At 62.5% G+C, this 41,880-nt stretch carries 35 protein-coding genes and 9 tRNA genes; 8 read left to right on the top strand and 36 right to left on the bottom strand.

Annotation, left to right across the window (positions count from 1 at the left end; genetic code table 11):
• Positions 1 to 771: 771 nt before the first annotated feature.
• The 20 genes from M5G11_RS25700 to leuC form a co-directional block, all read right to left on the bottom strand.
• A tRNA-Asp gene (locus M5G11_RS25700) sits at positions 772 to 848 on the bottom strand.
• A 133-nt stretch (positions 849 to 981) separates the two neighbouring features.
• A tRNA-Asp gene (locus M5G11_RS25705) sits at positions 982 to 1,058 on the bottom strand.
• A 96-nt stretch (positions 1,059 to 1,154) separates the two neighbouring features.
• Positions 1,155 to 1,231 (bottom strand) — tRNA-Asp (locus tag M5G11_RS25710).
• 77 nt (positions 1,232 to 1,308) lie between these two features.
• Positions 1,309 to 1,384 (bottom strand) — tRNA-Val (locus M5G11_RS25715).
• Positions 1,385 to 1,486: 102 nt separating this feature from the next.
• Positions 1,487 to 2,245 carry an SDR family oxidoreductase gene (locus tag M5G11_RS25720; protein ID WP_273912316.1) on the bottom strand — a complete coding sequence of 253 codons (759 nt, stop codon included), beginning with the start codon at positions 2,243 to 2,245 and terminating at the stop codon, positions 1,487 to 1,489.
• A gap of 11 nt (positions 2,246 to 2,256) precedes the next feature.
• On the bottom strand, positions 2,257 to 3,468 hold the full coding sequence (locus M5G11_RS25725) for an O-succinylhomoserine sulfhydrylase (protein WP_273912314.1): 1,212 nt from the start codon (positions 3,466 to 3,468) through the stop codon (positions 2,257 to 2,259).
• A 16-nt stretch (positions 3,469 to 3,484) separates the two neighbouring features.
• The gene (gene purF, locus M5G11_RS25730) at positions 3,485 to 4,990 is read right to left on the bottom strand and encodes an amidophosphoribosyltransferase (protein WP_273912313.1); all 1,506 of its coding nucleotides are present in this window, start codon (positions 4,988 to 4,990) and stop codon (positions 3,485 to 3,487) included.
• 41 nt (positions 4,991 to 5,031) lie between these two features.
• The gene (locus M5G11_RS25735; protein WP_273912312.1) at positions 5,032 to 5,586 is read right to left on the bottom strand and encodes a CvpA family protein; all 555 of its coding nucleotides are present in this window, start codon (positions 5,584 to 5,586) and stop codon (positions 5,032 to 5,034) included.
• Positions 5,587 to 5,684: 98 nt separating this feature from the next.
• Positions 5,685 to 6,338 (bottom strand): SPOR domain-containing protein, encoded by a 654-nt coding sequence (locus M5G11_RS25740; RefSeq protein WP_273912311.1) that lies wholly within the window; start codon positions 6,336 to 6,338, stop codon positions 5,685 to 5,687.
• The gene (folC, locus tag M5G11_RS25745; protein WP_273912310.1) at positions 6,322 to 7,629 is read right to left on the bottom strand and encodes a bifunctional tetrahydrofolate synthase/dihydrofolate synthase; all 1,308 of its coding nucleotides are present in this window, start codon (positions 7,627 to 7,629) and stop codon (positions 6,322 to 6,324) included. The genes M5G11_RS25740 and folC overlap by 17 nt, the downstream gene beginning before the upstream one ends.
• Positions 7,626 to 8,546: an acetyl-CoA carboxylase, carboxyltransferase subunit beta gene (gene accD, locus M5G11_RS25750; protein ID WP_273912309.1), complete on the bottom strand. Its 921-nt coding sequence runs from the start codon at positions 8,544 to 8,546 to the stop codon at positions 7,626 to 7,628. The genes folC and accD overlap by 4 nt, the downstream gene beginning before the upstream one ends.
• Positions 8,547 to 8,828: 282 nt before the next feature.
• On the bottom strand, positions 8,829 to 9,449 hold the full coding sequence (locus M5G11_RS25755) for a phosphoribosylanthranilate isomerase (RefSeq protein WP_273912308.1): 621 nt from the start codon (positions 9,447 to 9,449) through the stop codon (positions 8,829 to 8,831).
• A gap of 39 nt (positions 9,450 to 9,488) precedes the next feature.
• A complete protein-coding gene (gene truA, locus M5G11_RS25760) occupies positions 9,489 to 10,370 on the bottom strand; it encodes a tRNA pseudouridine(38-40) synthase TruA (RefSeq protein ID WP_420793842.1) in 882 nt (293 codons plus the stop codon).
• A gap of 183 nt (positions 10,371 to 10,553) precedes the next feature.
• Entirely contained in the window at positions 10,554 to 13,364 is a 2,811-nt protein-coding gene (locus tag M5G11_RS25765) for a FimV/HubP family polar landmark protein (RefSeq protein WP_273912306.1), read from the bottom strand.
• Positions 13,365 to 13,514: 150 nt separating this feature from the next.
• The gene (locus M5G11_RS25770; protein WP_273912305.1) at positions 13,515 to 14,525 is read right to left on the bottom strand and encodes an aspartate-semialdehyde dehydrogenase; all 1,011 of its coding nucleotides are present in this window, start codon (positions 14,523 to 14,525) and stop codon (positions 13,515 to 13,517) included.
• 195 nt (positions 14,526 to 14,720) lie between these two features.
• Complete coding sequence (gene asd, locus M5G11_RS25775) at positions 14,721 to 15,833, bottom strand: aspartate-semialdehyde dehydrogenase (protein ID WP_273912304.1); 1,113 nt, start codon at positions 15,831 to 15,833, stop codon at positions 14,721 to 14,723.
• 63 nt (positions 15,834 to 15,896) lie between these two features.
• On the bottom strand, positions 15,897 to 16,979 hold the full coding sequence (gene leuB, locus M5G11_RS25780) for a 3-isopropylmalate dehydrogenase (RefSeq protein WP_273912303.1): 1,083 nt from the start codon (positions 16,977 to 16,979) through the stop codon (positions 15,897 to 15,899).
• 54 nt (positions 16,980 to 17,033) lie between these two features.
• Positions 17,034 to 17,801, bottom strand: coding sequence for a methyltransferase domain-containing protein (locus M5G11_RS25785; protein ID WP_273912302.1), 768 nt, complete (start codon positions 17,799 to 17,801; stop codon positions 17,034 to 17,036).
• Between the two features lie 122 nt (positions 17,802 to 17,923).
• On the bottom strand, positions 17,924 to 18,568 hold the full coding sequence (gene leuD / locus M5G11_RS25790; RefSeq protein WP_273912301.1) for a 3-isopropylmalate dehydratase small subunit: 645 nt from the start codon (positions 18,566 to 18,568) through the stop codon (positions 17,924 to 17,926).
• Positions 18,565 to 19,998: a 3-isopropylmalate dehydratase large subunit gene (leuC, locus tag M5G11_RS25795; protein ID WP_273912300.1), complete on the bottom strand. Its 1,434-nt coding sequence runs from the start codon at positions 19,996 to 19,998 to the stop codon at positions 18,565 to 18,567. The genes leuD and leuC overlap by 4 nt, the downstream gene beginning before the upstream one ends.
• Before the next feature lie 130 nt (positions 19,999 to 20,128).
• Here leuC and M5G11_RS25800 point away from each other — a divergent pair, with 130 nt between their 5' ends.
• Both M5G11_RS25800 and M5G11_RS25805 read left to right on the top strand, forming a co-directional pair.
• Complete coding sequence (locus M5G11_RS25800; RefSeq protein ID WP_273912299.1) at positions 20,129 to 21,007, top strand: LysR family transcriptional regulator; 879 nt, start codon at positions 20,129 to 20,131, stop codon at positions 21,005 to 21,007.
• A 61-nt stretch (positions 21,008 to 21,068) separates the two neighbouring features.
• On the top strand, positions 21,069 to 24,365 hold the full coding sequence (locus M5G11_RS25805; RefSeq protein WP_273912298.1) for an EAL domain-containing protein: 3,297 nt from the start codon (positions 21,069 to 21,071) through the stop codon (positions 24,363 to 24,365).
• Between the two features lie 78 nt (positions 24,366 to 24,443).
• On the opposite strand, the gene M5G11_RS25810 is transcribed toward M5G11_RS25805, so the two are convergent.
• A complete protein-coding gene (locus M5G11_RS25810; protein ID WP_273912297.1) occupies positions 24,444 to 25,403 on the bottom strand; it encodes a tRNA dihydrouridine synthase in 960 nt (319 codons plus the stop codon).
• 66 nt (positions 25,404 to 25,469) lie between these two features.
• Here M5G11_RS25810 and cysC point away from each other — a divergent pair, with 66 nt between their 5' ends.
• Positions 25,470 to 26,075, top strand: a complete 606-nt coding sequence (gene cysC, locus M5G11_RS25815; RefSeq protein ID WP_273912296.1) for an adenylyl-sulfate kinase — start codon at positions 25,470 to 25,472, stop codon at positions 26,073 to 26,075.
• Here cysC and M5G11_RS25820 read toward each other — a convergent pair.
• From M5G11_RS25820 to gltX, 8 genes are all read right to left on the bottom strand, one after another.
• Positions 26,072 to 26,515: an acyl-CoA thioesterase gene (locus tag M5G11_RS25820; RefSeq protein ID WP_273912295.1), complete on the bottom strand. Its 444-nt coding sequence runs from the start codon at positions 26,513 to 26,515 to the stop codon at positions 26,072 to 26,074. The two genes, cysC and M5G11_RS25820, sit on opposite strands and share 4 nt — an antisense overlap.
• A gap of 43 nt (positions 26,516 to 26,558) precedes the next feature.
• Positions 26,559 to 27,392, bottom strand: a complete 834-nt coding sequence (locus M5G11_RS25825; RefSeq protein ID WP_273912294.1) for an alpha/beta fold hydrolase — start codon at positions 27,390 to 27,392, stop codon at positions 26,559 to 26,561.
• Between the two features lie 27 nt (positions 27,393 to 27,419).
• The gene (locus M5G11_RS25830) at positions 27,420 to 27,959 is read right to left on the bottom strand and encodes a TetR/AcrR family transcriptional regulator (protein WP_273912292.1); all 540 of its coding nucleotides are present in this window, start codon (positions 27,957 to 27,959) and stop codon (positions 27,420 to 27,422) included.
• Positions 27,960 to 28,129: 170 nt separating this feature from the next.
• Positions 28,130 to 28,205, bottom strand: a tRNA-Glu gene (locus tag M5G11_RS25835).
• A gap of 43 nt (positions 28,206 to 28,248) precedes the next feature.
• Positions 28,249 to 28,324 (bottom strand) — tRNA-Ala (locus M5G11_RS25840).
• Positions 28,325 to 28,377: 53 nt separating this feature from the next.
• Positions 28,378 to 28,453 (bottom strand) — tRNA-Glu (locus M5G11_RS25845).
• A 78-nt stretch (positions 28,454 to 28,531) separates the two neighbouring features.
• A tRNA-Ala gene (locus M5G11_RS25850) sits at positions 28,532 to 28,607 on the bottom strand.
• A gap of 311 nt (positions 28,608 to 28,918) precedes the next feature.
• Positions 28,919 to 30,400 (bottom strand): glutamate--tRNA ligase, encoded by a 1,482-nt coding sequence (gene gltX, locus M5G11_RS25855; protein ID WP_273912291.1) that lies wholly within the window; start codon positions 30,398 to 30,400, stop codon positions 28,919 to 28,921.
• A gap of 143 nt (positions 30,401 to 30,543) precedes the next feature.
• Here gltX and M5G11_RS25860 point away from each other — a divergent pair, with 143 nt between their 5' ends.
• Both M5G11_RS25860 and M5G11_RS25865 read left to right on the top strand, forming a co-directional pair.
• Positions 30,544 to 31,584: an HlyD family secretion protein gene (locus M5G11_RS25860; protein ID WP_273912290.1), complete on the top strand. Its 1,041-nt coding sequence runs from the start codon at positions 30,544 to 30,546 to the stop codon at positions 31,582 to 31,584.
• Complete coding sequence (locus M5G11_RS25865) at positions 31,574 to 33,124, top strand: DHA2 family efflux MFS transporter permease subunit (protein WP_476453916.1); 1,551 nt, start codon at positions 31,574 to 31,576, stop codon at positions 33,122 to 33,124. Before M5G11_RS25860 ends, M5G11_RS25865 begins: the two co-directional genes overlap by 11 nt.
• Positions 33,125 to 33,246: 122 nt before the next feature.
• Here M5G11_RS25865 and uvrB read toward each other — a convergent pair whose 3' ends face one another.
• Entirely contained in the window at positions 33,247 to 35,262 is a 2,016-nt protein-coding gene (uvrB, locus tag M5G11_RS25870; RefSeq protein WP_273914114.1) for an excinuclease ABC subunit UvrB, read from the bottom strand.
• Between the two features lie 295 nt (positions 35,263 to 35,557).
• Here uvrB and M5G11_RS25875 point away from each other — a divergent pair, with 295 nt between their 5' ends.
• Together M5G11_RS25875 and M5G11_RS25880 are read left to right on the top strand one after the other, a co-directional pair.
• Positions 35,558 to 36,745 carry an amino acid aminotransferase gene (locus M5G11_RS25875; protein WP_273914113.1) on the top strand — a complete coding sequence of 396 codons (1,188 nt, stop codon included), beginning with the start codon at positions 35,558 to 35,560 and terminating at the stop codon, positions 36,743 to 36,745.
• A gap of 61 nt (positions 36,746 to 36,806) precedes the next feature.
• Positions 36,807 to 36,882 (top strand) — tRNA-Asn (locus tag M5G11_RS25880).
• Positions 36,883 to 36,945: 63 nt separating this feature from the next.
• Here M5G11_RS25880 and M5G11_RS25885 read toward each other — a convergent pair.
• From M5G11_RS25885 to M5G11_RS25905, 5 genes are all read right to left on the bottom strand, one after another.
• Positions 36,946 to 37,362, bottom strand: coding sequence for a cupin domain-containing protein (locus M5G11_RS25885; protein WP_273914112.1), 417 nt, complete (start codon positions 37,360 to 37,362; stop codon positions 36,946 to 36,948).
• Between the two features lie 91 nt (positions 37,363 to 37,453).
• Positions 37,454 to 38,014, bottom strand: coding sequence for a DUF1285 domain-containing protein (locus M5G11_RS25890; protein WP_273914111.1), 561 nt, complete (start codon positions 38,012 to 38,014; stop codon positions 37,454 to 37,456).
• A gap of 11 nt (positions 38,015 to 38,025) precedes the next feature.
• Entirely contained in the window at positions 38,026 to 38,628 is a 603-nt protein-coding gene (locus tag M5G11_RS25895; protein WP_273914110.1) for a DUF4823 domain-containing protein, read from the bottom strand.
• A 76-nt stretch (positions 38,629 to 38,704) separates the two neighbouring features.
• Positions 38,705 to 39,673, bottom strand: a complete 969-nt coding sequence (locus M5G11_RS25900) for a GTP 3',8-cyclase MoaA (RefSeq protein ID WP_273914109.1) — start codon at positions 39,671 to 39,673, stop codon at positions 38,705 to 38,707.
• A gap of 125 nt (positions 39,674 to 39,798) precedes the next feature.
• Complete coding sequence (locus M5G11_RS25905; protein WP_273914108.1) at positions 39,799 to 40,437, bottom strand: TetR/AcrR family transcriptional regulator; 639 nt, start codon at positions 40,435 to 40,437, stop codon at positions 39,799 to 39,801.
• 72 nt (positions 40,438 to 40,509) lie between these two features.
• Here M5G11_RS25905 and M5G11_RS25910 point away from each other — a divergent pair, with 72 nt between their 5' ends.
• Positions 40,510 to 41,643, top strand: coding sequence for an aminotransferase class V-fold PLP-dependent enzyme (locus M5G11_RS25910; RefSeq protein ID WP_273914107.1), 1,134 nt, complete (start codon positions 40,510 to 40,512; stop codon positions 41,641 to 41,643).
• A gap of 34 nt (positions 41,644 to 41,677) precedes the next feature.
• On the opposite strand, the gene M5G11_RS25915 is transcribed toward M5G11_RS25910, so the two are convergent.
• The coding region (locus tag M5G11_RS25915) for a hypothetical protein (RefSeq protein WP_273914106.1) at positions 41,678 to 41,880 on the bottom strand (203 nt) is incomplete at its 5' end.

Below are 41,880 nucleotides of genomic sequence, written 5' to 3' on the forward strand. Positions count from 1 at the left end.
GCCTTGTCAATGCGAGCTACCGTCAAGGACGGGCTCTTGATACCGTTCGGACTTGGCGAGTGGGGTTGAAGAGGAGGAGCTCAATCTACAGATCAGGCTCAAGGCCTAAGCCGCTGCCCGGCTTCATTCCTCTTCCTCGATGATCAGTCGAGAACTATCGCCTCCAAAGAGGCGTTAGTCGAGATACAAGCCGCTGCCGTCAGGCTGCGCTCACCTGCATAGCAGGCGCCGCCTTTGGGAGCCCTCACGGGCTCCAGCGCAGCCTGACGGCAGCGGCTACAAATATTGTGCAAGGCAGTATTGCTTTGCATGGTGTACAAAAATCCCGCAGACGACTCGGTCCTCCGGAGGCCCCCACGGAGCGTGGGCGGAAGGGGCCATTAGCCCCAATAAAATCAATTGGATAAGCTCAAAAATCTAAACAAGCAAAACAAGACAAGTAATCTCGTCAAACCTTCAGACGAACAAGCGCCACCATCACTCCATGCGCACCATCATCTCCCCCGCATGCTGGGCCAGAATCCTGATCGCCGCGTGCACACCACTAGATATCATTGCTGGCAACACCAGCTTGCATGTAGCCGCTGCCGTCAGGCTGCGCTCGCCTGCAACGCAGGCGTCGCTTTGCAGGGAGCCCTGCGGACTCCAGCGCAGCCTTACGGCAGCGGCTACGGTGAGCAGGTGCAATATACGAAACACCAGGCACAAAAAAAGCGACCCGAAGGTCGCTTTCTTTGTGCTTCGAGGCGTTCAAGGACCTCGAGGCGGATATGGCGCAGCGGACGGGACTCGAACCCGCGACCCCCGGCGTGACAGGCCGGTATTCTAACCGACTGAACTACCGCTGCGTATCGCACAGGCTTGCGCCCGTTTGAAACTGGGATCTGGCCTTCGATGACTCGAAAGGCAGACACAAAAAAAGCGACACTGAGATCGCTTTCAATGTTGCTCCGAGGCGTTCAAGGGGCCTCGAGGCGAAGATGGCGCAGCGGACGGGACTCGAACCCGCGACCCCCGGCGTGACAGGCCGGTATTCTAACCGACTGAACTACCGCTGCGTATCATACGGGCTTGCGCCCATTTGAAACTGGGATCTGGCTTGAAGACTTTAGCCTCAAACCTCAAACCGGCGGTTAAACCGATCTGGAGAAAAATGGCGCAGCGGACGGGACTCGAACCCGCGACCCCCGGCGTGACAGGCCGGTATTCTAACCGACTGAACTACCGCTGCGCAGTGTGGACTTGCGTCCTGCTCCTCTCTGGTAACCGCCTCTTGCGAAGCTGCTAACCCAGGAACATCTCAGGAAGTGGTGGGTGATGACGGGATCGAACCGCCGACCCTCTGCTTGTAAGGCAGATGCTCTCCCGGCTGAGCTAATCACCCGTGTGCTTCGCTGAGGTGGCGAAATTTACGCAGGTATCGAACCTAAGTCAATACCCCTGTTGAAGTTTTTTCAAAAAAGCTGAAAAAACCTCGCTCACCCCCTCAGGTGTAAATCATCTTCTTGGTCATGCCACCGTCCACCACGAACTCCTGGCCGGTCACAAAGCCTGCATTCTTCGACAGCAACCACGCCACCATCGCCGCCACGTCCTCTACGGTGCCTACCCTGCCCGCCGGGTGCTGGGCATGGTCGGCTTCGCTCAACGGCTCGGCACGGCGTACAGAAGGGTCACGGGCATCGATCCAGCCCGGGCTCACCGCATTGACACGGATCTCCGGCCCAAGGCTTACCGCCAAGGCATGGGTCAGGGCCAACAGCCCGCCCTTGCTGGCGGCATAGGCCTCAGTGTCAGGCTCTGATTGCCCGGCACGGGTCGACACCAGGTTGACGATCGCCCCACAGTGCGCGCGCAGGTACGGCGCGCAATGCTTGGCGAGCAGCATCGGCCCACCCAGGTTGACCGCCAACACGCGGTTCCAGTGATTCAGGCTGAGGCTTTCGAGGGTGGTGTTGTGCGGGTCGGCGACCGCCGCATTGCACACCAGTGCGTCAAGCCGGCCAAACTGGCCCAGTACCTGCGCGACACCGGTGCTGACCTGGCCTTCGTCGGCCACATCCATGCCGACGAACCAGGCGTGATCACCGAGCACCTTGGCGGCTTTCGCGCCACGGGCCCGGTCGACGTCGGTGAGCACCACCTGCCAGCCCTCGCTGATCAGCCAGGCAGCAATGCCCAGGCCGATCCCGCGGGCGGCGCCGGTGACCAATGCGACACGGCCGTTATGGCTGTTGTCAGCCACCGACCAGTCGATCACAGCGCTGCCAGCCCACGGGCGAGGTCCGCCTGCAAGTCAGCCACGTCTTCCAGGCCCACTGCGACACGGATCAGGCTGTCGCGAATACCCGCTGCCTCACGCTCCTGCGGCGACAGACGGCCGTGGGAGGTGGTGCCCGGGTGGGTGATGGTGGTCTTGCTGTCACCCAGGTTGGCGGTGATCGAGATCAGTCGGGTTGCATCGATAAAGCGCCAGGCGCCCTCTTTGCCACCCTTGACCTCAAAGCTCACCACCGCCCCGAAGCCACGCATCTGGCGCTTGGCCAACTCGTGCTGCGGGTGGCTGTGCAAGCCGGCGTAATGCACCTTCTCGATGCCGTCCTGCTGCTCCAGCCACTCGGCCAGGACCTGGGCGTTGGCGCAGTGGGCACGCATGCGCAGGTTCAGGGTTTCGAGGCCCTTGAGGAAGATCCAGGCATTGAACGGGCTCAGCGACGGCCCGGCGGTACGCAAGAAGCCCACCACTTCTTTCATCTGCTCGCTGCGACCGGCAACCACGCCGCCCATGCAACGGCCCTGGCCGTCGATGAACTTGGTGGCCGAGTGCACGACGATGTCCGCACCCAGCTTCAGCGGCTGCTGCAACGCCGGGGTGCTGAAGCAGTTGTCGACCACCAGCATCGCGCCTTTGGCGTGGGCGATTTCGGCCAGGGCGGGAATATCCACCAACTCGGCCAGCGGGTTGGACGGCGACTCGACGAACAGCAGCTTGGTGTTGGCCTTGATCGCCTTGTCCCAGCCATCGAGGTCGACCAGTGGCACGTAGTCCACCTGCACGCCAAAGCGCTTGAAGTACTTCTCGAACAGGCTGATGGTCGAACCGAACACGCTCTGCGAGACCAGCACGTGGTCGCCAGCGCTGCACAGGGCCATCACCGTGGAGAGGATGGCCGACATGCCGGTGGAGGTGGCCACCGCTTGCTCAGCGCCTTCCAGGGCGGCAATGCGCTCCTCGAAAGCCCGTACGGTCGGGTTGGTGTAGCGCGAATAGACGTTGCCTGGAACTTCGCCGGCGAACCGTGCGGCGGCGTCAGCCGCCGTACGGAACACATAGCTGGAAGTGAAGAACAGCGGATCGCTGTGCTCACCTTCCGGCGTGCGATGCTGGCCGGCGCGTACCGCCAGCGTGTCGAAAGCGACCCCTTCGAGGTCGCTGTCCAGGCGCCCGGCATCCCATTCCTGTGTCATGCCGTTGCTCCTTTTTTTAGTTGTTGTAGAGGTCGATGATCGCGCTGACGGCCTGGTTCTTGACCTTGGACGCGTCGTTGCGGGCCTGCTCGATCCGGTTCAGGTAAGCGTCGTCGATGTCGCCGGTCACGTAGATACCGTCGAATACCGCGCAGTCGAACTGGTCGATCTTGATCTTGCCACCGCCCACCGATTCGATGAGGTCAGGCAGGTCCTGGTAGACCAGCCAGTCGGCACCGATCAGCTCGGCAACATCATCGGTGCTGCGGTTGTGCGCGATCAGCTCGTGGGCACTCGGCATGTCGATGCCGTAGACGTTCGGGTAGCGAACGGCAGGCGCTGCGGAGCAGAAGTAGACGTTTTTCGCGCCGGCTTCACGGGCCATCTGGATGATCTGCTTGCAGGTGGTGCCACGCACGATGGAGTCATCCACCAGCATGACGTTCTTGCCGCGGAATTCCAGCTCGATGGCGTTGAGCTTCTGGCGCACCGACTTTTTACGCGCAGCCTGGCCCGGCATGATGAAGGTCCGGCCGATGTAGCGGTTCTTGACGAAGCCTTCACGGAACTTGACGCCCAGGCGGTTGGCCAACTCAAGCGCGGCGGTACGGCTGGTGTCGGGAATCGGGATGACCACGTCGATGTCGTGCTCAGGACGCTCGCGCAGGATCTTCTCGGCCAGCTTCTCGCCCATGCGCAGGCGCGCCTTGTACACCGAGATGCCATCGATGATCGAGTCCGGGCGGGCCAGGTACACGTGTTCGAAGATGCACGGGGTCAGTTTTGGCGCCTTGGCGCACTGGCGGGTGTGCAGCTTGCCGTCTTCGGTGATGTACACCGCTTCGCCCGGCGCCAGGTCGCGGATCAGGGTGAAGCCGAGCACGTCCAGCGAGACGCTTTCGGAGGCGATCATGTACTCGACGCCTTCGTCGGTGTGACGCTGACCGAAGACGATCGGACGGATGCCGTTCGGGTCGCGGAAGCCGACGATGCCGTAGCCGGTGATCATCGCAACCACCGCGTAACCACCCACGCAACGGTTGTGCACGTCGGTGACGGCAGCGAACACGTCTTCTTCGGTCGGTTGCAGCTTGCCACGCACCGCCAGCTCATGGGCGAAGACGTTGAGCAGCACTTCCGAGTCGGAGTTGGTGTTGACGTGGCGCAGGTCGGACTCGTAGATCTCCTTGGCCAGCTGCTCGACATTGGTCAAGTTGCCGTTGTGTGCCAGGGTGATGCCATACGGCGAGTTGACGTAGAACGGCTGGGCCTCGGCCGAGGTCGAGCTGCCAGCGGTCGGGTAACGCACGTGGCCGATACCCATGTGGCCAACCAGGCGTTGCATATGGCGCTGTTGGAAGACATCACGGACCAGGCCGTTGTCTTTGCGCAGGAATAACCGGCCATCATGGCTGGTCACGATACCGGCAGCGTCCTGGCCGCGGTGCTGGAGCACGGTTAGCGCGTCATACAGCGCCTGATTGACGTTCGACTTACCGACGATACCGACGATGCCACACATGCGACGCAACCCCTACTTAATGAAACTGGACTGAACAGCACTCAAGGCGTCTTGGGCCCTAAAAGCTGCTCCTTGAACGGAAGATCAGCCGGTGCGCTGATCCCGCTGGCTAGCCACTGGCTGGTCATCCCCAGAATAAGGTTTTTCGACCAGTCAGCTACCAATAGAAATTGTGGCAAGAGACGCGACTCCTGCCACCAAGGATCCTGTTGTACCGGCCCCAGGCTCAACAGCCCGACAGCCACTACCACCAGCAATGCCCCGCGCGCGGCGCCAAAGGCCATGCCGAGGAAGCGATCGGTCCCGGACAACCCGGTGACGCGAATCAGCTCGCCGATGAGAAAGTTGATCATGGCCCCCACCAGCAGGGTGGCGACGAAAAGAATGGCGCATCCGGCGATAACACGGGCAGACGGCGTCTGGATGTACCCTTCAAGGTACTGCGACAGGGCACCCCCGAACATCCAGGCTACGGCGCCGGCGATGATCCAGGTGAGCAGCGACAAGGCTTCCTTGACGAAACCGCGCTTGAGACTGATCAGTGCAGAAACGGCGATGATTGCGAGTATCGCCCAGTCGACCCAGGTAAATGCCACAGTGTTGCCCGCATACGGATAAGGCGGCGCATTTTACCAGAGCAGCGGGCTATGGGTAAGCAGTGATTTGCCGTCCGGTGCAGGCCGGACGGCAAGCCTCAGTTGCGCTCGGGCTGGAAGCGCACAACGAAGCCGTTGAGCTTCTGCTGGCGGCCCAGCAGGTCACGCAGGCGCTCGGCCTCGGCGCGCTCGATCAACGGCCCGACGAACACCCGGTTCATGCCGTCGGCAGAGCGGATGTAGGCGTTGTAGCCCTGGCTGCGCAGGGTTTTCTGCAGGCTGTCGGCGCTGGCCCGGTTCGACAGGCTGGCCAGTTGCACCGACCAACTGACCGGTAGGCCATTGCCGTCGACCTTGGCCGGCGCACTGGCGGCCGGCTTGGCCGGGGCGCTGGCAACGGTTGCTGCCGGCGCTGGCTTGGCGACAGGTGCAGGGGCGACCGGCTTGGCTGCCGGTGCTGGAGCAGGTGCCGGAGCAACCACTGGCGCGGCCGCGGCAATCGGCTCGCTCGGCGCCGCAGGCTCCTGCGACGCCACCGCTTCATCCTGGATGATTTGCGGCTCAGGCACCGCCACCGGCTCCACCTGAACCTGCGGCAATGCCGGTACGGCCGGCGCCTCGGGGGCTTCGACACGCACCTGGCGCAATTCGTCCTCACGGGAGAACAGCATCGGCAGGAAGATAACCGCCAGCGCCACCAGCACCAGCGCACCGACCATCCGCTGCTTGACGACTTTATCCAGCACCGCCATCTACCCCCACCTCCATGGTCTGCCGGTCGAGCCACTGCAGGGCCTCGCCAACACAGAAAAATGATCCGAACAGCAGGATCTCATCATCCGCCGTCGCTTGCGCGCACTGCCCTTCAAGGGCGGCGGCGACGCTTGGGTAAGACTGCACCGTTGCGCCAAGGTTCTCCAGTACCGATTGCAGCTCGGCCGCCGGACGGCTGCGCGCGGTGTCCAGCGGTGTGACGGCCCAACTCGAGACTTGCGCCTTGAGCGGGTCGATCACGCCGTCCAGGTCCTTGTCGGCCAACAGCCCGAATACCGCCAGGCGCTTGCCCTTCAGTGCACGTGCTGCCAGACGCCCGGCCAGGTACTCGGCTGCATGTGGATTGTGCCCCACATCCAGGAGGATATTCAGGGTTTTCCCTTGCCAGCTGAATTGGCGGCGGTCCAGACGCCCGACGATGCGCGCATCACGCAGGGCCTGGGCAATCACCCCGGCCTCCCACGGCAGATCCATCAACAGATAGGCCTGCAAGGCGAGCGCGGCGTTTTCCATTGGCAAGTCGAGCAAGGGCAGGTCACGCAACTCGACTACCGCGCCACGCGCATCGACGCCACGCCATTGCCAGAATTGATCCGTGCTGGCCAGGTCGAAATCACGGCCACGCAGGAAGAACGGCGCGTTCAGCTCACGGGCCTTGTCCAGCAGCGGTTGTGGAGGATTCAGATCACCACACAGCGCCGGCTTGCCCGCACGGAAGATCCCGGCTTTCTCGAAGGCGACCAGCTCACGGGTGTCACCCAGGTAGTCGACATGATCGACACCAATGCTGGTAACCACCGCAATATCGGCATCGATCAGGTTGACCGTGTCCAGGCGACCGCCCAGGCCTACTTCCAGCACCACGGCATCCAGCGACGAACGGCTGAACAACCAGAACGCTGCCAAGGTGCCTGCTTCGAAATAGGTCAGGGAAATCTCGCCACGTGCCGCCTCGACCGCCGCGAAGGCTTCGCACAGCTGTGCGTCGCTGGCTTCAAGGCCATCAAGCTGCACCCGCTCGTTGTAGCGCAGCAGGTGCGGCGAGCTGTACACGCCTACCTTCAGGCCCTGGGCCTTGAGCAATGCGGCAATGAACGCACAGGTCGAACCCTTGCCGTTGGTGCCGGTGACGGTCACTACCCGTGGTGCCGGCTTGCCCAGCCCGAGCCGCGCCAGAACCTGGCGCGAGCGCTCCAGGCCCATGTCGATGGCCGATGGATGCAACTGCTCAAGGTAGGCGAGCCAGTCGCCAAGGGTACGTTGGGTCATACGTTGGCAGGTACTGGCGGAACGACGATTGGCTCGATGACCGGGGCCACGAAGGTCGGCGTCGGCAGATTCATCATTTGCGCCAGCAGTTTGCCCAGGCGCGGACGCAGCTCGCTGCGCGCAATGATCATGTCGATGGCGCCGTGCTCCAGCAGGAACTCGCTGCGCTGGAAGCCTTCCGGCAGTTTTTCACGTACGGTCTGCTCGATCACCCGTGGGCCGGCGAAGCCGATCAGGGCTTTCGGCTCACCGACGATGACGTCGCCGAGCATCGCCAGGCTGGCGGATACGCCACCGTAGACCGGGTCGGTCAGCACCGAGATGAACGGGATGCCTTCTTCACGCAGACGTGCCAGCACGGCCGAAGTCTTGGCCATTTGCATCAGCGAGATCAGCGCTTCTTGCATGCGCGCACCGCCGGAAGCGGAGAAGCAGATCATTGGGCAACGGTTTTCCAGGGCATAGTTGGCTGCGCGCACGAAGCGCTCACCGACGATGGCACCCATGGAACCGCCCATGAAGGAGAACTCGAAGGCGCTGACCACGACCGGCATGCCCAGCAGGGTGCCGCTCATGGAGATCAGCGCGTCTTTCTCGCCGGTCTGCTTTTGCGCGCCGGTCAGGCGGTCCTTGTACTTCTTGCCGTCACGGAATTTCAGACGGTCAACCGGCTCCAGGTCAGCGCCCAGTTCGGCACGGCCTTCGGCGTCGAGGAAAATGTCGATACGCGCACGTGCGCCGATACGCATGTGGTGGTTGCACTTGGGGCAGACATCCAGGGTCTTTTCCAGCTCCGGACGATAGAGGACGGCCTCGCAGGACGGGCACTTGTGCCACAGACCTTCAGGCACCGAGCTCTTCTTCACCTCGGAACGCATGATCGAAGGGATCAGTTTGTCTACTAACCAGTTGCTCATGCTTTCTTTCTCCAGTAGCGGCGACCGGCAGGCAAATGTTGCCGGGTCACGCGTATGCCCTTGAGCTCAATTCGTGTATGACGCGATGAAGGCCCAGGCCCGGCGGCGCGCGTGCAGCGCATACCACCCTGACCCCGACCCATCGTCAACCTGTAAAGGCGACGCCTGAGGCGCCACCCGATAATTTCGACCGGCCCGGGGGCGCGATCCGGCAGCAACGGGCTGCGAAAGCTATGGACGATGGCGCGCAGCCAGCCGTCACATCCGCAACACCCTGCCCTGTCACGCCTGGCGCACTGCGCGCAGGAAGGCTTCGATCTTCAACGGGTCCTTGATGCCCTTGGCCTCCTCGACCCCACCGCTGACGTCCACGGCATAGGGGCGAACCTGGGCAATTGCCTGGGCAACGTTCTCTGGCGAGAGGCCGCCGGCGAGGATGATCGGCTTGCTCAGTCGCTCAGGCACCAATGACCAGTCGAAGGCCTCGCCAGTACCACCGGGCACGCCCGCGACATAGGTGTCGAGCAGGATGCCGCTGGCATTTGCATACAGTTTGCAGCTGGCTTCCAGGTCATCACCCGGGCGCACGCGCAAGGCCTTGATCCAGGGGCGGTTGAAACCCTCGCAATCGGCCGGGGTTTCATCACCGTGAAATTGCAGCAAGTCTAGCGGCACCGCCTCGAGGATCTCGTTGAGCTCGCAGCGGCTGGCGTTGACGAACAACCCCACGGTGGTCACGAACGGCGGCAGCGCCGCGATGATCGCCCGTGCCTGCTGTACGTTCACCGCACGCGGGCTCTTGGCATAGAACACCAGGCCAATGGCATCGGCGCCGGCTTCAGCCGCTGCCAGGGCATCTTCTATGCGGGTAATCCCGCAGATCTTGCTGCGAACGGCGGACATAGGCCGTGGAACCTCAGCTGAACCGGAAAGCCCCGGATGTTAGCAAATGACTTGCGGGTCGTCAGCCGCCAAAGACTCGAAGCCGGAAAGGAAGTGTGGGCCGATGTAACGCTGCGGCAGCAGGTACTCCTGTGGATACTCGACCTGCACCAGGTACAACCCATACGGATGCGCCGTGACGCCCGCCGCACGGCGGTCACGCTGGGCCAGCACCTCGCCCGCCCACTCCGCCGGCCGCTGCCCGGCACCAATGGTCATCAGCACCCCGGCAATGTTGCGCACCATGTGGTGCAGGAAGGCGCTGGCACGGATATCCAGCACGATCATCTTGCCGTGGCGGGTAACGCGCAGGTGATGGATCTGCTTGATTGGCGACTTGGCCTGGCACTGGCCGGCGCGGAAGGAGCTGAAATCGTGGGTGCCTACCAGGTACGCGGCAGCCTGTGCCATGCGCTCGACATCCAGCGGCCGGTGGTTCCAGGTGACCTGGTCACCCAGGTGGGCCGGGCGTACCTGGTCGTTGTAGATGATGTAGCGGTAGCGCCGGGCCATGGCCTTGAAGCGGGCATGGAAATGCTCCGGCATCTGCTCGGCCCAGGTCACGCTGATGTCGTGGGGCAGGTTGATGTTGGCGCCCATGGTCCAGGCTTTCATGCTGCGTACGGCCTGGGTGTCGAAGTGCACCACCTGGCCACTGGCATGCACCGAGGCGTCGGTGCGCCCGGCGCAGTGGATCGACACGGGCGAGTCGGCCACGCGGGACAGCGCCTCTTCCAGGGTTTGCTGGACGCTCAGCACATCGCCGGCCTGGCGCTGCCAGCCGTGGTAGCGCGAGCCTTTGTATTCAACGCCCAGGGCGATGCGGAAGAAGCCTTCGGCCGCCGATTCGGCAGCCGCGTTATCAATGATTTCCAAGGGGATACAGCCTGTCGGTTTACGCAATGCCGGGGATTATAACGACAACGGCAGCCCTGATGGCTGCCGTTGGCGATACACGATAAACCTGTAGCCGCTGCCGCAGGCTGCGCTCGCCTGCTGAGCAGGCGCCGCTGTTGGGAGCCCTGCGGGCTCCAGCGCAGCCTGCGGCAGCGGCTACAAAGCTACTCAGACCAGGCGGCCGAGCATCTCTTCAGCTTCTTTCTTCTGAGCGGCGCTGCCGCCTTCAACCACTTCCTGCAGGATGTCGCGCGCGCCGTCATGGTCGCCCATGTCGATGTAGGCACGGGCCAGGTCAAGGTTGGTGGCGTTGACGTCGGTGCCGCCCATGAAGTCGAAGTCGTCGCCCATGTCCAGGTCGTCGAAGGCTGCATCGGCCTTGGCATCTTCCTCGGTGAAATGCGGCTCCAGCGATGGCTGCTCAAGGCTTGCCGACAACTTGTCGAGCTCGGCGTTGACGTCATCCAGCTCCGAGGCGAATTTCGCTTCAGCCTCCGAATGGGTTTCGTCCGCCAGGGACAGGTCGAAGTCTTCCGGCAGGTCAAAGCCCGGCATATCGGCTTCCAGCCCCAGGTCGCGATCAAACGCAGCCAGCTCGGCCTCGATATCCACCGGCTCCGATGGCGACACTGCTGCGGCATCACCCCCGACATCCAGATCGAAATCAGCCAGGTCATCCAGTGTTGGCATTTCAACAGGCGTTTCGACCGGGGCCTCGGCAACCACAGGCGCAGCTTCCGGGACTTCTGGAGTTTCCGGGGTTTCCGGAACTACTGGCGCTTCTGGCTGCTCAGCCGCCGGAGCCGGGGCGTGCTCCTCGAACAGGCTGTCAAAGTCCAGGTCATCCAGAGCAGCAGGCTCGTCCAGTTCGGCTACCGGCTCGACGGCAGGCGCTTCCAGCTCGAGGCCGCCCAGCTCGTCATCCAGGCTCAGGTCGAAGGCGTCATCCAGGTCGTCTTCGGCCAGGGCCTCGGGCACTGCTGGCGCAGGCTGCTCTGGCTCGTCCGCCATCAGGTCGTCGATAAACGCCGGATCCAGCTCCGAGGTCAGTGCCGCCGCGCCAGCAATGCCAGCAGCCGCGACCGCCGCCATGGCCGGGAAGCGGCTTTTCAGCCCTTCGACATCGGCGTGGTTCTGGCCGGTGGCGATCAGTTGGCGCTCGTGGCCGGTGAACGCATCGCGATCACCCTGGCGGGCATAGACTTCCATCAATTTCAGGCGCAGGTCGCTGCGTTGCGGGTTCTGCTCTACCGCAGGCTCCAGCAGTTCGGCAGCGTGGTTCAGACGACCGCGGGCAATGCTCATCTCCGCTTCGGTCAGAATCGCATCGGCGACGGAAGCAGCAATCACCGGCTGGGCAAACGAGGCGTCTGCCACCACCGGCTCAACCTCTGGCTCCGGCTCTGGCTCAGGGGCTGGCGCCGGTACGATGGCCGCTGCCGGCTCAACAACAGTCACCGGCTCAGGCTTGGGCTGTGGTTTCTCGGGCTCATCAGCAGCGACCACGGCAGCGGCGGCCGACGCAGCGACCACACCAGGTGCCAGGGTCACGCTTGGCGGGGCGACTTCCAGGCCGTCGAAGCTGCCTGGCGGCAGATCCAGGTCAGGGCCCAGCTCGCTTTCTTCGTTCAGGGCACGCGCCATGCGCATGTGTTTTTCAGCTTCCTGCTGGGCCTTGCGCTTGCGTGCCAGCAACAGCAGGAGCAACAGCAGCACCAGCAGCGACGAAGCGCCGATCAGTGCCAGCAGCAACGGGCTGGCAAACAGATCATCAAGGGGCTTGGAGGCGCTGTCAGCAGCTGCCGGAGGGTTCTGCACATCAGCCGGTGGCTGCTCTGCAACAGGCGCAGTATCGACCGCGGCCGGCGGTGGCGTAACCACGGTTTCTGCCGGGGCCGATTGCAACTGGGCATTGATGGCCGGCGCTTCGGGCGCTGGCGCAGCAGCCGGGGCAGCGGCATCGACAGACTGGCCGCTTTGCGCTTCCAGACGGGCCAGTTGATCGTTTTTCAGGGCGATCAGGCGCTGCAGTTTATCCAGTTGGCTCTGCAGGTCGTTGACCCGGCCTTTCAGCTCGTCGCCTTCGCGGCGGCTGGTGTCGAGGGTTTCCTGCGTGGTCGCCAGCTTGTCGGCCAGCGCCTTGCTGCCAGCGGCACCCTTGCCGCCCGGGCTGACCAGGCGCAGGTTGTCTTGCTGGGCAATGCGCGCCGGTGCAGCTTCGGCAGCGGCGCGATGGGTCGCATCCAGCTGACGTGCGCGTGGGCCCAGGCGACGACCCTGGCGCCAGGCAGCGTACTGCTCGGCGACTTCAGTCACGGCCTGTGGCTGGGCGATGCTCTGGATCTGTTGTTGATCAGGCAGGCGCAATACCTGGCCGGTCTTCAATTGGTTGATGTTGCCGTTGATGAAGGCGTCCGGGTTGAGCGCCTGGATCGCCAGCATGGTCTGCTGCACCGAACCGCCCTGGCGCGCACGCGAGGCGATTTCCCACAGGGTGTCACGACGCACCGTGGTGTACTGCTTCGGTGCACTGACCGCTGGGCTTACTGCGGCGGCGGCCTTGGCCGCCTCCGGGGAGAATTTGGACGGGTCGATCAGCACGCTGTAATCGCGCAGCAGGCGACCTTGCGGCCACATCACCTGCACCAGGAACTTGACCATCGGCGCCGACAGCGGCTGGCTCGAGGTCACCCGCAGCACGCTCTTGCCGCTGGGGTTGATCACCGGGGTGAACTTCAGGTCATTGAGGAAGGCCTGGCGTTCAACGCCCGCCTTGCTGAACTCTTCGGCAGGCGCCAGGCTCGGCACCACCTCGGCGGCACTCAGGCCGTTGACATCAAGCAGTTCGATCTCGGCGTCCAGGGGTTGATTCTGGGCCGACTTGAGGGTCAATTCGCCCAACCCGAGGGCATGCGCCATACCGGAAGACAGCGCCGACGCTGCGGCTATTGCTAACACCAGTTTGCGAATTCGAAGCATGACCTCATCCTTTGTGTGAACCTTCCCCGGCAACCGAGAAGAAGTGAAAAACCGCCCTGAGGCATTACGTACCACCTGCCCCGCAAGCGCCACAGGGCCGCTCACTTCCAGCAATTCGGAAACTTTATGCAAAGTGCCGCCAAGTATCTTTTACGCAAGGTCTTTTATCAACAATTGCGCCACTTGCACGGCGTTCAACGCGGCGCCCTTGCGCACGTTGTCGGTGGTCAGCCAGAGATTGAGCTGTTCAGCCTCGTCGATCCCGCTGCGCACTCGTCCAACGTAGACCACATCCTGGCCGACTGCGTCACCCACCGGCGTCGGATAATCGTCGCCGTCGACCAACTCAACGCTCTCGGCCGCTTCCAGCGCGGCATTGACCGCCGCCAGGTCCACCGCCTTGCGGCTGTGTACAGACACACTGTAGCTATCGCCAAAAAACACCGGGACTTGAACGCAAGTCACGGAAATCTTTAGTAAAGGCAAGCCCAGCAATTCGCGCAACTCGTTGACCAGGCGACGTTCCAGGACGCCATGGCCTTCGGCATCGTTGGCGCCGACCTGGGCGAGCACGTTGAACGCCACCTGGCGGTCGAAAAAGCGTGGCTCCAATGGGCGGGCATTGAGCAGTTCAGCGGTTTGCCGGGCCAGTTCACCCACCGCTTCGCGGCCCTGGGCAGAGATGGCCATGCATGCCGTGACGTGGACGCGCTCGAGATCAAGCAGGTGTTTCAGCGGCGCCAGTGTCACGGCCAGGGCGACGGCGGCGGAACTTGGGCTGTGCACCTGCACGGGGGCTTTCAGGCCGACCAGTACGGCGGCGTTGGCTTCAGGCACGACAGCCGGCGCCTGATCGGCCGGCAAGGCGCCGGACAGGTCGATGATGGAGCAACCGGCAGCCTGGGCACGCGCAACAAAACTGCGGGTGACGGCCGGGCCTGCGGCAAAGAACACCAGCTTGACCTGGCTGAAGTCGAACGCATCGACTTCACGCACGCGCACGTTGCGGCCTTTATAGGTCACGCTGCTGCCTGCCGACTCCATGCTGGCCAGCAGGTGCAGGGCGCCAACCGGGAATTGGCATTCTTCGAGGATCTGGACGAGGGTTTCACCGACTGTGCCGGTGGCACCGACTACGGCGATATCAATGGGCTGGCTCATGGTGAAATCCTCTGCTGAAACGGCGGGAGCGGCACTTTACTTGGATTCTTGAAGCGAGGTAAGGCTTTAGGCTGCCATCGCGGGACAAGCCCGCTCCCACACAGGGAAGTGTATTCCCGCGATGAGCCGACACAGAAAACAAAAAGCCCGCCCTGGAATACCAGGGCGGGCTTTCGGTTTACTCGGCAGCAGCGATCAACGCTCCAGCAGAATCCGCAGCATGCGCCGCAGCGGCTCCGCTGCGCCCCACAGCAACTGGTCACCCACCGTGAAAGCGCCCAGGTATTGCGAGCCCATGTTCAGCTTGCGCAGACGACCCACCGGGATGTTCAAGGTGCCGGTCACGTTGGTCGGGGTCAGCTCCTGCATGCTGATCTCGCGCTGGTTCGGCACCAGTTTCACCCAAGGGTTGTGCTGGCTGATCATGCCTTCGATATCGGCAATCGGCACATCCTTGTTCAGCTTGATGGTCAGCGCCTGGCTGTGGCAACGCATGGCGCCAATGCGCACGCAGATACCATCGACCGGAATCGGGCTCTTGAAGCGACCCAGAATCTTGTTGGTCTCGGCCTGGGCCTTCCACTCTTCACGGCTCTGGCCGTTCGGCAGCTCTTTGTCGATCCACGGGATCAGGCTACCGGCCAGTGGCACGCCGAAGTTTTCGGTCGGGTAGGCTTCGCTGCGCATGGCCTCGGCGACCTTGCGGTCGATGTCGAGGATGGCGGCGGCCGGGTTGGCCAACTCGTCAGCCACGGCCGCGTGGGTAGCCCCCATCTGCTTGATCAGCTCGCGCATGTTCTGCGCACCGGCGCCCGAAGCCGCCTGGTAGGTCATGGCACTCATCCACTCGACCAGGCCGGCTTCGAACAGGCCACCCAGGCCCATCAGCATCAGGCTGACGGTGCAGTTGCCGCCGATGTAGTTCTTGGTGCCGGCATCCAGCTGCTGGTCGATGACCTTGCGGTTGACCGGGTCCAGCACGATGACCGCGTCATCCTGCATGCGCAGGCTGGAAGCGGCGTCGATCCAGTAACCCTGCCAGCCAGCTTCGCGCAGCTTGGGGAATACCTCGTTGGTGTAGTCGCCACCCTGACAGGTCAGGATCACATCGAGGGTCTTGAGCTCTTCAATGCTGTACGCGTCCTTGAGCGGAGCAATCTCTTTGCCCACCGCCGGACCCTGGCCTCCAACATTGGAGGTAGTGAAGAACACCGGCTCGATCAGGTCGAAATCCTGCTCTTCCAGCATCCGCTGCATGAGCACGGAACCGACCATACCGCGCCAACCGATCAGACCTACACGTTTCATCGCAACTACACCTTCGCTAAAAGTGGGCCGCTGCCTTGGGAAAGTGGCAGCGGGCCAGAGAGATTACAGATTCCGCAGCGCTGCGACTACTGCGTCGCCCATTTCCTGCGTACCCACTTTGTTACAGCCGCTCGACCAGATGTCGCCAGTGCGCAGGCCCTGGTCCAGCACCAGGCTGACGGCCTTCTCGATGGCTTCGGCGGCGACGTGCTGATTGAAGCTGTAACGCAGCATCATCGACACCGACAGGATGGTCGCCAACGGGTTGGCAATGCCCTGCCCGGCGATGTCTGGCGCCGAACCGTGGCACGGCTCGTACATGCCCTTGTTGTTGGCATCCAGCGACGCCGAAGGCAGCATGCCGATGGAGCCGGTGAGCATGGAAGCTTCATCCGACAGGATGTCGCCGAACATGTTGTCGGTGACCATCACGTCGAACTGCTTGGGTGCACGTACCAGTTGCATGGCGGCGTTGTCGACGTACATGTGGCTCAGTTCGATGTCCGGGTAGTCCTTGGCGACTTCCTCGACCACTTCGCGCCACAACTGGCTGGAGGCCAGGACGTTGGCCTTGTCGACCGAGCAGAGCTTCTTGCCACGCACACGGGCCATGTCGAAACCGACGCGGGCGATGCGGCGCACTTCGCTTTCGCTGTACGGCAGGGTGTCGTACGCCTGGCGCTCGCCGCCTTCCAGCTCGCGGGTGCCGCGTGGTGCGCCGAAGTAGATGCCGCCGGTCAGCTCACGGACGATGAGGATGTCCAGGCCGGAGACGATTTCCGGCTTCAGCGAGGACGCATCGGCCAGCTGTGGATAAAGGATCGCCGGACGCAGGTTGGCGAACAGGCCCAGTTGCGAGCGGATTTTCAGCAGACCGCGTTCCGGACGGATGTCGCGCTCGATCTTGTCCCACTTCGGCCCGCCCACGGCGCCCAGCAACACGGCATCAGCGTGGCGCGCGCGCTCCAGGGTTTCGTCAGCCAGCGGCACGCCGTGCTGGTCGATGGCAGCGCCGCCGATCACGTCGTGGGTGAAGCTCAGGTCGAGCTGGAACTTGTCGTTGGCCAGCTCCAGCACCTTGACCGCTTCGGCCATGATTTCCGGACCAATGCCATCACCTGGGAGAATCAGAATCTGCTTGCTCATGCTTTCCTCTATCTCAATTCAAGCGGCGCGCCGACCTCGGCCCACCGGAAAAAACTAGCGTTCGGCCCAAAGTACCAAGACATCGGTGCTGAAGGAGCCGTCGGCTTCAATCTGGTAATACTGCCGCACTTCCTCGCCCATCGCCTGCTGCAACTGGCGAATCGCTGCGCGCATCGGCTCGGGGGTGCGCATGCGCTCGACCCACGAGGTGTATTCAAGGCGTAGGCGCTGGCGGCTGTGGCTGCGGGCATACAGGCCGGCATCGCTGACCGTGTGCAGCCACTCGGCGGCAGAATAATCGCGCACGTGGCTGGTATCGCGCAGCACTTCGACGCTTTGCAAATAGGTGTCGAGCAACGGGCTGCCCGGCGACATCACGTCGACGAAGGCGGCAACGCCACCCGGCTTGAGCACCCGGCGCACTTCGCGCAGGGCCAGGCCCAGGTCGCTCCAGTGGTGCGCCGAATAGCGGCTGAAGACGAAGTCGAACGAGGCATCGGCAAACGGCAGGCGTTCGGCGGCGCCACGTTCGGTGACGATGTTGCCCAGGCCGCGCTCGACTGCTGCGGCAGCGACCACATCGAGCATCTGCTGCGACAGGTCGTAGGCGACGACTTCAGCGACCAGCGGGGCGACATGGAAACTCACGTGGCCGGCACCGCAGCCCAGGTCCAGCAGGCGTGCGCTGCCCTGCCCGGCCAGTGCCGCCTGAAGCAAGGCAAATTCGCTGCCCTGGGCGTGCACGGCACTGCTCAGGTAGGCGGCGGCCTGTTCGCCGAACTGGCGCTGGACGACTTCGGTATGGGCGTTGGTGCTGGTCATCAAAAATCTCCTGGGTATTCATCGCTGGCAAGGCCAGCTCCCACAGTGTCCACAGCATTCACAGGGAGATCCTGTGGGAGCCGGCCTTGCCGGCGATGGCGCCAGCCGGCTCAACACATCACTCAGGCGTCACGAAACAACCAAGGCTGGCTCGCCCGATGCTTGCCTTCGAACGCGGCAATCGCCTCGCCATCCTGCAAGGTCAGGCCGATATCGTCCAAACCATTGAGCAGGCAGTGCTTGCGGAACGCATCGATCTCGAAGCTCAACACCTTGCCATCGGCACGGGTGACCGTCTGCGCTTGCAGGTCAACGGTCAACTGGTAGCCCGGATCAGCCTCGACCTGCTTGAACAGCTCATCGACTTCCTCGTCGCTGAGGATGATCGGCAACAAGCCGTTCTTGAAACTGTTGTTGAAGAAGATGTCGGCGTAGCTCGGCGCAATGATGCTGCGGAACCCGTACTCTTCCAACGCCCACGGCGCGTGCTCACGGCTGGAACCGCAACCGAAGTTTTCCCGCGCCAGCAACACGCTGGCACCCTGGTAACGCTCGTGGTTCAACACGAAATCCGGGTTCTGCGGGCGCTTGCTGTTGTCCTGGTACGGCTGGCCGACATCCAGGTAGCGCCACTCGTCGAACAGGTTCGGGCCAAACCCGGTGCGCTTGATCGACTTGAGGAATTGCTTGGGAATGATCTGGTCAGTGTCGACATTGGCACGGTCCAATGGCGCGACAAGGCCGGTGTGCTGGGTAAAGGCTTTCATGCTGCGCTCCCTTGGATCAACTCACGTACATCGACAAAATGCCCAGTGACCGCAGCGGCAGCGGCCATCGCCGGGCTCACCAGGTGAGTACGCCCACCGGCGCCCTGGCGCCCTTCAAAGTTGCGGTTGGAGGTGGACGCGCAGTGCTCGCCACTTTCCAAGCGGTCCGGGTTCATCGCCAGGCACATCGAGCAGCCCGGCTCACGCCATTCGAAACCGGCTTCAACGAAGATCTTGTCCAAGCCTTCTTTCTCGGCCTGCGCCTTCACCAGGCCCGAGCCCGGCACGACGATGGCTTGCTTGACGGTCGCAGCGACCTTGCGGCCCTTGGCGATCACCGCAGCAGCGCGCAAGTCTTCGATCCGCGAGTTAGTGCACGAACCAATGAACACCCGATCAAGCTGGATGTCGGTGATCGCCTGGTTGGCGTTCAGGCCCATGTACTTCAAGGCGCGCTCGATGGAACCACGCTTGACCAGGTCGGCTTCGGCAGCCGGGTCCGGCACGCGCTGATCGACCGCCAGCACCATCTCCGGCGACGTGCCCCAGCTGACCTGCGGCTTGATCTGCGCAGCGTCCAGTTCAATTACCGTGTCGAACACCGCGTCGGCATCGGACACCAGGTCTTTCCAGGCTTCAACGGCCAAGTCCCAGTGCTCGCCCTTCGGCGAGTACGGGCGACCCTTGACGTAGGCGACGGTTTTTTCGTCGGTTGCCACCAGGCCGACACGGGCGCCCGCTTCGATGGACATGTTGCAGATGGTCATGCGGCCTTCGACCGACAGCTCGCGAATCGCGCTGCCGGCAAATTCCATGGCATGGCCGTTGCCACCGGCGGTGCCGATCTTGCCGATCACGGCGAGGACGATGTCCTTGGCCGTCACGCCGAACGGCAACTGGCCTTCAACGCGCACCAGCATGTTCTTCATTTTCTTGGCGACCAGGCACTGGGTGGCGAGCACGTGCTCGACCTCGGAAGTGCCGATGCCATGCGCCAGCGCACCGAAGGCGCCGTGCGTCGAGGTGTGCGAGTCGCCGCAGACCACGGTCATGCCCGGCAAGGTTGCACCCTGCTCCGGGCCGATGACATGCACGATCCCCTGACGCACGTCATTCATCTTGAATTCGGTGATGCCATATTCGTCACAGTTCTCGTCGAGGGTCTGCACCTGAAGGCGCGACACCTGGTCGACGATGGCCTCGATACCGCCCTTGCGCTCCGGGGTCGTCGGTACGTTGTGATCAGGCGTCGCGATGTTGGCATCGATGCGCCAGGGTTTGCGGTTGGCCAGGCGCAGGCCTTCGAAGGCTTGCGGCGACGTCACTTCGTGAATGATGTGACGGTCGATGTAGATCAGCGCCGAACCATCGTCGCGCTGCTTGACCAAATGCGAATCCCAAAGCTTGTCGTAGAGCGTTTTGCCGGCCATCAGACTGTTCCTCATCAGCGTCTTTCTATGCCAATAACCCCTTGGCTTGTACGGACGATGCTATGAGGTTAGATTGAATAACTCAAATTCATAATTTTCATGCTTTGGATAACCAAAAGGAATACAAGCTGTGGACCTGGCCAACCTCAATGCTTTTATTGCGATTGCCGAGACGGGAAGCTTCTCCGGCGCGGGTGAGCGCCTGCACCTGACCCAGCCGGCCATCAGCAAGCGCATCGCCGGCCTGGAGCAACAACTCGACGTACGGTTGTTCGATCGCCTGGGTCGCGAGGTCAGCCTGACCGAGGCCGGGCGCGCCTTGTTGCCGCGCGCCTACCAGATCATCAACGTGCTGGACGACACCCGCCGGGCCCTGACCAACCTGACCGGCGAGGTCAGCGGCCGCTTGACCCTGGCCACCAGCCACCACATCGGCCTGCACCGCCTGCCCCCTTTGCTGCGGGCGTTTACCCGGCAATACCCGGCGGTGGCGCTGGACATCCAGTTCCTCGACTCGGAAGTGGCCTACGAAGAAATCCTCCACGGCCGCGCAGAAATCGCCGTGATAACCCTGGCCCCGGAGCCGCACCACCTGATCCGTGCGGTGCCGGTGTGGGATGACCCGCTGGATTTCGTCGTCGCCCCGGAGCATCCCCTGGCCCGCAATGGTGCAGTGAGCCTGGCGGATATCGGCCATCACCCGGCGGTGTTCCCCGGCGGCAACACCTTTACCCACCATATCGTCCAGCGTCTGTTCGAAGCCCAGGGCCTGACGCCGAACATCGCCATGAGTACCAATTATCTGGAAACCATCAAGATGATGGTGTCCATCGGACTTGCATGGAGTGTGCTGCCACGGACTATGCTCGATGATCAGGTTGCACCCATCGGCTTGCCGGGCATTCAGCTGTCCCGCCAGCTAGGCTACATTCTGCACACGGAACGAACGTTATCGAACGCGGCCAGAGCCTTTATGGCACTGCTCGACAGCCATGCGAGAGAACAGTAGGCCCGCCCCGCGATCTGGACGGCCCGCCCCAAGGATGTTACCCGCCAAAGGTCTGGTATCGATGCCCAAATCAGCAAACCGTTTTCCGCGTCTGCCCCGTATCCACGCGGCGGACCCCCAGGAATCGGAGCAAACCTGGGAAAACGCACCGCAACTGTTGGCGGCCCTGAATGGCGCGCGCCTGGGTGCCTGGTTCTGGGACGTCGAGACCGGGCGGATCAGTTGGTCGCGCGGCACCCAGGCGCTGTTCGGTTTCGACCCGCAGCAGCCGCTGCCCAATGACCTCGACTACCTCGACCTGTTACCCATGGAAGACCGCGCGCGGACCTTGCAGGCGTTCAACGCCGTGCTCAATGGCGAGCCGGTGGAACAGGCGCTGCGCCACCGCATCCGCTGGCCCGACGGCAGCCTGCACTGGCTGGAAATCAACGGCAGCATGAGCAAGGACCGCCACGGCCGCCCGCAGATGATCGGGGTGATCCGTGAAATCACCCGCCAGCGCGAGCGTGAAACGGCGCTGATCAACTCGGAAAAGCGCTTTGCCACCCTCTTCCACCTGTCGCCGAACGTGATCCTGCTGACCCGCCGGGCCGACGGGATGATCTACGAAGTCAACCAGCACTTCGAAAACATCCTCGGTTGGCCGGCCGGCCAGATCACCGACAAGACCACCCTGGAGCTGGGCCTGTGGGTCAACCCCCAGCAGCGCCAGCAGGTGCTCGAGGCCACCCGTGGCAGCAACAGCCCGATCACCCTGGAGGTGCAGTTTCGCGCCAGCAGCGGGCAAATCCACGATGGCATCCTGTGCACCCAGAGCATCGAGCTTGAAGGCGTCGCCTACCTGCTCAGCACCTTTATCGACACCAGCGAACGCAAACGCGCCGAGCAGGCGCTCAAGGACAGCCAGGAACGCCTGGACCTGGCCCTGGACTCCGCGCAACTGGGCACCTGGGACTGGCATATCCCCAGCGGCATGCTCTATGGCTCGGCCCGCGCCGCACAATTGCACGGCCTGGACCCGGTGCCCTTCCATGAATCGTTCGAAGCCTTTTTCGAAGGCGTGCCCGAGCAGGAACGCAGCAGCATGCGCCAGGCCTACCGCAGCCTGCGTGAAGGGCCGGCGGGCAATTACCAGATCACCTACCGCATCCAGCTGGAAAACGGCACCTCGCGCTATATAGAAAGCCGCGCCCGCCTGTACCGCGACGAGAGCGGCAACCCGCTGCGCATGGCCGGCACCTTGCTGGACATCACCGACCAGGTTGAACGCGAACAGCGCCTGACCAGCTCGGAAGAGAAATTCGCCAGCCTGTTCCAGGTCAGCCCCGACCCGATCTGCGTAACGCGCCAGGAAACCGGGCAGTTCATCGAGATCAACCCGGCCTTCACCCAGACCTTCGGTTGGACCGCCGAGCAGGTGCTCAACCGCACCGCCGAGGAAATCGGCCTGTGGGCCGAGTCTGCCGAGCGCGCACGGCGCATCGAGCAGGTGATCCGCGACCAGGCGCTGAACAACGTGGCGGTAGTGGTCAACCATCAGGATGGCCTGCCGCTGACCTGCGTAATTTCCAGCCGCCTGATCAAGGTCGACAACCAGACCTGCAGCGTCACCACGCTGCGCGACATTACCCAGCAGCAGCGTGCGGAAGCGGCACTGAAGGCCAGTGAAGAGAAGTTCGCCATGGCCTTCCACGCCAGCCCCGACGCCATCACCATCACCGAGCGCGACAGCGGCCGCTACCTGGAGGTCAACGATGGCTTCTGCCGCCTGACCGGCTACAGCGCCAGCGAAGTGGTAGGCCTCAGCGCCCGCGATGTCGGCCTGTGGGCCGACGACAAGCAGCACGTCCTGCTGCTGGCCGAGGTACAGGAGCGCGGGCGCATCCACCACCGGGAAATGCTCGGGCGCAACAAGCAGGGCGACATCCTCACCGTGGAGGTGTCGGTCGAGCCGATCACCCTCAACGAGACCGACTGCCTGTTGCTCACTGCCCGTGATGTCAGCCAGCTGAAAAACGCCCAGGCGCAGATCCGCCACCTGGCCTACCACGACCCACTGACCAACCTGCCCAACCGCGCGCTGCTGATGGATCGCCTGAGCCAGCAGATCGCCCTGCTCAAACGCCACAACCTGCGCGGCGCGCTTCTGTTCCTCGACCTGGACCACTTCAAGCACATCAACGACTCGCTCGGCCACCCGGTCGGCGATACCGTGCTGAAGATCATCACCGCGCGCCTGGAAGCCAGCGTGCGCATGGAAGACACTGTCGCGCGACTCGGCGGGGACGAGTTCGTGGTGCTGCTCAGCGGCCTGGAGGGCAGCCGCGAGGACGTCACCGCCAAGGTCCGCGAGTTGGCCGATACCTTGCGCGAACTGCTCGCCGAGCCCATCTCGCTGGATGGCCAGCGCCTGCAGGTGACGCCGAGCATTGGCGTGGCGCTGATTCCAGACCACGGCTCGACCCCCGCCGACCTGCTCAAGCGCGCAGACATCGCGCTGTACCGCGCCAAGGATTCCGGGCGCAACACCACGCAGCTGTTCCATACCACCATGCAGAAGGCCGCCAGCGAGCGGCTGCGCATGGAAAGCGACCTGCGCCTGGCACTGGCCCGCGGCGAGCTGTCGTTGCACTTCCAGCCGCAAGTCGATGCCCGCGACAACCGCATTGTCGGCGCCGAGGTGCTGCTGCGCTGGCACCACCCGCAACTTGGGCAGCAGCCACCGGCGCAGTTCATTCAAGTGTTGGAAGAAAGCGGGATGATCCTGGAAGTCGGCAGCTGGATTCTCGACGAAGCCTGCGATGCCTGCTCGCGCATGTTGCAGGACGGGCTGATCGATGCCGAAGATTTCAGCCTGTGCGTGAACATCAGCCCTCGGCAGTTCCGCCAGAACGACTTCGTCGAACGGGTGCGGCGCAGCCTGGAGGACTATCGCCTGCCCTACCAGATGCTCAAGCTGGAGATTACCGAAGGCATCGTGATCCAGAACCTGGAGGACACCATCAGCAAGATGCGTGAGCTGAAAGCGTTCGGGGTAAGTTTTGCGATGGACGATTTCGGTACCGGGTATTCGTCGCTGACCTACCTCAAGCGCTTGCCGGTTGACGCGCTGAAGATCGACCAGTCATTTGTGCGCGATGCGCCGTTGGACCCGAATGATGCGGAGATTGTCCGGGCAATTGTGGCAATGGCGCGCAGCCTGGATCTGACGGTGATTGCCGAGGGGGTGGAGCAGACCGAGCAGCTGGAGTTCCTCGAACGGCTGGGGTGCCATTTGTATCAAGGGTACCTGCACAGCCGGCCGCTGCCACTCAATGAGTTCCGCGCGATGCTGTTGCAGGCGCCAGCGGACTATTGAGCGCATCGCGGGACCAGACCACTCCCACAGGTGCCAGGTCAAACCCTGTGGGAGCGGGCTGGCCCCGCGATGGCGCCCTCAAGCCGCCTCGGGCACCGGCACGCCGATCAACTGCCCAACCCGGTCGCAATCGGTCTCCCGGCGCAGCTCGGTAAACAGCGCAGTCGCCTCTGGGTAGGTGCGCGTGAGCATGGCCACCCATTGCTTCAGGCGCCCCGGCGCAGCACGCGGGGTCAGCTCCGCGCGGGCCTGGGACCAGAACTCCTGGATCAGTGGCAACAAGCCCTGCCAGTCCAGCGGCACGAACTCCACGCCATCGCGCACGGCCGCGATCTGCCGGGCCAGATCAGGGCGCGAGACCAGCCCGCGACCAAGCATGATGTCTTCCACGCCACTGACTTCGCGGCAACGCCGCCAGTCTTCCAGCGTCCACACCTCGCCGTTGGCGAACACCGGCACCTTGACCACGTCCTGCACTCGCGCCACCCACTCCCAATGCGCCGGCGGCTTGTAGCCTTCGACCTTGGTGCGCGCGTGCACCACCAGTTGCTCGGCGCCACCTTCGGCCAGCGCCAGCGCGCAGTCCATGGCGCCGTCCGGGCTATCGAAGCCCAGGCGCATCTTGGCGGTAACCGGAATATGCGCAGGCACCGCACGGCGCACCTCACGCAAGATGGCATGGAGCAACTCGGGCTCCTTCAGCAGCACAGCGCCACCCCGGGACTTGTTCACCGTCTTGGCCGGGCAACCGAAGTTCAGGTCGATCACCGGTGCACCCAGCTCGCAGGCCAACACGGCGTTTTCGGCCAGGCAGACCGGGTCGGAACCGAGCAATTGCACACGCATCGGCACGCCAGCGGCTGTTTGCGCACCATGGCGCAGCTCCGGGGCGAGCTTGTAGAACTCGCCCGGCGGCAGCAGGCGGTCATTGATGCGGATGAACTCGGTGACACACCAGTCGATCCCGCCCACACGGGTCAGGACGTCGCGCAGGATGTTGTCGACCAGCCCCTCCATCGGGGCCAGGGCAATTTGCATGTAAAGAAGGCCTGCGAAAAAAGCGGCAGTTTAACAAAGGGGCGAATGTGAAGGATGATCTTTACTTTGGCTGCGCCACGTACTAAATCTGCGCTACCGGCCCTGAAGATCAGCCAACCAGCCATGGAAGAGCGCAACGTGCACGAAGATTACCGCCAGCCACCGAGCATCATCTGGTTCACCGGGGTGTCCGGGGTGGGCAAGTCGACGATTTCCCAGGCCCTGAATGCCGCCTTGAGCCGCCGCCAGCGGCAGAGCTGCATTCTCGATGGTGACAAGCTGCGCCAAGGCCTCAATCGCAACCTGGGCTTCAGCCCGGCAGACCGCGCCGAAAGCGTACGTCGCGCCAGCGAGGTGGCGCGGATTCTGGCCGATACCGGCAACGTGGTGATCAGTGCGCTGATTTCGCCGTTCGCCCATGACCGAGCGCTGGCCCGGGCGCTGTTCGACGACTGTCCGTTCCACGAGGTGTACCTGCACGCCCCGCTGCAAACCCTGATTGCCCGCGACCCCAAGGGGCTGTACCGCAAGGCGCTGGCCGGCCTGATCAACGACTTCAGCGGCATCAGCGCAGACTATGAAGTGCCGCGTGACCCGGCGCTGAGCTTTGACACCTCACGCACCTCGGTGGATGAGATCGTCGAGCGGATCCTCGCCCATACCGGGCTCTAGGTCGACTGCGGGGCCGGCAAGGCGGCGCCATAGCCCTCAAGAAACTCTGGCGGCATGCGCTTGGGCTTGCCGGTGGACAATTCGATGCAGACAAACGTGGTTTGTGCGCGCAGCAAGGTGGTGCCATCGCTTGGGCGCACCAGCTGGAAATGCCGGGTCATCTTCAGGCGTTGATCCCAGTCGACGATCCAGGTTGCCAACTGCAACTCATCTTCTTCATAGGCGCTGGCCAGGTAGTCGATTTCGTGACGCACCACCGCCATGGCCCGGTCCAGGCGCCGATACTCGGCCAGGTCCAGCCCCAGGCGCTGGGAATGGCGCCAGGCGCAGCGCTCCAGCCAGGTGACGTAGACCGCGTTATTGGCGTGCCCCAGCCCGTCGATGTCTTCTGCACCGACGCGAAGGTCGATGACGAATGGCGTTGCCCGATCCCAACTCATGCCCGCTCCCGATTGTGGTGAACGGGCAGAGTGTAACGGATGCTCAGGCGGATTGGCGCGCCGGCAATGCACTGCGCTCCAGCAGCGTCATCACCCCTTCGACCAGTTGCGGGTCGGCCAGTACGCGCTGGTGCCCGCCCTCAGGCAACAGCAACAGACGACTGTCGAACCAGGCATCGTGAATCACCCGCGCCTCGCTGGCCGGCACCAGCCAATCGTCCTCGGCATGCACGATCAGGCCGGGCATCTCCAACTGATAGCGGGTGACATCAAGCTTCGACACCAGAACGCCGACATCCCGCTCGATCTGGCGAATGAACGCCGCGCGCGCCCGCCCCGGCATGCCCAGGTGGTTGGCGAAACCGCGCAGGACGCCGACCAGACGTGCTGGCGCGGCAATGCTTACCACGGCCTCGGCGCGCAACCCCCACTGCAAGGCCAGCAACACGCTCGCGCCGCCCATGGAGTGGCCGATCACCGCCTTCAGCGGTGGCAACTCCGCTGCCGCCTCCAGCAGCGCACGGGCAAATTGTGCCACGTTGGCCTGCGTGCCCGGTGAATGCCCATGGGCCGGGCCATCCAGCGAGACTGCCGTGTAGCCGGATGCCACCAGGGTTTCGATCAATTTGGCGAACTGCGTCGGCCGCCCTTCCCAACCATGCATCAGCAACACCGTAGGCCCCTTCCCCCAGCGCAACGCCGACAAGCCAAAGCGCAGGGTGATGCGCTCGGCGCTGGCCAGCAACGGCAGCTCCCAGTCGCGCGGCGGCCGGTTGCGCGGGGTCATGAAGGCCTGGCGCATCTTGTGGGCAACGCGCTCGGGAATCAGGTGGCCCAAGGTGCCATTAACGCCACGAATCCAGCTCAAGGTGTTCATCGCTTTGCTCCTGTGGAAAACGCGCGGTCAGATCACCGCCGATTTGGCGGCACGCAAGACACGGTCAGAAAGGTCGTCAGTACCCAGCGCGCGGGCCAGGGCCAGGCCGCCCACCATCAATGCCAGGTCAGCCAGCACCTTGTCGGCATCTTCGGGGCTGTCGGCCAGTTGCGCGGACATCAACTCGATGTGTTCGGCCAGTACCTGGCGGAACTCGTCTGGCAGGCGGGTCATTTCGCCCAGGGAAGTTGGCAGTGGGCAGGCATGCTCAGTGGCGTCGCGGTGCTTGCGCGACAGGTAGAAGGCCGCGACCAGCGCACGCCGCGCCTGGCCATCCAGTGCCGGGTCGACCTCCGACAGCAAGCCGCGACGCTCGCCCAGCAACTGACTGAACGCCTCCAGCATCAGGGCGTCCTTGCTTTCGAAGTGTGCATAGAAACCGCCAACCGTCAGGCCGGCGGCACCCATTACCTGGTTGACGCTGGGTTCGGCCGGGCCATGCTGGATCAACGCGCTGCGGGCCGCATCGAGGATGCGCTCACGGGTCCGGGCTTTCTTGTCGTTCATGGCTTGCCTCCGAAATATTATGATCGGAATATTATTCTCATAATATTTAAACGCAAGCACTTTCCCCTGCCCGATACCGCGACAAGGGAAAAAAACTTTTTGGAGGGGAAAAAACAAAAGGCTCATTCAATAATCGAATGAGCCTTGAAATCCCGCAAAGCGGGTAAAAATGGCGTCCCCTAGGGGACTCGAACCCCTGTTACCGCCGTGAAAGGGCGGTGTCCTAGGCCACTAGACGAAGGGGACAAAAACCTTCGTGCAGGTTTGTTTACACAAACCTTGGCAAAATTGGTGGAGCTAAGCGGGATCGAACCGCTGACCTCCTGCATGCCATGCAGGCGCTCTCCCAGCTGAGCTATAGCCCCGGATTTTTCGTCTCGCGACGCTGCGACCTCTTTCGACATCGCATGTGTAAAACTGGCGTCCCCTAGGGGACTCGAACCCCTGTTACCGCCGTGAAAGGGCGGTGTCCTAGGCCACTAGACGAAGGGGACGCAACCCTTCTACCAATCGACCAAGCCTTGGGCTTGATCATGTTCGCAGTTATTACAACCAACTGCGAACCTGGAAATTGGTGGAGCTAAGCGGGATCGAACCGCTGACCTCCTGCATGCCATGCAGGCGCTCTCCCAGCTGAGCTATAGCCCCACAATGTCGCTTTGAACAGAATCGCTTGGCTGGGTGCTTCGCGCTTCGTTTCGTTCATCGCTGTGGACGGGGCGCATATTAAGATCGGATCACGAACCTGTCAAATATATTTTCAACAAAATTCGAATTTTTTTTCCGAGATAACAAACACTTACCGCCTTTGGGCAGGAAACACCCCGCAAAACCCGGGGCGAAAACCCTGTGGGAGCCGGCTTTGCCGGCGATGAGGCCGGCACTGACAGCAACCGCTGCGCGGTTGATCGCTGGCAAGGCCAGCTCCCACAAGGCCAACTACTACAGAAATTTCAGTGTCAGGCAATCGTGCCCAACAGCTTCTCCCACTCCTTGTTTTCCTTCTTCGACACGCCGCCCAGCAGGTCCAGCGCCTGGCGCAGACGGAAGCGGGTCAGGTCCGGGCCGAGGATTTCCATCGCATCGAGCACCGATACCGAGCTGGCCTGCCCGGTGATCGCGGCAAACATCAGCGGCATGGCATCACGCAGCTTCAGCTCCAGCGCCTCGACCACAGCCTGGATCACCCCGGTGATGCGCTCTTTTTCCCACTGACGCAGGCCTTCCAGCTTCCACAGGATCAACTGCATCACCTGACGCACCTGGTCACCGGACAGCTTCTTGCTTTCGAACAGCTTGGCGTCCAGCTTCAGCCCGCCTTCGAAGAAGAACCCACCCAACGGTGCGACCTGGCTGAAGGTTTCCACCCTGCCCTGCACGTGCGGCGCGATTTTCATCATGTAGTCGCTGTTGAACGCCCACTTCTGCACGCGCGCAGCAAACTCTTCCACCGGCAGGTCACGCAGCCACTGGCCATTGAGCCAGGACAGCTTCTCGATATCGAAGATCGGCCCGCCCAGGGACACGCGGGACAGGTCGAAGTGCTCGACCATTTCGTCCAGGGAGAACTTCTCGCGCTCGTCCGGCATCGACCAACCCATGCGGCCCAGGTAGTTCAGCATGGCTTCCGGCATGAAGCCCATGCGCTCGTAGAAGGTCACCGAGGTCGGGTTCTTGCGCTTGGACAGTTTGCTCTTGTCCGGGTTGCGCAACAGCGGCATGTAGCACAGCTGCGGCTGCTCCCAGCCGAAGTATTCATACAGCTTGATCAGCTTGGGCGCCGATGGCAGCCACTCTTCGCCACGCAATACGTGGGTGATGCCCATCAAATGGTCATCAACCACGTTGGCCAGGAAGTAGGTCGGCAGGCCGTCGGTCTTCATCAGCACCTGCATGTCCATGCGGTCCCACGGGATCTCGACGTCGCCACGCAGCAGGTCAGGCACCACGCAAGTGCCTTCGCTCGGCACCTTCATGCGGATAACGTGCGGCTCGCCAGCAGCCAGGCGGCGCTGCACTTCTTCGGCCGACAGCAGCAAGGCACGACCGTCATACCGCGGGGTTTCGCCGCGAGCCATCTGCTCGGCACGCATCTGGTCCAGCTCTTCGGCGGTGCAGAAGCACGGGAAGGCATGGCCCAGGTCAACCAGTTGCTGGGCGTACTGCTTGTAGATCTCGCCACGCTCGCTCTGCCGGTAAGGGCCGTGCGGGCCGCCGACATCCGGGCCTTCGCTCCATTCGATACCCAGCCAGCGCAGGGCATCGAAGATCTGCTGCTCGGACTCGCGGGTCGAACGCAACTGGTCGGTGTCTTCGATACGCAGGATGAACTCGCCGCCGTGCTGCTTGGCAAAGCAGTAGTTGAACAGGGCGATGTAGGCGGTGCCAACATGGGGATCGCCAGTAGGCGAAGGCGCGATACGCGTGCGAACGGTGGTCATGAGAGTCTCGAACAAGAGATGAAACAAAGGCTGGATGTTAACAGGGTGGAGGCGCCCGGCTCCAGTAATGGGCGCGATCACCCCTTGTGCGAGCGGATCCAAAGCTTGTTAAATCTGCTTACATTTTTAGAACGATCGTCCTCATGCCAGCTCAACTCAAGCGTCGCCTACTGATTTTTTTCACTCTGGTCGCCCTGATCGGCCTGTCTTTCCTGGCCCATTGGTACTTCAAGGGGCGCTTCTATGAAAGCACCGACAACGCCTACGTCCAGGGCGAAATCACCCGTGTGTCCAGCCAACTGGGTGCGCGCATCGATGAAGTACTGGTCGAAGACAACCAGCATGTCGCCAAAGGTGACCTGCTGGTGCGCCTGGAAGGCAACGACTTCCAGTTTGCCGTCGAGCGCGCCCGCGCCACCCTGACCACCCGTGAAGCGGAACGCGTCCAGGCGGAAAGCCGGTTGACCCAGCAAGCCAGCCTGATTGCCGCCAGCCAGGCCCAGGTGTCCGCCAGCCAGGCAACCCAGGGGCGTGCGCAACTGGACCTGAACCGTGCCCAGGCGCTGCGCAAGCCGGGTTTTGTTTCCGAGGAGCGGGTCACTACCCTGTCTGCGGAAAACAACATTGCCCACTCACAAGTGAACAAGGCCCAGGCCGACCTGCAAGGCCAGCGCCAGCAGGTCAACGCGCTGAGCGCCGAAATCAAGCGCCTCGACGCGCAGATCGCCACCGCCCGCACCGACCTGGCCCAGGCCGAGCTGAACCTGTCGCGCAGCGAGATCCACGCACCGATCAGCGGCATGATCGGCCAGCGCGCAGCACGCAATGGCCAATATGTGCAGGCCGGCGCCTACCTGCTGTCGATCGTTCCGGACCAGGCCATCTGGGTTCAGGCCAACTTCAAGGAAACCCAGATCGGCAAGATGCAACCCGGGCAAAAAGCCGAACTGCTCTTCGACAGCTACCCCGACACCCCGATCGAAGGTCGCGTCGACAGCCTGTTCGCCGCCTCCGGCGCGCAATTCAGCCTGCTGCCACCGGACAACGCCACCGGCAACTTCACCAAGGTGGTGCAGCGTATTCCGGTCAAGCTGACTTTCGCCGCCGACAACCCGCTGCGCGGCAAGATCCGCCCGGGCATGTCGGTGACCGCTACCATCGATATCCGCGACGATGGCCGGTGATCAACTGATCCGTCCCGCCGGCGAACCCACCCGGCGCGACTGGATCGCGGTGATGAGCGTGATGCTCGGCGCCTTCATGGCGGTGCTGGACATCCAGATCACCAACTCCTCGCTCAAGGATATCCAGGGCGCGCTGTCAGCGACCCTGGAAGAAGGCTCGTGGATTTCCACCTCGTACCTGGTGGCCGAGATCATCATGATCCCGCTGACCGCCTGGCTGGTGCAGCTGCTGTCAGCGCGGCGCCTGGCGGTATGGGTGTCGCTGGGCTTCCTGTTCTCGTCCCTGCTCTGCTCCATGGCCTGGAACCTGGAAAGCATGATCGTGTTCCGCGCCATGCAGGGCTTTACCGGCGGCGCGCTGATCCCCCTGGCGTTCACCCTGACCCTGATCAAGCTGCCCGAGCACCATCGCGCCAAGGGCATGGCCATGTTCGCCATGACCGCGACCTTTGCACCGTCCATCGGCCCGACCCTGGGCGGCTGGCTGACCGAGAACTGGGGCTGGGAGTACATCTTCTACATCAACATCCCGCCAGGCCTGATCATGATCGCCGGCTTGATGTACGGGCTGGAGAAGAAGGAAGCGCACTGGGAACTGCTCAAGAGCACCGACTACACCGGGATTGTCACCCTGGGCGTTGGCCTGGGCTGCTTGCAGGTGTTCCTTGAAGAAGGCCACCGCAAGGACTGGCTGGAATCCAGCCTGATCGTCAGCCTGGGCAGCATCGCCCTGATCAGCCTGATCACCTTCGTGATCGTGCAGCTCTCCAAACCCAACCCGCTGATCAACCTGCGCATCCTGCAGAACCGCAACTTCGGGCTATCAAGCATCGCCAGCCTGGGGATGGGGGTCGGGTTGTATGGTTCGATCTATCTGTTGCCGCTGTACCTGGCGCAGATCCAGAACTACAACGCCCTGCAGATCGGTGAAGTGATCATGTGGATGGGGGTGCCGCAGCTATTCCTGATCCCGCTGATTCCCCAACTGATGAAGGTGATATCACCGAAAATCCTCTGCGCGGTAGGTTTCGGCCTGTTTGGCCTGGCGAGCTTCAGCTCCGGCGTACTCAACCCGGACTTTGCCGGCACCCAGTTCAATCACATCCAGATCATCCGGGCGTTGGGCCAACCAATGATCATGGTGACCATCTCGTTGATTGCCACGGCCTATATCCAGCCGCAGGACGCGGGGTCGGCGTCGAGCCTGTTCAATATCCTGCGCAACCTGGGTGGCGCCATCGGCATTGCGCTGCTGGCAACGTTGCTGGATGCCCGGGGCAAGGTGTATTTCGATTACCTGCGTGAATCCATCGTGCCCACCAACCCGCAGGTGGCGGAGCGCATAGCGCTGCTGGCGGAGAAGTTGGGCAGTGAGACGGCGGCGCTGGGCAAGCTAAGCGAGATTACCCACCAGCAGGCGATGATCATGGCCTACAACGATGCCTTCCACTTTGTCGGTATCGGGCTGGCGATCAGCATGGTGGCGGTGATGCTGACCAAGAAATTGCCGCAGGGGCTCAAGGCAGGTGAGGCACATTGACTGAGGTGCCTCTTGCACAACTTTTGTAGCCGCTGCCGACAGGCTGCGCTGGAGCCCGTCAGGGGTCCCAAAAGCGGCGCCTGCCATGCAGGCGAGCGCAGCCTGACGGCAGCGGCTACACCTCAAAGGGTCAGCAGGCGCTCACGCAACTGGGTAATCTCGTCACGCAACTGCGCAGCCGCCTCGAATTCCAAGTCCCGCGCCAACTGATACATCTTCTCCTCCAGTTGCTTGATGCGCTTGGTGACCTCCGCCGGTGAGCGCAGCTCGGCTTCGTACCGCGCGCTCTCCTCCGCCGCCTTGGCCATGCCCTTGCGCTTCTTGCTGCGCGAGCCGGGCACCGTGGCGCCTTCCATGATGTCGGTGACATCCTTGACCACACCCTTGGGCACGATGCCGTTGGCAGCGTTGAAGGCGATCTGCTTGTCGCGCCGACGCTCGGTCTCGCCAATGGCCCGCTCCATGGAGCCGGTCATCCGGTCGGCATACAGAATCGCTCGACCATTGAGGTTACGCGCCGCCCGACCAATGGTCTGGATCAACGAACGCTCCGAGCGCAGGAAGCCCTCCTTGTCGGCATCCAGAATCGCCACCAGCGACACCTCCGGCATGTCCAACCCTTCACGCAGCAGGTTGATCCCCACCAGCACGTCGAACACGCCCAGGCGCAGGTCACGAATGATCTCCACCCGCTCCACGGTGTCGATGTCCGAGTGCAGGTAACGCACGCGCACATCGTGATCGGCCAGGTAGTCGGTCAAGTCTTCGGCCATGCGCTTGGTCAAGGTGGTGACCAGCACTCGCTCCTCGATTGCCGCGCGCTTGTGGATCTCGGACAGCAAGTCATCGACCTGGGTGGTCGCCGGGCGCACCTCGATCTGCGGGTCGACCAGCCCGGTAGGCCGCACCACCTGCTCGACCACCCGGCCGGCATGGTCGGCTTCGTACGGGCCGGGGGTTGCCGAGACGAATATGGTCTGCGGGCTGACGCCCTCCCACTCGTCAAAGCGCATTGGCCGGTTGTCCAGTGCCGAGGGCAGGCGGAAGCCGTATTCCACCAGGGTTTCTTTACGTGAGCGATCGCCCTTGTACATCGCCCCGACCTGCGGAACGCTGACGTGGGATTCATCGATGACCAGCAGCGAATCTGCCGGCAAATAGTCATACAAGGTGGGCGGCGCAGCACCCGCCGGGCGCCCGGAGAGGTAACGCGAGTAGTTTTCGATGCCGTTGCAGTAGCCCAGCTCGAGAATCATCTCCAAATCAAAACGGGTGCGCTGCTCCAGGCGCTGGGCCTCCACCAGCTTGTTGGCCTTGTGCAGGTATTCCAGACGCTCCTGCAACTCGACCTTGATGCCCTCGACCGCCTCAAGCAGCGTCTCGCGCGGCGTGACGTAGTGGCTCTTGGGGTAGAAGGTGAAACGCGGCAGCTTGCGGATCACCTCGCCGGTCAGCGGGTCGAACGCAGCGATATTCTCCACTTCGTCGTCAAACAACTCGATCCGGATGGCTTCCAGATCGGATTCGGCGGGGAAGATGTCGATCACGTCGCCCCGCACCCGGAAGGTCGAGCGGGCAAAGTCCATCTCGTTGCGGGTGTACTGCAAGTCAGCCAGGCGGCGCAGCAGTGCGCGCTGGTCGAGCTTGTCGCCACGGTCCACGTGCAGGACCATCTTCAGGTAGGTTTCCGGGCTGCCCAGGCCATAGATGCACGACACCGTGGTGACGATGATCGCGTCACGCCGCTCAAGCAGCGCCTTGGTGGCCGACAGGCGCATCTGCTCGATATGGTCGTTGATCGAGGCGTCCTTCTCGATGAAGGTATCGGACGAGGGTACGTAGGCTTCCGGCTGGTAGTAGTCGTAGTAGGAGACGAAGTATTCCACCGCATTGTTCGGGAAGAACGACTTGAACTCGCCGTACAACTGCGCCGCCAACGTCTTGTTCGGCGCCAGCACCAGGGTCGGCCGCTGCACCTGGGCAATCACGTTGGCGATGCTGAAGGTCTTGCCCGAACCGGTCACCCCGAGCAGGGTCTGGTGTGCCAACCCCGCCTCGATGCCTTCGACCATCTGGCGAATGGCCTCGGGCTGATCGCCAGCCGGCTGGAAGCGGGTAACGAGCTGAAACTCGGACATGACAAACCCCTGCGAGTAAGCGGATACAAGCAACTGTATTTATAGACAGTAGTTATACCCAATTTTAGGCGCCCAGCGCCAGTTTCAAGGCCAACACCGCGACATTTCCCCTCGGTTGACCCGCCGAATCGACTAACGGTCGAAAAATATTCGGCCAAACAGCAGGAAAAGCTGCGACAGCCTGTCGCCGTGACCGACGGGTATCACTATACTGACTCCCCGTTTGTGCACCGCTCTAGTGCATCCGACTGGAGCGTGCGACCCCTATCACTCTCCATTCAGAGCCAAGGTAATAATGAGCCTGTTTTCCGCTGTCGAGCTGGCACCACGCGATCCCATTCTGGGCCTCAACGAAGCTTTCAACGCCGATACCCGCACCCACAAGGTGAACCTGGGCGTAGGTGTGTACTGCAACGAAGAAGGGCGTATTCCACTGCTGCGTGCGGTCATCGAAGCCGAAACCCAACGTGCAGCCCAGCACGCCTCCCGTGGCTACCTGCCGATCGACGGCATCGTGGCGTACGACCAGGCCGTGCAGAAGCTGCTGTTCGGTGCCGAGTCCCCTCTGCTGGCCGCTGGCCGCGTGATCACCACCCAGGCTGTCGGCGGTACCGGCGCGCTGAAGATCGGTGCCGACTTCCTCAAGCTGCTGTCGCCCAATGCCGTCGTCGCCATCAGCGACCCGAGCTGGGAAAACCACCGCGCGCTGTTCGAAACCGCTGGTTTCCCGGTACAGAACTATCGCTATTACGACGCCGCCACCCACGACGTCAACCGCAGCGGCATGCTCGAAGACCTGAACGCCCTGCCGTCCGGCTCGATCATCGTACTGCACGCCTGCTGCCACAACCCGACTGGCGTCGACCTCAGCCCTGAAGACTGGGGCAACGTGCTGGAAGCGATCAAGGCCAAGGGGCACATTCCGTTCCTCGACATGGCGTACCAGGGCTTCGGTGCCGGCATCGACGAAGACGCCGCTGCTGTGCGCCTGTTCGCCGAATCGGGCCTGGACTTCTTCGTGTCCAGCTCGTTCTCCAAATCCTTCTCGCTGTACGGCGAGCGCGTCGGTGCCCTGTCCATCGTCACCGCGTCGAAGGAAGAAAGCGTGCGCGTGCTGTCGCAGGTCAAGCGCGTGATCCGCACCAACTACTCCAACCCGCCGACTCACGGCGCGACCATCGTCGCCACCGTGCTGAACAGCCCTGAGCTGCGCGACATGTGGGAAACCGAACTGGCCGAGATGCGCCAGCGCATTCGCGGCATGCGCAACCAGATGGTTGACCTGCTGGGCGCCAAGGCCGACTTCAGCTTCGTCGGTCGCCAGCGCGGGATGTTCTCCTACTCGGGCCTGAGCGTTGAGCAGGTTGCCCGTCTGAAGAACGAGTTCGGTATCTATGCACTGGACACCGGCCGCATCTGCGTGGCTTCGCTGAACCAGAACAACATCGAAGTCGTGACCAACGCGATCATCGAAGTCCTGTAAGCGTGAATTGCTCGGGGGAGGCTTGACTTCCCCTTAGCAATCAGTAAGATACGCCACAGATTCCGCGATAGCTCAGTCGGTAGAGCAAATGACTGTTAATCATTGGGTCCCAGGTTCGAGTCCTGGTCGCGGAGCCAAACATCTGAAAAAGCCTCCAGTTGCGCAAGCACTGGAGGCTTTTTCGTTTCCGGCTGGAAAAATCAGGGCTTGTAAGGTTCGGTCAGCGGCTGCGGCTCATCGACCAGGCCCCACACCAACAGGCGTGCCGGCTGGGTATTGCTGGCGTTGCGCGACATCAGGTGAACGGTACCCGGCGCCTCGTACCAGTATTCGCCTTTCTTGAAGGTTTTCGGCTCTTCGCCCTTGAGCTGGGAGACCACCGCCCCTTCCAGCACATAAGCCATCACCGCTCCCGGATGCTGGTGCGCCAACGAATGCTGGCCCGGCTTGTAGCTCACCGTGAGCATGATCACCTTCTTGCCGGGGGCATTGCTGATCTGCTGCTCCTGCAGCACCTTGAGTGCTTCCTGGCCCTCCTCGCCATGGGCCCAGAGGGGCGTGGCGACGGACAGACAGACAAACGCCAGCATCAAGCCGGACAGCAGACGGGGTTTCATGGGCAGGCACCTCATTGGCATGTGGGAGTAAGCGCAGGTTAGAGCGCAACTCACGCCACACAAATAGCCAATTCAGCGGAAAACGCGGGGCCTACGGGTGACCAATGGGGAAGAATTCCCCGCCACTCCAAACTCCCAGCCACTGCTCGCCATCGATCTCGCGCGCCACGGCCAGCTCGACCAGCTGATAGAAGACATTGCGATGAATCAGCGCTTCCAGGTTAGTGCGCATGTGCACATAAGGTGATGGTTCTGCCGTGAGCGGATCGATCACGAAGCGCAGGGGATGCTCGGGGCCGGCCTCGACCTGCTCCTCGACATTGCTGGTAAAACGCAGCAGTTGCTGTTCACCATCGCCCTGTACTTCCAGGGCAACGGCGACGAACGGCGCATCGTCGACCTTGATGCCGACCTTCTCCACCGGGGTAATCAGGAAGTAATCATCACCATCGCGGCGAATGATGGTGGAGAACAGCTTGACCATCGGCTTGCGACCAATCGGCGTACCCAGATAAAACCAGGTGCCATCGCGGGCGATACGCATGTCGATATCGCCACAGAAGTCCGGATTCCACAGGTGCACCGGTGGCAGGCCTTTTTCCGCCTTGGGAATTTGCGCCAACAGATCGTTGGCCTTGCCGGTACCTGCCATCTTCACACTCCTCAGCGACTCATGCCCAATAGGCTGCGAGCGTAATCCTCAAGCGGTGGGCCGAGCAAATCTTCCGGCTTGTTGTCGTGGAACGTCAGCAAACCGCCGCGACTGCGAATGGTCGTGGTGTCGATCAGGTAGCGCGTGCTGGTTTCGATCAGCATCAGCTGAATAGTGCCGGTATCGATACCCAGGCGGTCCACTGCCTGCTCGTCATACCACTCGTCGCCATTGCCGATACGGTCGTCAGCCTTGGCGAAACGGGTGTACAGCAGGTAATGCGCGCCCACTGAGCGGGCCTCTTCCAGCGCCTGTTCCAGCCCCAGCGGCCCACGCGCCCGGCGCACCATCGGGAAGTACTCGACGAAGCCCTTGAAGGCCACCTCGGCCACTACGTTCGGGCGCGGATAGGATCCGCCAGGTGGCATGAAGGCGCCCTGGCCGATGTAAATGAATGAGTCGGGTTGCAGGCGCAGCGACATCGAGCGGCGAGTTTCGCTGTGGTCGAGCAGGCCCGCATCACTCATGTGGTACTGCACGCCATCACCCATATCACTGACATTCATGCAGCCGCCCAGCACCAACAGTGCCAGCGACAGAACCAGGCTACGCATCTTTCCTCCAGAGGCCGGCGACGGAAAACCGGCGAACAGCCGGCAGATGCAGGTTTTGCGCCAGCTTGCCGATGGATCAGCCGCCGATGATTTTCATCACCGTGGCACCCCCGGAAAACGCCACCGCCTGCTTGTCGCCCAGGGCCTTGACCAGCAGCCCCTGCAACGCTGGCAGCGCCTGATGACGCGGCTTGTCGAGCAAGTCGCCGACGTAATGGCGGTTACTCGAAGACAGGCAGCCATGCAGCCAGCCGGTGGAGGAAAGACGCAGGCGCGAGCAGGTCCGACAGAACGGCACGCTCTCGTTGGCGATCACCCCGAAGAAGCCTTTGCCTGGGATGCGGTAGCGCAATGCCGTGGCATCCACCGGCGCATCGGCTTGCAGGTACTCGTGGTGATCGCCGATCAGGCGCAGCAACTCATCAAGGCTGACAAACTGCTGGAGGAATGAATTGCTGTCGCGGGCCAGGTGCCCCATGCGCATCAGCTCGATGAAGCGCAACTCGTAGCCCCGCTCAAGGCAGTAGTCGAGCAGCGGCATGACCTGATCAAGGTTCTGCCCGCGCAACGGGACCATGTTGACCTTGATCTTCATGCCGGCTTGGCTGGCCTGCTCCATGCCCATCAGCACACTGCGCAGGTCGCCGCCGCGAGCGATACCGCGAAACGCCTCTGCGTCCATTGTATCGAGCGACACATTGAGCCGGCGAATGCCCGCCGCCTGCAGCACTGGCAGCTTGCGCGAGAGCAACTGGCCGTTGGTGGTCAGGCTGATATCGTCCAGGCCGAGCGTTGAGACTGAAGCAAGGAAGGTTTCGAGCTTGGGGCTGACCAGCGGCTCACCGCCGGTGATGCGCAGGCGCTCGATGCCGGCAGCCTCGATCAGGTAGGCCACGCCGCGCGCCATGGCCTCGGCACTGAGCTCATCCTGGGCAGCGACCAGCCGCTTGCCGTCCGGCACACAGTAGGTGCAGGCGTAGTTACAAGCAGCAGTGAGGCTGACACGCAAATTGCGAAAACGTCTGCCCTGGCGGTCGACGATCATGAAGCACTCCGGCATGGATAATTCGGCTCGCAAAACTTGACTCAAAAATCAAGTTTTTACAAGCCTCATACCTGAGTATATTCCTGACCGTCATCGCCCCATAGCACTGGAACGACATTCAGCTATCAGTTGGAGGACGGTTCCGGGTCACGCTTGCGCTTGTTGCCCATGCGCACGCCGATATCCATCAGGAATTGGAAGAAGCCTTCCTGATCTTCCAGCACGTTGCTCCAGAATGGCGAGTGGTACAGAGCCACAGCGCCGTGTACCAACGCCCAGGCGGCGCAGTAGTGGAAATACGGCGGCACGTCTTCGAGCTTGCCTTCGCTGATGCGACCCTTGATCAGCAGGGTCAGTCGTTCGAAGTTGGACGCGCGGATCTTGTGCAGCTCTTCGACCATTTCCGGCACCTGCTGGCCCTTGACCACCTTCTCTTCGAGACGGTCGAAGAGCCGGTAGCGCTGCGGGTCACGCATGCGGAATTCGAAGTAGGCACGCGACAGGGCTTCCTTGTCACGATCGACATCGGCAGAGTGCAGCAATTCGTTCAAATCGCGCTCGTAGTCGAGCATCAGGCGTAGGTAGATCTCCGCCTTGGATTTGAAATGCTTGTAGATCGTGCCTTTGCCGATACCGACTGCATCAGCGATCATCTCGACGGTGACGCTATCTTCACCCTGGTCGAGAAACAGCTTTAGCGCGGTATCGAGAATTTCTTGCTCACGGCGACGAAACTCACGGACCTTACGAGGTTCTTTCTGCATAAGAAGGACTGGATCAAAATCGAAGCCCGGTATTATGCCTAACTTGCGCCAAAATGCACGGATCATCCGCCCATGCCTATGTTTCATGATGAGTTCGAGCAGGCCAGCGGCCTGTGCTACCTGAACCATGCCGCCGTTGCACCCTGGCCCAAACGCGCCAGCGAGGCCGTGGCGCGCTTTGCCAAAGAGAACGTTTTACTGGGCGCCCGCGATTACCCGGACTGGATGGCCAAGGAGCAGCACCTGCGTGAACGGCTCCAGCGCCTGACGAACGCACCGTCAACGGATGACATTGCACTGGTCAAGAATACTTCCGAGGCGCTGTCGTTCGTCGCCTTCGGCCTGAGCTGGCAAACGGGCGAGCAGATCGTCATCAGTGACGAGGAGTTCCCCTCCAACCGCATCGTCTGGGAAGCGCTCGCCGACCAGGGCGTCGAAGTCATCCAGGTCAGCCTCAAGGGCGACGACCCGGAGGGCGCCCTGCTCGCCGCGTGCGGGCCGCAAGTGCGCCTGCTGGCAATCAGTGCGGTGCAATTCGCCACAGGCCTGCGCTTGGACCTAGCGCGCCTTGGCCAAGGTTGCCGCGAGCGCGGCGTGTTGTTCTGTATCGACGCGATCCAGCAGTTGGGCGCCCTGCCCTTCGACGTGCAGGCCTACCAGTGCGACTTCGCCATGGCTGACGGCCACAAGTGGATGCTCGGCCCCGAGGGACTGGGCGTCTTCTATTGCCGCGCCGAGTTGCGCCCACAGCTCAAGCTCAACCAATACGGCTGGCACATGCTCGAACACATGGGCGATTACACCCGCACCCACTGGGAACCGGCCCACAGCGCGCGGCGCTTCGAATGCGGCAGCCCGAACATGCTCGGCGCCGTGGCGCTGGAGGCGAGCCTGTCGTTGCTCGAAGAAGTGGGTATCGGCCAGGTAGCAGCGGCCATCGAGGAGCGCGTGCACTGGCTGAGCACCGGCCTGCTGGCGATTCCGGGCGTGCGGTTGCATAGCCCGCTGGACGCTGGCAAGCGCGCCGGTATCGTTTCGTTCAGCATTGATGGCGTCGAAAACACGGAGGTTCATCAGCGATTGAAGGCCGCGCAGGTGGTCTGCATCCCGCGCGGGCCTGGGGTGCGTTTTTCCCCACATTTCTATACAGAACGCCGCGTGATCGACGCAACACTGGCCATGGTCAGAAAAATTGCAGAGCGATGAGTGCTCAGCAGCCTGCGGCGTATTCCAAATCTGTTTAAAAAACGATCAGCACCCAGTGGAATCGCGCCAATCCTGACCAATACTTGAGGAGTCGGCGCAGCACATCCCCCCAAGTGGTGCGCTGATAAAGGTGATCATGGACCGCTCGCCTTTGTTTTACTCCTAATGGTCTTAACCCGGATTCCCCCCCAGAGCCCGGGTTTTTTTTGTCCATCTTTTGAGGTTGTAGATACCGTC

Origin of the sequence: Pseudomonas fontis (assembly GCF_028656955.1) — a bacterium.
Taxonomy (GTDB): Bacteria; Pseudomonadota; Gammaproteobacteria; order Pseudomonadales; family Pseudomonadaceae; genus Aquipseudomonas; species Aquipseudomonas fontis.

Excerpts from the sequence above, each read along its gene's own strand:
- M5G11_RS25895 (WP_273914110.1), bottom strand. The coding sequence starts at position 38,628 with ATGCGTAGCCTGGTTCTGTCGCTGGCACTGTTGGTGCTGGGCGGCTGC.
- M5G11_RS25765 (WP_273912306.1), bottom strand. The coding sequence starts at position 13,364 with ATGCTTCGAATTCGCAAACTGGTGTTAGCAATAGCCGCAGCGTCGGCG.
- M5G11_RS25910 (WP_273914107.1), top strand. The coding sequence starts at position 40,510 with ATGCCTATGTTTCATGATGAGTTCGAGCAGGCCAGCGGCCTGTGCTAC.
- M5G11_RS25820 (WP_273912295.1), bottom strand. The coding sequence starts at position 26,515 with ATGAGTTGGGATCGGGCAACGCCATTCGTCATCGACCTTCGCGTCGGT.
- M5G11_RS25890 (WP_273914111.1), bottom strand. The coding sequence starts at position 38,014 with ATGGCAGGTACCGGCAAGGCCAACGATCTGTTGGCGCAAATTCCCAAG.
- purF (WP_273912313.1), bottom strand. The coding sequence starts at position 4,990 with ATGTGTGGCATCGTCGGTATCGTCGGTAAGTCGAACGTCAATCAGGCG.
- M5G11_RS25785 (WP_273912302.1), bottom strand. The coding sequence starts at position 17,801 with ATGACCAGCACCAACGCCCATACCGAAGTCGTCCAGCGCCAGTTCGGC.
- M5G11_RS25830 (WP_273912292.1), bottom strand. The coding sequence starts at position 27,959 with ATGAACGACAAGAAAGCCCGGACCCGTGAGCGCATCCTCGATGCGGCC.
- M5G11_RS25825 (WP_273912294.1), bottom strand. The coding sequence starts at position 27,392 with ATGAACACCTTGAGCTGGATTCGTGGCGTTAATGGCACCTTGGGCCAC.
- accD (WP_273912309.1), bottom strand. The coding sequence starts at position 8,546 with ATGAGCAACTGGTTAGTAGACAAACTGATCCCTTCGATCATGCGTTCC.
- M5G11_RS25860 (WP_273912290.1), top strand. The coding sequence starts at position 30,544 with ATGCCAGCTCAACTCAAGCGTCGCCTACTGATTTTTTTCACTCTGGTC.
- M5G11_RS25740 (WP_273912311.1), bottom strand. The coding sequence starts at position 6,338 with ATGGCGGTGCTGGATAAAGTCGTCAAGCAGCGGATGGTCGGTGCGCTG.
- M5G11_RS25900 (WP_273914109.1), bottom strand. The coding sequence starts at position 39,673 with ATGATCGTCGACCGCCAGGGCAGACGTTTTCGCAATTTGCGTGTCAGC.
- M5G11_RS25810 (WP_273912297.1), bottom strand. The coding sequence starts at position 25,403 with ATGCAAATTGCCCTGGCCCCGATGGAGGGGCTGGTCGACAACATCCTG.
- leuD (WP_273912301.1), bottom strand. The coding sequence starts at position 18,568 with ATGAAAGCCTTTACCCAGCACACCGGCCTTGTCGCGCCATTGGACCGT.
- gltX (WP_273912291.1), bottom strand. The coding sequence starts at position 30,400 with ATGACCACCGTTCGCACGCGTATCGCGCCTTCGCCTACTGGCGATCCC.
- leuC (WP_273912300.1), bottom strand. The coding sequence starts at position 19,998 with ATGGCCGGCAAAACGCTCTACGACAAGCTTTGGGATTCGCATTTGGTC.
- asd (WP_273912304.1), bottom strand. The coding sequence starts at position 15,833 with ATGAAACGTGTAGGTCTGATCGGTTGGCGCGGTATGGTCGGTTCCGTG.
- M5G11_RS25875 (WP_273914113.1), top strand. The coding sequence starts at position 35,558 with ATGAGCCTGTTTTCCGCTGTCGAGCTGGCACCACGCGATCCCATTCTG.
- M5G11_RS25905 (WP_273914108.1), bottom strand. The coding sequence starts at position 40,437 with ATGCAGAAAGAACCTCGTAAGGTCCGTGAGTTTCGTCGCCGTGAGCAA.
- folC (WP_273912310.1), bottom strand. The coding sequence starts at position 7,629 with ATGACCCAACGTACCCTTGGCGACTGGCTCGCCTACCTTGAGCAGTTG.
- M5G11_RS25725 (WP_273912314.1), bottom strand. The coding sequence starts at position 3,468 with ATGACACAGGAATGGGATGCCGGGCGCCTGGACAGCGACCTCGAAGGG.
- M5G11_RS25770 (WP_273912305.1), bottom strand. The coding sequence starts at position 14,525 with ATGAGCCAGCCCATTGATATCGCCGTAGTCGGTGCCACCGGCACAGTC.
- uvrB (WP_273914114.1), bottom strand. The coding sequence starts at position 35,262 with ATGTCCGAGTTTCAGCTCGTTACCCGCTTCCAGCCGGCTGGCGATCAG.
- leuB (WP_273912303.1), bottom strand. The coding sequence starts at position 16,979 with ATGAGCAAGCAGATTCTGATTCTCCCAGGTGATGGCATTGGTCCGGAA.
- M5G11_RS25865 (WP_476453916.1), top strand. The coding sequence starts at position 31,574 with ATGGCCGGTGATCAACTGATCCGTCCCGCCGGCGAACCCACCCGGCGC.
- M5G11_RS25755 (WP_273912308.1), bottom strand. The coding sequence starts at position 9,449 with ATGTCCGCCGTTCGCAGCAAGATCTGCGGGATTACCCGCATAGAAGAT.
- M5G11_RS25885 (WP_273914112.1), bottom strand. The coding sequence starts at position 37,362 with ATGAAACCCCGTCTGCTGTCCGGCTTGATGCTGGCGTTTGTCTGTCTG.
- M5G11_RS25805 (WP_273912298.1), top strand. The coding sequence starts at position 21,069 with ATGCCCAAATCAGCAAACCGTTTTCCGCGTCTGCCCCGTATCCACGCG.